Consider the following 51,575-nt stretch of genomic DNA (forward strand, 5'->3'; position numbering starts at 1 on the left):
GCCCGCTCACGCAGCTCGTCTGGGTACTTCTTCGGTGGGGCCATCGCTCCTCATCATCCAGGCTTGAATGTCTCCATCAAACCCGGTACGGAACAGGTCGATGTCGTAGAACCCGGCTGTGGCCATGCTCGCCGACACACCGAAGTGCACGCTGTCGTTCTGGTGCTCAGGCGCCGTGCCGGTCATGGTCACCGACGGCGCCCGCGGCACCGCCGAGTCGACGGTGAACTCGCAGTTGCCCACCCACGGCGACGACAGCTGGCCGTCGCTGACTTCCATCGACCAGTTGTAGACGCCATCCCCCGCGATCCACCCGCTGGGGACAGCCGCGAGCTGCGCGGTCGCCGCCTGGTTCGGACCCGGTGTCCCGACGGTCACTGGCGTGGCGCTGTTGTCGTGGACGTTCGTGCTGCTGCCCGCGGTACCGGCGCCCACCTTGAATCCGGCCAGCAGCGTCCCGCCGTCGGGGTCGGACACCGACCCGGCCAGCTGCGGCGTCTTCGTGGCCACCCACGGCCGGCTCCCGCCCTGCACACACTTTCCCGTGCCGCTCTGCATCGACAGGTTGGCAGGAGTGTTCGGGTAGGAGTCGTAGTCCACCTGGAAATACGGGTTGAGATCGAACCGGCGCCACGCCGCGGTGGTGCCCTCGTCGCGCGCCGCGAGCGCGAACCAGGCGCTCTGCCAGTGATTCGCCGCCGCGTCCTGCGCAGCTCTCAGTGCGTCGAACTGCCCTGCGACGTTCGGTGCGTCGTGGCAGTTCGCCACGTTCATGTCCGAGACCCAGTACGGCCAGCTCGGCTGCTGGTTCCAGGTCGTGTTGCTGTTGCCGGGATTGGAGATCCACAGGCCGGTCGGCTGAGGGGTACAGCTATAGCTGTGCTGGATCGTGGTGTTCAAGGTCGCGGACTTGATCACCGTGCCGCCCAGGCGCGAGGTGTTCATCTGAATGTACGACCGCGACTTCCCCGCACTGTCGTAATCTTCGTACCCGGCCTTCAGGTTCGAAAGATCACCCGTCGACGCGTTCCAGTTGTGCGCGTTGGGAAAACCGGACTGCACCACAACGTGCGACTGGATCCCGCAGGAGGTGCACCAGTTATCCGGGTCTAGGGATACGGGGTACTTCGTCTTCGGGTCGGCTAGGAACGCCTCGTCCGGACTGATTGTCACCTTGTCCGAGGTGAGCGTGAAGTCCATGACCGCTTCCCGCCGGCCGCCACCTTCGCCCAGCTGCTGCTCGGCCGCCGAGCCCTCACCGGAGGAGTCCCACATCCTCGAGGCGTCACCGGCGAAGATGACGTCGCCACTCGAGTTCTTGACTTCCAGACCGTCCGTGGGCGCAGTCTGGGCCGGCGTGCCACGCCCGTCGCCTTCGGCCACCGACACGGTCGCGTTCTGGGTGTAGAGCCCGAACGGAACGTCCCGCAACTGGGGGTTCTGCGCCGCTTCGGGGGTCTTGATGACGAGATTCTCGGTGTAGCCCTCGGTCGCCGCCTTGACTGTCAAGTCGACACCCGGAAGAACCTCGGAGTACGTGGCAGTGTCCCCGGAGAGAGTGGGTTCCGGAAGGTCATTGGTCCATTTCAGACCGACCGCGGTGCCGTCTTCTCCTGCCTGGACAATGGGTTTCGTCGCGGAACCCGCGCCGCCCGGATTGATGCTGACGTCCACCGCGACGGCCTTCGGACCGATCGAACCGTCGGGTCTTCGCTCCAGCGTCGTGTCGATCGGGGTCCAGGTCGTGCCCTGCTTGACCCGCACGGGGTTCGTGTACTCGGTCAACGTCCACGAACCATCAGGGTTCGCGACCGTCTTCGACGTCTCCGTGGTCTCCGACGAGACTTCGACCTGCTTATCGCCCGCCCGGGCGTACGCCGTCGCCGTCGCTTCGTCTGGCGCCGAGTCCGGGACGTTCGCAGCCGGTGCCGCGAGAACCGGCTGCACCAAGGCCACAGAGCTCAACACAACCGCAGCCGTCACGACAACAGCGCGCCAACGCACACCAACAGAACGCACGACGTTCCCCTCGCCAAGAGCACCAGCCAACCTGCTGGGCCCCCGACGAACCCGAGAGCACTCTGCCAAACAGCATTACCCACGGAAATAGACCAAGCGGCGTATTCAACGGATCTTGACTGTGCAACGCAACACACACCGAAAGCAATAAAAGCGCAAATAAGACAAAGTAAGCCAAATTTCAATCTGGTTCGGACCAGAGCCACCGCCGGCCGCACTCCGCTGCGACGGGGCGACAGCTTCACGCAAGCCCAGTGACGCAGCGGTGATGGCCCCTCCGCTCACCGGAACTGTCCGGCCGATCGGGGCAACCGGCCCCGGCACCTGCAAACCCAAAGCCAGGCTTCCGAGCGATCACCACCCAGGCCAGCCCCGAAACGGCGGCAATCGACCAACGACGCCGGACAGCGCCAACGTCGAGCCGACACCACCACTTGCACCGGCAGCCAGCAACGCGCTGCCGTCCCTGGCCACAAGCCCGGTCGAATCCCTGTGACCAGACGAGGGGCAAGGCGTCGAGTTCAAAGAGCCACACACGGCGATGGCTACGGCGTTATACACCCTCGTCGCCGGCGTCTCGGCTGCGCTGTTCGGGCGAACGTAGCCAGGCGCACCGTCATGGCCCCGGAACTGGTGCATCGGTTCATCGTGCCCCCTCCTCGACCGCTGCCCGGGTCAGCGCCATCCTCAGCAGCGACGGTGGACGTGCTCGCGCAGTGGATGACCACCGGCAGACCCACCAGGCCCTCTTCCCCACCCCACCCCGACGGCGGGTTGCGGTTCGCCTTCTACGGCCGCACCTCAACCCTGCGCCACCAAGACCGCGTGTCCTCCCACGGCTGGCAACACGACATGGCCGACCACCTCATCACCGGCCACGGCCGAATCATCGCGGACTACTTTGACGCCGGCACCTCCCGCCGCATCCCGTGGCCGCAGCGCCCTCAAGCCGCCCAACTGATGGCCGCGATCACCGACCCGAACCCCGCAGTCGACGCGATCGTGATCGGCGAATACGAACGCGCCTTCACCGGAAACCAGTTCGCCACGATCTACGCCTGGTGCACCCGACACGGCATCCAGCTCTGGCTACCCGAAACCGCCGGACCCGTGGACCTCGGCAACCGCGACCACCGAGCACTGCTATCCCTGCTAGCGACCCAGTCGCAACGCGAAGTCACGCGCACCCGCCACCGCGTGCTGGCCGCCATGCACAACCAAGCCACCCAACAAGGCCGCTACCTCGGCGGACGACCACCCTACGGCTACCAACTCGTCGACGCCGGACCCCACCCCAACCCCGCCGACGCCCGCTGGGGCCGACGACTCCAACGCCTCGCGCCTGACCCACGCACCGCACCCCATGTGAGCTGGATGTTTCAGCAACGCCTCGCCGGACACAGCGTCGCCAGCATCGCCCGGTCCCTCAACGACCGCAGCATCCCCTGCCCATCCAGCGCCGACCCCGACCGCAACCGCCACCGAACCCGCAGTACCTGGACCCTGCGCACCGTCGCCGTCATCCTCGCCAACCCCCGCTACACCGGACGCCAAACCTGGAACCGCCGCGCCAACGGGTCCACCGATCCCCGCTCAACACCAGCACTATCGGCCAAGCGCGCACATCCACCGCTCGTCACCGAGCAGAATTTCGTCGCCGCGCAGCAGATCCGGGCACCACGACCGACCAGAGACAACCGGCCTCGCCAGTTCGCACTCGCCGGCATGATCCACTGCGGCATTTGCCACCGACGTCTGGACTCTCACTGGAACCATGGGCGCCCGACCTACCGTTGCCGTCATGGCCACACCAGCGCTCAAGGCGCAACCCAACCCCGGCCGAAGACCTTGTACGTTCGCGAAGACCATCTCATCGAACAGATCAACATCCACGTCGGTCACCGAAGCACCGAAAGTCAAACCAGGCCCGAGCCTGACCAAACACGGAGCAGTCGCGTCGCAGCAGAGCTACGGGACTCAGGAAGGTTGATCATCTTAGACAACACCGGATGGCGACTCGAAACGATCAACTCGACCTGAGCCCCGCACGAGTCAGAAACCCCAAGATCGCGTTCCGCGATCCGTGGGGTAATACTGTGTCCGAGGACGATCTTGCACACTATCTACACGCCTGCAACTCCTCAGTTGACCTGCAGGTTCTCACTAGTTGGACCCGAAGCCACCCCGCGCCTCACTTCGACTGCTTGGCTTAAGACCTGTGCGGCCTCCACGGTACGAGTTGGACACCGCTAGCCGCCCACTTTGACGTTCAGCGAACTCCTTCGCGAGGGCTTCCACAGCCGACCAGACTCTGAACGTTGACGAGTCCTCGCGGCCACCCGCGAGACATCCGCCCATGCCTGTCATGCGGAGGGTCGGTGTGCGCAAGGCGCCGACCTATTCCCTGTGCCGTCTGCACGGGGACTCGTCACGGCCTGTGCGATATGAGGCTCCCACCTGTGCATGCATCGACAGGCACGTGAAGCTCACGTGCCACCACCGACAGCGCAGCCGCGGAGTGGACCCGGTCCGCTGTCAGTCTTCGACGGCCTCCAAGTAGCGCCGCCGGTCGTCCGCCGGGAGCTTCTTCTTGTCCTTCTCCACATTGTTCCTGACTATTGACCGAATCTTATCGATGTCGATCTCCAGCGAGCATAGAGCGTAGACATCCTCTCCGTTCGCCTTAGTGGCGTCGATATCCAGCCCCAGCTCACGCAACTCACGGGTTCGGCGCTCTGTGTGGACGGAATCTGCTGTCACGATACGAAGCTTCGCAGCGGGAACTGGCATGCCCCGGTGCTCGAAGAACACGCTGAAGAGTTCTTCGTGCGTCCTGCTCCCATAGGGCACGCGCAGATACCTATCGGGAATGAAGTCTTCGTAGCGGCGGATGATCTCCGCACCGAGCCTCTGACGCAGATCGTGAAACGTCTCGCATCGCTCGGGCAGATGCCGCCGCATTCGGGCCTGCATGGCTTCAGCCGTAAGAGGTTTCGCCCGCAGGTAGGCGTCGAAGACGTCCTGCGCGGAATCTCCCGCTTCAAGCTGCTCAAGGAGCTCCTTCAGTGCCGCGGTGGCATCTATCCGAAGCCTGTTCCAGTCATCGCCGAGGGGAAACGTACTTTCGAGCATGTGGGGATAGCCTATCTCTTGGCAACTCGATCTTCCCTGCCCTTGGGTTGATCTTCCGACTGTCGCAAGAAGGAATGATCACCCAAGGGCTTCACCCATGACCAGGGTCCACCCACCGCCCCCACAGGTTAAACAACAAGCTCAGGGCTCCCCGCACGGACGCAAAGCCCGCTCTTGCCGCACCGGTCCGGCCCGTCGGCGGCCGCACCTTCGCCGAACGCCCGGCCGCAGAGAACTCCGCGCCCATTGTCACTGATCGTCGAAGGGGAACTTGAACGGCTCCCGCCGCTCTTCGATAACCTTCCTCCGGTTCGGAACCTCTTCACCCAAAACCACGAGAGCGTCCACGCCCCCGTCTTTTCACCACAGAGTGGGCGCAAATATCACGTGTTCCGGGTATTTCCCCCTGGCAAGTTTATGCGACATCTCGCTCGTGACGACTTGCTTCATCAATTCATCGTCGAGGGAAACATCCCATCGCCACCCGGAACATTCGTCCACCGCCAGCACGGCACCGGCTTTGACGATCCGTCGAACTTCGTCAGGCTCAAGCCATCCTGTGACGAACGTCCACCTGCGGCCGTCAGGACCGACAACAACCTCGCCGTCGTCCACGTACTGCGGTTCTTCTTCCATTGCCAAACCACCCAACATGATTGAGAAATATTTCGCGCACACATCTCTCGCCACCAGCAGTAGTGCATTGTCGCCCCGGTTCAGCCGCGACGGGTTCTCGATCCAATGTAGACGGCGCGGGGCCGTATCCGCGACGGCCGCTCGTAGACCTCGGCCGCGTGGGCGAGCCAGCCTGCTGTCCTGGCCACGACCACCAATCCCGTCGAAGCTTCCTCAGGCCAGCAGTGGAGCCAAGTCAATGCGCCGAGTGCGAAGTCGACATTGGGTTTGGGCAGGCCGCGGCGGGTTGCCGATTCCAGTACCGACCGCACGAGATCCAGCCGGTCGCTTCCCGCGTGGACACGCTCAAGAGCGGCCAGCAGATGCGGGGCCCGGGGGTCGAAGCCGGTGTACACCGGATGCCCGAACCCCGGCAGCGCACCCGCGCGCCGATCGTCTGAGGCCACAGTGAACAGTCCAGATTCCGCGCACCGTCGCAGCATTCGGTGGACGTCGCGGGCGGTCCCGCCGTGGTCGACCGCTCGCATGGCCTGAATTCCGGTGTCCACTACGGCGTAGGGATCCGCGCCGGTGGTGGCGGCGATCCGGGTCGTGAAGGTGGACGCTGCAAGCTCGTGATCGGCCAGCAGGCACAGGGCCAGGTCGACCGGTGCCGAGGAAAGGGTGTCGACGCGGGCGAGCCTGTCGGTGATGGTGGCCGCGACCGATCCTGGTGCCGGGTGCGGATCTGGGTGCGCCGAAATCGCTGAGGCCATGGCCGGGATGAGCCGCCTGCCGACGTCGGCGACCGCGCCCGGTCCGAGGTCGTGTCGTGCCGGGTCCACCATGCCCAGGACCGATACTGCCGCGCTCATCCGGTCGAGCACCCCCGCGGTCTTGGGAAGCGCGGTGAGCACACGGGCGATCTCCCGCCGGTTCGCGCTCGGCCAGGAAACCGGGCCAGACGGTAGATCCGCGGTCCAGAGCAACTCCGCGACGTCCTCGAAACTCCGGTCCAGGAGGTCTTCGATCGGGTAACCGCGAAATGCCAGCGCGCCCGTCGGCCGGAGGTCGGTGACCGCGGTCTCGACGCGGATCTCGATCTGGCCGGCGCGTTCTCGTTTCGCCGTCCGGGCGGCGAGTGCCTCGACCTGTGCTCGTTCGTACTGGGAGCGACGGCCGCCACCGCCGCGCACGGGCCACGAGGTCAGGACACCCCGGCTCGCGTAGGCGTAGAGGGTGCGCATGGTGACGCCCAGCCGATCCGCGGCCTCGGCCGCGGTCATCCACTCGCCGTCCATACCAGGACCATAGTGACCTCGATCAACGTTGACAACGTTGATCGATCTGGCCAGAGTAGGCACATGGCCAAAGCGAACAGGGGCGCGCGACAGGGACGCGGAGGCGGACTCGGGCCACGTTTCCTCGGCTTGTGGTGTTCGACCGCGCTCTCCGACACCGGCAACGGCATCTTCACTATCGGCGCGACGCTCCTCGCCATCCACACCTTGGAAAGCCCCGCACTCGTCGGCATCCTGCTCACCCTGGCGACCATTCCCTGGCTTGTCGCGGCCATCCCCGCAGGATTGGTCGTGGACCGCATGGACGGGCACCGCGTGATCCAGTTCGCCAACCTCGCGCGCGCGGGGACGATGCTCGCAGTCGGCGTCATCAGCGCCGCCGGCCACATTTCCGCCGTTATTCTCGTCGTCGCTGTCTTCACCTCAGGGGTACTCCAAACCTTCGTCGACAGTGCGGCAGAAGCACTTGTCCCCGAAGTCGTCGACCGCGAACGGCTCTCGGACGCGAACGGCGCGCTGTCGTTGTCGACTCGGGTCTTCTACCAGTTCCTCGGACCCCCCATCGCAGGTCTGGCCTACGCGCTCTCGCCATCGGCATCGTCTCTGCTCTCCGGCGTGCTCTGCGGGGTATCGACGTTGTGCATCGCCGCTGTCCGCCAGCCTTGGCCCCACCGGCCTGGCGTCCGGGGCAAGGTCGACCTGCGGAGCGGCCTGCGAATCGTGGGCCGGAGCCAGATCCTCAAAGCCGCTATCGCCATCAGCGCTCTCACGAGCATCGCCAACGGCATCTATCTGGCTGTCTTCGCCGTCTACGCCAACTCCAGCACCGGCCTCGGCCTCACACCGGCGGCCTATGGAGTGCTCACCGGCCTCATCGGTGCTGGAGCAGGAGCAGGGGCCTACCTCACCGGCCGGGCCGAACGGCTATTCGGAGCCGTCGTCGTCATGCGGCTCACCCGGGTCGGCTGGGCTTTGCTGTTTCTCAGTCCGTTACTGGGCTCGCCCTGGCTGATAGCACCCGTAATGGTCGTGGGAAGCGCATTCGGGGCGATGTGGGCCGTCCAGGCGATGAACCTGCGCCAGCTCGCCACGAGCCCTGGCCAACGAGCCCAGGTCCTTGGCGTCTTTCGAGCCTTGACCTATGGAGCCACACCGCTCGGGAGTCTCACAGCCACCACCTTTCAGAACACCGTCAGCAGTCAGCTCCTGCTCGGCGCAGCAGCGGCTCTCACCGCTGCCACCATTGCCCTTGTCCCCACCCGCGAAAGCCTCCTTGTGCACGAGGCAAAGTAGGCATTGCTCCGAAGCCGACGCGGAGCCCGGGAGTCGCCTTCGCCGCGCGGTTCCGGCTATAGGTCTCCCAGCCACTCGAGGATGCGGTGCGAGGCTTCCGCGACTGGCGAGAGGACATGTCCACAGCCGGGGACCAGACGTGTGGTCAATCGGGTCCCTGGTGGAAAGTAGTGTCGCTCGTGGTCCAACAGGGCCCGATCATCTCCGCATCGCCCCGCGCGAGCGTCCGCCGGGCAGCACGACTCGTCCTGTTGTCCGGCGATCAGCAGCACCGGCGGCACCGGTACGGCGACCGGGGTGACCCACAGTTCACGGGCACCGGCCAGTTCGGCGGGTGACCAGATGCCTTTGGCGTCTTCGTCCCGGCGCACGAGTTCGGCGGGGCTCGCCGGCGACCACCACAGGCCGGCTCGCCGACCGGGTACGGTCGTGATCCAGCCGTCGTCGAGGTGGGCGAACCGCGATTCGCCGTTCGCGGGATGCACGACCTCCGACGGCACGGCGACGTCGGCGAGGGCGGGCGCGTGCACCATGCCGGTGAGCACGATTCCCGCCAGCTCGTCAGTCAGGTCGGGGTGGAGTTGAGCGGCATAGAGCGCGAGCGCCGTACCGGCGCTGTGGCCGACGAGTACCACTCGCTCGAATGTTCCGTAGTTGCCCCGCGCGAGGCCTCGCACCAGCGCGGCCAGCGCGTCCGCGAACACCGGCGCGGTCGGTTGTCCGGACAGCAACGGTGTCGAATTGCCGTGACCGGGCCGATCAAGGCGCAAAGTCGCCCAGTTCGCGAGCCATGCCCGGGGGTACGAACTCACACTCACTGTTGGCGCTCGGAGCTGAGTCACCGAACGTTTCGCGGAATCAAGACCGCCGCCAGTGAGGTCGCCGCACGGTTCGCGGCGACCTCACTGGGTGTGTCGTCAGTCGGCGGTGGCTGCGGTGGTGAGTTGTGGATGTCGGGGGATTTTGTTGGCTGCGCGACATTGGCGCAGGATTCGTCGGCCGTAGTTATGTGTGCCGGCCACGCGATCGAGTTCCGCGCCGGATGGCGTGTGTCCTGCGGCGGTCTGGCTGATGTAGTGGGCCCACATGCGTCGCTCAGCAGTGCTGTCGTCGAGCTGAGCGTCAGGGGCGGGAACGGAGAGCAGGCGGACGACGTCACCGGTCTCGGCATGGCGGGTGCCGTCGAGACCACTCTCGTCTCGCTGCTGTTCCCCCCGGGCAGTCTCGAGGCTGGTCTCGGTCTCAGTACGGTGTTTGAGGGCGCCGTTGAGCAATTCGACCGCGAGGAGCAGGACCAGCGGCGGGCATGCGGCGACGGTCACCTGCAGCACGCTGAGTATCGGTGCTGAGCCGATGTTCGCCACGAGTGACAGGCAGATGCCGAACACGAACGCCAGCCACGCAACCCACCGGACCGAGGCACGCCCGCCCCGGTGGGTTTTCCACAGCTCCACCGTGGCGATGGTCAGCAGACCATCCACCAAAGTGGCCAGATCGACGCGGTCACGGTGTCGGCGCCGAAGCGGAGCGCGAACTCGCGGCCGTGCCGGTAGGACGCGTAGGCGGCGCCGAGGGCGACCAGACCAGTGCAGACGCACTGGATGGACAGCGCGACGTCCTGCGCGAGCCAACGGATGACACGGGTCATGCCCGAACCGCCTTTCCTGGCAAGGAAACGGGCACACTGGCCGGTTCTGTGAGGGCGTGTCGGGCGAGGGGGTGAGGTTCGCCGGTGAGGGTTTGCAGGGCGGTGGCGACGTCGGTGAGGTTGGCTTTGATGTAGGTGATGGTGGCGCTGTCGGAGGCGTCGGCGTGGCCGGCGAAGGCGTGGGCGGTGGCGTAGCCGAAGTGGCGTTCGACCCAGGTCAGGGTGGTGTGGCGCAGCCAGTGGGTGGAGATGTTCTGGGTCCGCACCGAGGGGATGTGGCGGCCGAGGCGGTCCCAGAGGTGGTCGTAGCGGCGTTTGGTGATCGGCTCCCCCGTCCGGTACCGCAGCAACGGCCCGTCCGGATGCGTCGCACCCCGCTCGGCCGCGTGGGCAAGCAACTGGGCCATGAGCGTGCGGGACACCGGCTGCAGGCGGCTGGTGCCGTCTTTTTCCCGCAGCAACACGAGACATTGGGTCTCGTCAAGGTCGCGCGGCCGCAGGGCGAGGGCGCCACCGCGGCGGCAGGCGGTCTCGGTGTGCAGCCGCAGCAGCAGCGTGTCCAGCTCCGGGTCATCACCGGTGGACGCGGCGACATGGTTGATCTCGACCAGCAGCGGCTCGTGCAGCGCGTGCCGCAGCGACGGCAGGCGGCGAGGCTTGGCCACGCGCCGTGCCGGGTTCTCCGTCTCGAGCAAAATCTGGTCGTCCACCGCGTGCCGGTACACGCAGCGGACCGCGGCGATGAAGTTCTGCTCGCTCCCGCCAGCACGCTCGTGGGCACGGCGCTCGGCTGGTCGCTGACCAGGCTTAGCGACACCTTCAAGCTGAAGTCTGAACGTCACCGCCGCGGAAGTGAGTACGCGGCACAAGCGATGGATGCAATCATGATCTTCGAGCGGGAGATACCCTATATCGTGTATCCCAATGGAAGGGTCGACCCAGAACGTCAAGCGCGTGCCGACGAAGCCCTGCAGACCCTCTACCGAGTCAGCTACTATGTGCCGGACCGTCTAGTTCGCCAACAGCTCAAAATTGCTCACAACGTTCTCGGCGACCCAGATGGGGTTTCCCAGTGGTCCGTGCACGATCTCGGGATGCCCAGGCAGTTAGGGCTCTCCATGTGTTGGGAAATTAAGGAGGTGCTCGGTGCGTATCTCCGCGACGAGAAGATCGCCGCCATGAGCCAGCGAATGCGGCAGTTCGACGAATCCTATGATGCGTTCATCGCGGAGCTAGCTAATCAACATGAACAAAACGGCGCAGACGAGCGCGAAGAGCGTCGAAAACGCCGCGAGGCCAGAGAGGACGAGTCATTCCAGCTCGCTGAAAACTCGGATGAAGCGCGGCCCTGAGCACAACGCGAGCATGAGGATCGTTCAAGTGAGGACATCAACCGCATGCCACCAAGTCGCTCAACCAGTTCTGTTGCCGCTGTCAAACCGAGTGAGCTCACCGCGGGCCATGTGGCGCTCTAGGTTATCGGTAGGCTTGCCTCATGACCGTACACAGGCTCGGTGCCGATGCAACGAGGGACCAGGCGGCGCGAGATCTCGGCCGCGTTCTTGTGACCATCGATGACCTGCGCGCTCTAATCAATTTAGTGAGTGAGCTTGAGGAGGATTCAAGATCCGACTCACGGCCTCGAATGGGGTTCGGCGGCGGAGAATTTGAAGAACCCGAAGATCTTGTGGAGTTAACTGACGCCGAACTAGAATATATATGGATTAAATCTTCCAATGTTGAAATATCCTTTAATGCTTTCCATGCATCTGCAGTTGGTAAAAAAGACCTCGTTGACGCTATCTATAATAACTGGGCGCGAGCAAGGCTGACTCGCGACAGGCCGTGGATACATAAGCGCATGCACACGAACTCCCAATCCGTCTTCCTTGCCGTGGGGATTACGGGTGGATTCAGCCTACTCGGCATGCCGGCAGATCTTCTAAATCCATTCACACTGATATTTCTCTCAGTCACCATTCTGACTCTTGTTGGCGCACTTTTTGTAGGTAGGATAACCCTATCAAGGGGTTCATATGCAGTTGTGCGCGCCGTAACACTTAGCGAGTACCGTGCAATGCGTGTCGATTCCCAGCGACACTGGAGAACCATTGCAATGTCGGCATTGGCAGCCAGTATTGCCTTGGCTGGTATTGTTGTCGGACTCCTATTTAAGCACTGAATTCTGCAGTGCCGGAACGGACATAAGGAAGGAGGTCATCCAGCGCCGATAGACCGATAATGCGATCTTCGGGCGCTAGACGAAACATGAGCGCCGTCGGATCCCGATGACGTCGCCGCTGGGCATTCGGTGCGGTCTCGACGAGTCCGACTTGAACGCGCCGTCCGGTCGCGAGCGCCGGCTCGGCGTTCGAAGTCTTCGGGTGGGCTCGCCACTGCGCGTAAGGCGGAGCGGGGTGGCGGGCGCGCGCTCATACTTGTTTCGTGGTCTCGTAGCTCCGGAACACGCCGACGCCTTCGAAGCCGCGCGCAATCGCTGGCGGACCCGGGGCCCGACTCAAGCGCCACCAGGCAGCCATTGCCGCCGGCGTTGATCCCGCGGCACTTGTCGACCCGATCACCAAGCGCAGGCTGAGTGCGCGGCAGCGCGGGCAGTCGCTCGGCGACAAGGGTGGCCGAGACGGCTCGTGGCATCCTCTAACTTCGTATGAACCCAGTCTGTTTATTACGTCCAGAGGTCTGTAACAGTTGGGGTGCGTCGGGCGATTTGAACGAAATGACAACGGAGGATCTTGACTCCTCGTCCGAAACGGTTCGCCAGGACCTGGACCTCGACGAGCAGCATGACTGGTATCAGTCAACTGAACGCCGAAATCTTCACCGCACGCGTTGGATCTCGCCGATCGCATTTATCGTAACAAACCTTCTAGTACTTCTTCTTGGATCAATTCCTTCGACGGGAAAATGGTTCTTTGACGCAAGTACCTCTGGTCAGTTCTACGCTACCGAAGCCTTCATTATATGGTTCATAATTTCAGGGGGTACGCTCTCAGCGATTCTATTTTTCTCGAACATTTTTCTTCGACGGGAATTCAAGATACGCAGAGACATATCCTCAAGAAAGAAGCTTCTTGCGCAACGCGAAGCAGAAAGCTTGACCTTGGACCTAAATTCACTTTGGCAATTAACGCAAGAGAGATTGGACCTTTACCACGATATCGCTACTGGGCAAGCTGAGCGGAGCTATAGAAACAGTCGAGCTGCCAGCATTGTGGGGTTCACTATCATCGCGATTGCGATTGTTGCAAGCGGCATATCGAATTCCCTAGGTGGTGCGCTTACGGTCGGGATCATTGGAGTGGCGGGCGGAGCTCTTGCGGGCTACGTGAGCCGCACATTCCTCAAGATGCACGAAACTTCCACCCAGCATCTAAGTTCTTACTTTGATCAACCATTACTTTTCTCTCAGCTATTGGCGGCGGAAAGGCTCCTAAATATGCTTGACGGCGAACTTCGAGCCGAGGCAGTTCGCGAAATTATTCGAGGGATCTCAGGATGCAAAGAACCAGAAGCCAAGTAGTGCGCAGTCATCTACTTAATTAGTCCACGCCACGCACTAATACGGATGGAGGCCTCGGTGTCGAGACGACGCGGCAAACCGGGACTTAGGTTGTCTTTTGACAAGAGAGAATGTGAGTGCGGGGAAAAAGAGAGAGTACTCGCACTGCCTTGCCCTTCCTGTGGACGGCGCCCCGAGAAACACGAGATTAATGCTCCTGTCCAACGTCGGCAGCGAGTTGTCCAGCAGATTAGAAATACCGACCCGGATGCAACGACCGAGTTTGCCGCTGTCGGCGCAGGCGTTTTTATTGAAGTCTTCGATGGGCTTCTCGGTTGGAACGAAGACTTCTTAAGTGCTCTAGATGACCACGAGCATGGGATTGACCGTGCCCGCGCGCTAACTGGGTATCTCCTTGGATTAGAAGCATCCTTTCGTACGTATCCGAGGCTTCGCCCATGGCGAAAATTGTACAGTCAAATAGACACCATATTGAAGAACTTGATCGGCGTCTGGTCGTCCGCACTAGACGCGTTTGAGGCACCGTCTATGCTCGCGGCTCAGAGCGCCGGCAAAGCCCTACAAAGCCACTTGGACGCTGCCTCAGCTGCAATTGATCAGTGGAATCGGGCAGAGGCTCGATTGTCCGCCAACGCTGATGTGCCGATCGAAGATCAGGTTGTCTCTGGAGCTGCGATCGCACTCGCATCGGACGAAAACAGACAGAGGTTTGCCGATGAATTAATCATTCGTTGCAGTGTTTCAGAACCTCTTCCGCCTGCAATTCGCGAGTTTGTTCTGGTCTCCATCGAGATGGCCTCGGCAGTAGGGGAAGAGGATGATTTTGTGGATATACTCGAGAAGGCCTTAGCAGCGCTGCAAGCAAGCCAAGAGGCTTCGCACCAGATTATTGAATCGTCAATATTCCAGCAAAACTTCTCGCGCTCAATTGGCGAAATGTATCGTTCCAGCAGTATGCTTCATGTGCTTGCCATGGCTTCCGGTAACGAGCGGCTCGCGATCGATGGCCTAGTCAAATCTGCCCATGCAATAGTTGAGTCGAGTACGCGACATCCAATTGCGCTCCTTGCGACATCGTTTGGCACCTTTGGGTACAGAAATGCTTTATCCAAAGGAGCATCCGAGTGCGTAAGGGTGTTGCGATCAAATGACCACCACGAGCTGACCATAGGCTTGGATCTGGATCTTAGAAACGCTGAAGCTCATCGATCTTATAAAATAGATGACGATCTCTCGATTGAAATCCTTAATGATCGAGGAAATGTTAAGCGCCGAATCAGTGCTCCGGAGCTTCTCGATTGCGTGGTTGCAGGAAATATCCTAGCGCTTGCACTAACTCTCGCAGTGATCATCTTCGCTTCGCGCGACGGAATTGAGGTTTTACCCCTTCTGGAGTCCGCGGAGAATTTGCCACTCGAGCAAAGTGTTCAGATGATGGCTATTGCGTTGGGTTGGCCCGTTCCGCGCGTCTATTTTGATCGACATGCACTACGCGTCGAAATCCACGGCGCACCCGAGCTTGAAATATCGTTTGAAGGCGACCGATCAGGGCATTTCTTGGCCGCGATCTCGATCGCAAGTCGTCTACCCTCGCACGTGCGAACACTCGACCTGTATAGCGAAAGTGGAGACCCGACTGAGATTTTTGTGGACACTGCCCGAGCGCTTTCGACAAAAAGAAATCAATTCGATAAGAGTTTGGCGTTTCTTGAGATTTTCAGCTCAATAACGAGATCTGGATCTCGAATTATTTCACGTCACCATTGGGATATGATTGTATCGACCTTGGCACGTCAATCATCCTCAACGGCCGACGTTGCGGGCCTAAGGAAACTAATCCAGCTTCGAGCCCTTCTCTTTAAAGTTGGCGACGAACATGGCGCAAATGCGCTGAATGAGACGATCGATACGTGCCGCGCCAGCATCGCCGGCCCCAAATTCGCAGCGCCGCGCGCAACGCTACCTGACCTCGGATCATTCCCCTGTGTTAGAGTATTGAGATAAGTCTAAGCAATATCAGAAGGAAAGTTGGTCAAGTCTTCGACCGAGTCGTCTGAATTTCGCTGAAAATTACCTCGCACTTCCAACTCTAGTTGTGTGATGCAGTCCGCAATAAACTCGATGGAGTCGCGCGAAGATAACGCGATCCTGTCGAGTTTAATAGTAGCCTCTTTGTACAGGTCATCCGTGTCCGTTAGGAAGATGGTCGCGGCGTGCGCCTCGCAGTGAGCAACAGCTTCCCCGTGCGTTATGGTGAAGAGACTGAAGGCGCCAGCAAAGCTAGCGTGAAAGCCGTGTCCAGTCGGGACGATCCGGAGGATCATGGATGACGTCGTGGCTTCCACACCGGCGAGAAACCGTAGTTGCCGCAACATAGTCTCATCGTTGTCGATAGTTTCCTTCGACGCGTTGACTCCGAGATAGACATGAATTGGAACAGGTGTCCGCACGAGTTGCTCGTTTCGACGCTCTGTGAGGCGAGAGATATACCTCGCCTGGGCGTCGGTGGTCCGCAAGGTGTTGCCCACGGCCGCGCGAGCGTAGTCAGGGATCTGCAGTAACGACGGAATAAGTAGTGGGCTCCAGATCGTCACGGCGCTCGCGGCGCTCAGGTGGGCAAACTCAGCCGCGAAGTGCTGCGGTGACGTCGGCGGGCCAGGGATGATCCAAGCTGGGTCGGTGGTGCCGTGCGCGAGGTCGAGCATGTGGCCTTTGCGGTCTCGGGGGACGCCGAGGGCACCGAGGATTTGAGCAACGTCGCCGGAGGTCGGGGTACGCGTGCCGCGTTCCCAGTGGGCCAGGAGCGACGGGTTGATGTCGAGGCGGCGGGCGAGTTCGCGGAGGCCGAAGTGGGCGTCTTGGCGGGCTGCGCGGAGGGTGGCGGCGAGGATTCTGATCCGTGGGGTGATGGTGGGGGTGCCGCGCATGACGGGTGGTCCTTTCAAGGCGTTGCGGGTGGTGCCGCAGTTGTGGGGGTGCGGTGTGACGTCACTCCGGCGAGTGCCGACGCGGAGCCCGTAGCGGGCGATGAATCGCGGGTTTTAGGGGCCTTCGGCGTCACGCGTCACAAGTGTCACGGTGGTGTTTGCGCAGGTGGCGGCTAGTTTGGCCGTGACGGGCGGAGTGGCGGCGGATCAGGCCGTGACGGAGGTTGTGACGCGTCCGAACGACTGATGCTCCGCGGTCAACGCGCCGGTCAAGCGGGAGTGGTGGCGGTGTTGAGGTCGTCGGCGTAGGAGTGCAGGAGGTCGGCGATGTCGGCCAGTTCGAATGCGTGGGCGCGGAGCAGTTCGACTTCTGGGCGGTCTTCCAGGAGCTGCACGATGACGTCCAGGCTGCGGCGGCTGGCTACCAGCATCGCGTCGGCGGTGGACTTGCCGGTGAGGTTCATGCGGCATCCCTAGAGACGGCCGGCACGGGGACCGGCGAGGCGAGTGGGTCCGGCCGGCTCGCGCGGGGGTGCCGGGCGCGTTGAGGCGGGCGCGGCTGCGAGCCGGCCGGAGTGTGGAGGCGACGGCGGAAGCGTCGCAAGCTCGATAGAGCGCGGTGGGTGGCGCGGGGCTTCGTCGGTTGCTGCGAGGGCGGGGCGACGAGAGCCCAGCAATGGGAGCAGACGCGGCCGGGTGGTGTCAGGCATGAGTCGACCAGCACCTGGTGGCCGCAAATTGCCTGGTAACGGCCATGCCGTTGCTCGAAGCCCTCGGCGAAGGCGGCGTCGGTGACGGCATGGTCGGCGGCGTCGATGGCGCAGTGGTGCCACGTGATGCGTGGGCGGTCGGCTGCTCCGGTGGACATCACGGCCTCCCCTACCTTGGTCGAAGTTGATGAAATTAGTCAACGCTGCGCGACGCGGGCGGGCCAGAGCACAGGTAGCGGACTTGTGCGGCAGAGATGTGGCATCGTGGTGCTTGAGCTGCGAAGAGCCCTGATATCGTGATTGCAGGAGAGGACAGGAGCGGCGAACTATGGCGATGACGAAACGACGACATGAGCTGGTTTCAGCGCGTCGTGCAGCCGGGTTCACGCAGGAGAGTTTTGCTGCGGCGCTCAGCGTTGATCGGTCCACGGTCGGGCGGTGGGAGAGCTGGGAGAACGAGCCCTCGCCGTACCTTTGGCCGAAGATGGCGAAGCTGTTGGAGATCTCGACGGCGGAGCTGCGCGGGTTCATCAGCCCAGGGGGCAAGAACTCTGCGGCGCCGGAGCTTGAGTCGGCGTTCGGCTGGCTCGATAGGCGCGCCGGGTGGAACGCCGGGACGTCGAGCCGGCGTGCTGCGGATGCTGCGCCAGCGCCGATCGGAAGAGTCGGCCGGAGTGAGGCTGCCGGCAGGCTCATGAGGTACTACGGCAAGCCGCCGGCCGGATTCCGGTACTACGGCGCAGATGTCGGTGACATTGAGGTCGATACCACCATCTTCAGTCGCCAGAGCTGGTTGGAGGGCACGTTTCTGCTGACGGCTGAGCATGACCGGCTCAAGCTGCGGCCCGGCGCCAACCAGCCGGAGCGGCCGTTCGATCAGAACGCCGCGGTCGAGCGGCTCGCGGCCGTGGCGGCGGGCGAGGTTCGGATCGCTGACATTCCGCTGTACCGACTGGTCGACTTCGAGTTCGGCGCCGACGGCGTGCGCGGGGCCGTGACCACCGAGTCGTTCGTGGAGTATGCGTTGGGTGTCGATCTCCTCGAAGGCGAACTGAGCGAGAGTCGCGCAGCGCCGCTTCGGGACACCTACTTGCCGGATCTGGCGCACGTGCTCGACGTTGACCGGAGGTTCTGCGCCGGCGGCGTGCTCGCGTTGACGGCGATCGCGCGGCCGGCCGATCCCTTCCGTGGCGGTCGGGACTACGTGCTACTCGTGCAGGAGAGGTCGGCGCGGGTGGTCAACGGTGCCGGCCGTCTCGCGGTGATCCCGAAGGCGTTCCACCGACCGCTGGCTGATCACCGGGCCGACGCGAGGATCGGGGCGACGTTGCGCCGCGAGCTGGAAGAGGAGCTGTTCGGTCGGGTGGACGTCGACAACACGGCCGGGCCGCAGCGGGTCGCGGATCCGATGCATCCGACGCGGCTGTCAGAGCCGATGCGGTGGCTCATGGAGCAGCCAGACCGTCTACGGATGGAGTGCACGGGGTTCGGGTTCAACCTGGTCAGCGGCAACTACGAGTTCGCCAGCCTGGTCGTGATCGAGGACGAGGAGTTCTGGCCGAGATTTGGCGGCGCCGTTGAGGCGAACTGGGAGGCGGCAGGGCTCCGGCTGTATTCCACTCTCGATGACGAGCTGGTCAGCGAACTCGTCACCGATGAATTGTGGAGCAACGAAGGTCTGTTCGCATTTCTTCAGGGAATTCGGCGACTTCGAGAGATCGGCGGCGACAGGGTGTCGTTGCCGCCGGTCGAATTACACGGCTGACGGCCAGCGAACTGTGAGAACCACGGAGTCGGCCAGCGCTTCCCAAGAATGGTCGACGCCCGCGCCCCACATCACGTAGTCGCCTTGGCGATTCATGGTCTTCGTGCCGCCCGTGACGTCGACGCGGAACTCGCCCGAGACGAGCATCACCAGCGTGGTGCGCTGGTCATCAGCGGTCCACTCCGGACGTTTGTCGCCCGCAGGGTGGTTGGCCCACTTGACTTCCACGTCCTGGGATGCGCGGACGCCCTGCGACGGGTCGATGAAGTGACCGACCAGCCAGCCGCGGGTGTCGGCGGCGTCTTCGTTTGCGTTGCCGGCGGTCCAACCGTCGCTCACTGGCTGATCTCCCATTCGATCTCGGGCAGTTTCACGCGCTCTCCGCCGATTTGCGCGAGGCGTCGGAGTCCCTGCGTCATGGCGAACAGTCCTTCGTTGCTCCACGCTACATCACTCAGTAACTCGGTGACGAGTTCGGTGTCGGTAGTCGAATACTGGCGGAGAGTGGCGGATTCCCAGTTTGCTTCGACCACTCCCCCGTAGCGTTCCCAGAATTCTTCGTCGTCGATGACAATCAGGCTGGCGAATTCGTAGTTGCCGCTGACAAGGTTCAGGCCGAAGCCTGTGCACTCCATACGTAGGCGGTCGGGCTCGGCCATGAGCCAGCGCATCGGTTCGGTGAGCCTGGTCGGGTGGAGTGGGTCCGCGGCGAGTTGCTCGGTCACCGTGTTGTCGATGTCCGGGCGCCCGAACAGCTCCTCCTCCATCTCGCGGCGGAGCGTGATACCGACCTGTGCGTCTCGGCGGACGTCGGTGAGCGGCTGGTGGAAGCCCTTCGGGATCACGGCCAGGCGCCGGGCGGCGTTGAGGACGTTGCCGGAGCGCTCCTGGACGAGCAGGAGGTAATCAGCCTCGCCGCGGTAGGGGTCCGCGGGGCGAGCGATGGCGGTAAGCGCGAGGACCCCGCCTGCGGTGAGACGACTGCCCGTGTCCAGCACAGACCGCAGGTCCGGCAAGTAGTGATCCCGAAGCGGCAGGGCGGTTGAGCCGGCGGCGACGGCGTCGACGAGTTCGCCTTCGAGCAGGTCGACGGTCAGGGCGTAGTGGACGAATTGGGACATGCCGAACGTGCCGCCGAGGTGGTGTTCACGAATGTCCGTGTCCAGCAGGCGGTAGATGGGGCTGTCCGTGAGCCGGGTGTTCATGGCCAGGGTCTCGGCGAGCCGCTGAATGGCTCGGCCGGCTGCGTGCTCGTCCAGCGTCAGGTCCGCTTCGGGCTGGGCCTTCGGGACGCGGAAGGCGTCGTACGGCGGGCGCAACTCACAGTCGAGGTCTAGCCAGTCTGCGCAGGTCAGGACGCTGGTGTTCACGGCGAGATCGCCGCATCGCGCCATGAACAGGCCGTGGTCGTCGAGTCGGCTGCCGTAGTACGTGGCCAGTGCTTCGGCAGTGCCGCGCTGGCTGACCCATCCTCGGCGGGTGCCGCGGTCGTGAAGGTCCTGCACGTCCAGAGCCGCCAGCCGGTCAGCGACGGCAGCGCGCGCGGTGCCCGGTGTCCAGCCGGCGTGCTTGTCGAGCCATTCGAGCGCTGCGCCGATGTGGGGATCCGCGGAGAGCCGTTCATCGGTTGGACTCGGCTCCGAGGCCGTAGTTCCGACGTGTTCAGCGAACCGGGCGCGTTCTGCCGTGGTCGCCTGCTCTAGCGCGGTGTCGAGGAGCTGTTGCATCTCGGACTTCGGCCGCAGGTCGGGCTTCTGGTGCCACCCCGCCACGGTGCGCGCGGCGATGCCGAGGCGCTCGGCGAAGCGCTCATTGCTCAGGCGCAGTGCCGCTTGAAGCGCGGACGCCGTCCGCCCGGTCCATTGATCAGCCGATTTCACCGGTCAGCAGTCCTCTAACGCCGAATGTGCAGTGGATGTGCAGTGGTCCTGCGCTGGTCGTGCATGGGATGGGCGGCCGTTTCGGCATTGAATTCCCAGTATGCAAATCACCTGGTTCACCAGCCCGAATTGCCCGCCGCTATCGCTTCGGCTCAACGTGTTTGACCACCGTCGCGAGGCTCGATTGGACGTCGGCCAGCCGCTCGGTGATCTCGGCCAGCCGCTCTTCGAGCGCGGCGAGGCGGTCGCGGAGCTCGCCGCCGTCGTCCACGGGCTCGTCGGGATGCGGCGGGGTGCGGTTTTGCAGCACTGCCAGCAGGTGTTGCGGGTGCCAGCCGAGCGTGGTGGACAAAGCTTCGAGCGTGCGCGCGCTCCGTCTGCGCTCCACCGTGTGGTGCTGCAGCTCGCGCACGATCGCCTGCGACACGTGCGACCGCTCGGCCAGCTCGCGTTGCCGCCAGCCCAGCTCGTTCACGCGCATATCGATCGCCTTCGCGACCGCAGCCCAGTCCTCCGTCACGTATTCCTCCGCGCTCCGCCTCAGCGCCGAGATTAGCGGTTCATCGCGCTTTCACCGCGCCGGATAGCGACCCTGCTGCGGCGCGTCGGACAAACACGTCCGACTTAGAGCTGAAATTAACAACATAGTCTTGAAATCATCAGATTGGTCTTTCTCATGAACTCGCAAATCACCTTTCATTCCCTTCACGAAGCTGCCTGGATTCTCGGTGTCTCCCGCGGCGCGGTCAGCCGGGCGATCCGGACCGGGACCCTGCGCACGACCCGATGCCGGAACGGGCTTCGTGTGTCCTCGGCTGAGCTGAACCGCCTGCTCGGAGGTGCTCGATGAGCACGGATGAGCTGCGGTTGATCGGCATCGCGTGGCGCCTGGACCGGCTGCGTTGGGTCCCCACAGACGTGCTGCACAAGATCGTGACCAGCGACGGAGCCTGTATGTGGCCGCCGCCGGACGAGGATCCGCCCGACGCTCGCGATGACCAGGAGTTGGCCGAACGGCTGTGCGGTGGCTGCCCGGTCCGGGACGAGTGCTTAGAGCTGGAGTTGCGCACCGGTGGCGCCGACACCGTCGGCGTCTGGGGCGGGCTGACCGACGACGACCGGCGCGCGCTGCATCCGCACTGGCTGAGCCGCGGCGAGCGGATCGATCGAGGTGAGCGATGAACGGCCTCACCGTGACGCCCACGCAGATCCTCGCCGGCGTCGGCGTTCTGCTCGTGTTGTTCTGGGTCTGGCGGGCGGGCTCCCGTCGGGCGAAGGCTGCCGCCGAAGCCGCTCGGAGCGGGGCGCGGCTGGTGTCGCTGGCTGGGCGGGTGCTGTTCAACGCCGGGTTGATCGTCGCTGTTCAGTGGGTGGTGATCGCTCACGCGGGTTCCGGGTGGTTGCTGCTCGCGGTGCTTGGGCTGCCGGCGTTGTTCGCGGCGTACGCGCTGACTCGTGCCATGACCGTGACGACCGCCGACACGTCGAAGCGGGGTGGTCGGCGATGACGCGGGCTCAACGGCTGGCCCGGGACGCGGCGGAGGCCGCCGAGGTGCGGGCGTACCAGACGGATCCGGACGTCGTCGCGCTGCGGATCGAGCGGGTGCGGCGGCAGGTCGACTGGATGTGCTGGTCGGGCATCGTGCTCGGGTTGGCGTTCACGATGACCAACGTGCAGGGGTTCGCGTCGGCAGGGACCCGGGCGTGGTCGCTGCCGTGGGTGGCAGCGTGGGTGCTGGATCCGACGGTGTCGTTGGTGTTGCTGGCGATCCTGCGGGCGGAGCAGGTGACCGCGCGGTACCAGGTTCGTACGGGTGCGTGGGTGCGGCGGGCGAAATGGCTCACGCTCGCGGCCACCTACGTCATGAATACCTGGACGTCGTTCGTGGCCGGTGAGCCGGCGGCGATCGTGCTGCACTCCGTGCCGCCGCTGGTGGTGTTCGTCGCGGTCGAGGCGATCACGGATCTTCGGGACAAGCTGACTGACGCGGTGCTCGTCGCTGCTGAACGGCAGGCCGTTCATGAGGACGAGGCCATGAACCCGGGGCGGCGGGTGCTGTTCGCGGACTACCTCGCGATTGCTCGGGAGAGCTGGGCGCCGAACGTCGAGATCACGCCGGCATGGGTGCGCCGGGCGACGGGGTGTTCACGTGGGTTGTCACCGCGGCTGGCTCGGGCGTTGCGGGCGGAGGTGGCCAATGGCTGACTCGTTGCCGGTCAAGGCGGACCCTGTGTTGGACGGGGAGCTGGTTGACGACACGTTGCCGCAACCGCGGCCGCGCGCGTCGCGGCGGGAGCGGTTTGTGTTCTGGTGGCTCCACTCGCCGCGGGTGCCGTTGTGGTTGAAGCGTCGGGATCAGGCTCGGCAGGCTGTCAAGGATTTCGTTGTCGGTGTGCTTCGCTCGCCGTTTCGGTTGGTTGGCGCGGTGTTCCGCGGTCTTGTGCTCGGCGTTCGCTGGTGGCGTGGCTGGGTGACCGTGCGGGACTTCCGGGAGGCCGCCGAGCAAGCGGAGAAGTTGGCGGACAAGTTCGGGGACATCAGGGCGTTGACGCTGTTCCGATGGAAGGTCACCGCCGCGGTGGCGATCGCGACAGCGGTGGTGGTCGCGCTCGGGGATCTGTTGTACGGCGAAGTCGCGTTGTGGGTGATCGGCGGCGGGGCCGCGCTGGCGTTGGCGATCCTCGGGCGCCAGAAAGAAGGCAGCCCGGGTCGCAAGGCAGTCTTGTCGGGGCCGCGGACGCTCACCTGGACTATGGATCCGCAGGTTCTGGTGGACGCGTTCCGTGACGCGAAGCTGATTGGCAAGGACGAGACGTTGCGCCTGGTCCAGCGTGCGACCCGGATGGGGTTCGGGTGGGCGATCATCGTTGACTTGCCGGCAACGCGCAAGGCTGCGGACGTGATCAAGAACCGGGAGGCGTTGGCTTCGGCGCTCGCTGTCGATGAGGTTCAGCTGATCGTCGAGCGGGTGCGTGGGAACGGCGGGCACGCGGGGCGGGTGTCGATGTGGGTGGCGGATGAAGATCCGTACGCGGCTCCGCCGATCCGGACGCCACTGCTGCAGGTTGAACGGTGGGATGCTTGGCGGCCGGTCCCGTTTGGACGGGATGCGCGGGATCGGCGTGTGGACCTTCCGCTGGTCTGGACGTCGTTGTTGGTTGGTGCAATTCCTCGGCAGGGTAAGACGTTCGCGACGCGCCTTGCCGCGGCTGGGTTGATCCTCGATCCGTACACCCGGCTTTACGTGGCCGATTTCAAGGCCGGGAAGGACTGGGACGCGGCGGCACGGGTCGCCCATCGGTTCATGTCGGGCGACGAGTCCGCGCACGTTCTGGCGTTGGCTGGATGGCTCGTCGAGCTGGTCGGCGAGGTGCAGGGGCGGTACAGGCGGATGCGGGAACTCGACGACGAGACGTGCCCGGAGTCGAAGGTGACGCCGGAGATGTCGCGGGACCGGACGTTGGACATGCCCATTACGGCGGTGGTGATCGATGAGGTGCAGGTTCCGTTGGAGGATCGGACGGCCGTCAAGGTGGAGGGGAAGGCGCTGACGGCCGGCGAGTACGTCGGTGAGCTGCTGACGTGGCTGGCTAAGAAGGGGCCGGCGGCCGGGATCGTGCTGGCGCTGGCGACTCAGCGGCCGGACTCGAAGACAATTCCGTCCGGGCTCCGCGCCGTGCTTGGGTCGCGGTTCGCGCTTCGCGTCATGGATTGGCGGGACAGCAACATCGTGCTCGGCGAGCAGATGAACACCCGTGGGTATGACAGCAGCCGGCTGCTTGCGTCGCACAAGGGCGTGGGGATCCTGCGGCCGGACGGCGACACGCAGGCCGGCGCCGACGTACTCGCGCTGACGGTGCGGACCTACTACATGCCGAACGAGGACTGGCAGACCATCTGCCGGCGTGGTCGAGAGCTGCGCGAGGCCGAGCGGACGCTGACCGGGCACGCGGCCGGCTCCGATCTGGCGATCGAGAACACCCTGAAGGTGATCGACTCGGGTGAGACGCCGCCAGAGCCGGTCAAGCTGCCGGGGTCACTGGGAGCCTTGGCGGCGCATCTGGACGGCGACGCGCGAGAGTTCGTACCAACATTTGAGCTGGTCGAGGCGCTGGCGATCGATCCGAAGGACTTTGCGCAGCTCATGGCCGATATCGGATGCCAACGGGTTCGAGGCCGCGTCCCGCGCGAAGGCAGCGGCGTTCGCCAAGTTCGCGGCTACCTGACAGCTGAAATCAGGACATCTCTCGATCGAGTGGCACGCCAAGCTGCACCGGCGACCGAGGATGATCGGCAATGAGCGCGACGCACTCGGACGACCACCAGATTCGGGTTATCCTACCTGCGGGATTGCCAAAGCTGACGCCCGCCGTAGCGCGTGCGCTGCTCGCCGTCCTGATCGAGCTGACTGAGGCGCCGGTACCGGATGAACCGGCGGAGGAGGTGAACCGTGGCAGCTGAAATCGTCAGCGACCCGTGGACGACGCTGGACGAGGTCCTGGGGCTCGAAGTCGCTGAGCCAGACGACGGGGTAGGAACCCTGGCGGTGTACGGCCGATGCTCGACCGAGGACAACCAGGACCCGGAGACTTCGCGCGGCTGGCAGGTCGGGAACGCGCGGAAGTTCGTCGAACCCCTCGGCGGTCAGGTCGTGGCCGAGTTCTTCGACATCGGGCAGTCGCGGTCCGTTCCGTGGGAGCGGCGGGTCGAAGGCGCGCGCCTGCTCGCCGAGCTGAAGAATCCGCGTCGCGGGTGGGATGCGATCGTGGTCGGCGAGGGTACGCGGTGCTGGTTCGGCAACCAGTTCTCGCTGATCGCGCCGAAGTTCGCTGCCTACGGCGTCGATCTGTGGGTGCCGGAGTTGGGCGGGAAGTACGACCCGCGGAACCCGTCGCACAAGTTGCTGATGAGCGTGCTCGGCGGCATGAGCGAATCGGAGCGCCAACACGTCCAGGCACGCGTCCGCGCGGCGATGGATGCCCAGGTGATCAACGAAGGACGTCACCAGGGCGGCCGCGCGCCGTACGGGTACAAGGTCGTCGACGGCGGTCCGCACCCGAATCCGCGTAAGGCAGCGGAAGGATTCCGGTTGCGGGTGTTGGAGATCGAAGAAGAGACCGCCGGCGTCGTGCGCCGGATCTTCGCCGAGTACCTGGACGGCAACGGCGATCGAGCGATCGCGAACCTTTTGAACGTGGAGAGGATTCCGTGTCCGTCGGAGCGTCGGCCGGAGCAGAATCGGCACCGGCGCGCGGATGGATGGCAAGGCAGTTCTGTGCGCGCGATTCTGGATAACCCGCGATACACCGGATACGCGATCTTCGGGCGCTGGACGAAGCATGAGACGCTGTTGGATCCCGATGACGTGGCCGCTGGGCATGTGGTGCGGTTTCGACGGTCCGACCCGGATCGCGTCGTTCGGTCACGAGTGCCGGCCCACCCGGAGATCATCTCCGTGGAAACCTTCACGCAGGCACAGCTTCTGCGGCGTTCGAAGTCCGCCGGCGGACTCGCGACCGCGCGTAAGGCGGAGCGGGGAGGACGGACGACTGCGCGTTCCTACTTGCTCCGCGGTCTCGTGCGCTGCGGGGTCTGCGGACGGAAGATGCAAGGCGCGACAATCAGGAAGGGCGCCTACTACCGCTGCACCTCGCGGACCATGGCGCCCGGGTCCCTGAAACTGGCGGATCATCCGACGACGGTCAACCTCCGTGAATCGGTTGTAGTCGAAGCAATCAACGGGTGGATCGGCGAGCTGTTCCACCGGGACAACGTCGACAAGACGGCGGCAGCGCTTCTCGGGTCGAACGGCACCGGCGCGGGCGGCAACTTCGAAGCTGCACGCAACCGGCTTGCGGACGCCGAAGCCCGACTCAAGCGCTACCAGGCAGCCATTGCCGCCGGAGTCGACCCGGCGGCGCTTGTCGACCCGATCAACCAAGCGCAGGCCGAGTGCGCGGCGGCGCGGGCGCAGATTGACACGATCCCCGCAGAGTCAAACGTGACGGTCGCCGAGATCTACGCGAGGATTGATGCCCTCGGCGACGTCTGCGGGACGGTGGCCGACGCGACGACGGCAGGCTTGAGCCGCCTGTACCGTGCGCTGAACCTTGAACTACGCTACGAACCAAAAGAGCTGGTCGTCTATGCGACGACCAGCCCCGGTGTAGATAGTGCGTGTGTCCGAGGGGGGACTTGAACCCCCACGCCCGTTAAGGGCACTAGCACCTCAAGCTAGCGCGTCTGCCATTCCGCCACTCGGACTTGCTGATGAAGAGAGTATACGACCGCTGGAGGGCCGTTTTCAGGGGGGTGTCACCTGGTGTTCAAGAGGCGGATGGGACGATAATCCGTTTTGATCACGAGGGGTGCACTCTCGCATAGTGACTGGTCAGGGTGGTTTTCGGGCGAAGGCTAGGTCGTTGTGGGGACAGATGTCGTAGGCCTCGTGCCGGTGGGCGTGGTTCGCGAGGGGCGGGGTGGTGGCGAGAGAGGTGCCCGGCGGGGCCGCTCCGGGAGGACTGGGCGCAGCCGTGGGGCGAGGTGGATGTGCAGGTGGAGTACTGGCGTCGCCGCCTGGTTTGGCTGTTTGCACTGGAGCCGAGTTCGAGTGCCAGCGTGAGGTTACGTGCGGCGCAGGGACTCAGAGGTCGCGGTGGGGATTTCGGCCAGGTGAGTTGATGACCGTTTTCGGGGTGCCAGGCGAGGCCGAGTGTGCCACCCACGTCGGCAGGGTCGAGGCGGGAGCGGCCGGCACGGGCAGGACTTGCCGACGCGGTGGGAGAACGGCAGACGAGTGCGGTGAGGGTCGCGCGTCGAGATGTACTGGTGGGGTGATGAGCGCGCGGCAGGGTCGCGTGGGGCCGGGGTCAACGTAGCGAGGCTAGGGGGGTGGCCCGAACCTATCGATTTACGATAGATTTCCATCGTGAGTCGATTGGAGGGCGAACTGTGGGGAAGGTGACGGTGCAGGCGCTGAGGGTGGTGCTTGTGGTGGTGTTCGTGGGGACGTTGTTCGTGCAGGTGGGGATGGTGGTGGCGTTTGCGGTGAAGCCCGAGGACGGGACGATGCCGCTCACGGCGTTGCGGGTGATGGTGATCGTGGGGATGGGGGCGGTGCAGCTCGCGGTGTGGTGTGTGGGGCGGTTGGTGGGGATGGTGCGGCGCGGGACGGTCTTTTCGCACGCGGCGTTTCGGTATGTGGATGGGGTGATCGGGGCGATTGTGGCCGCGGCGGTTGTGTGGTTTGCGGTGACGATCGTGAATGCGCCGGGACAGCGGGACGATCCCGGGGTCACGCTGATCATGGGCGGGATCGGGGTGGCGATTCTCGGGGTCGCGTTGGTTGTGGTCGTGTTGCGGATGTTGTTGGCACAGGCGGTGGCCCGGGATGGTGAGGCGGCGCGGATGCGGTCGGAGTTGGATGAGGTGATCTGATGCCGATCGCAGTGGACATTGATGTGATGTTGGCGCGGAGGAAGATGTCGGTGGGGGAACTGGCGGAGCGGGTGGGGATTACGCCGGCCAATTTGGCGGTGCTCAAGAACGGGCGGGCCAAAGCGGTGAGGTTCGCGACGTTGTCCGCGTTGTGCGAGGTGCTCGAGTGTCAGCCTGGTGATTTGTTGCGGTGGGAAGCCGAGGGCATCTCGGAAGCGTGTTGAGATACGGGGGCCGCGGTGGAGCGTGGCGGGAGGTCGCAGGCCGGTGGGCTGTGGTCGTCAGGGCGGCGACGCGGGTGACTCTCGGGTGACAGCGCGCTGGTGAGGAGTGTCTGTCTCCTGTTTCGGGGGGCAGCGATTCGACGGCAGGGGCAAAGGTCCCGCCCCCTATCGGCGGATGGTCGCGAGGAGATCCTGAGGGCACCGCTCGTGAGCAGGTCGGTCCTGCGGCCGACAGCGACGTCAACGAGGTGGGGCTGGGCCGGCGAGTCCGGCTCGGCCCGCTGCTTGGGCCGGCAGAGGTTCACGCCGGACCGGACGGGCCCTTCGATCTCGGTCTGCGCGCCCAACGCATCCCGCACGTCGACGGGCTGGTCGGGACGAACCCCGCCAAGTCGCCAGCGCGGAGTTCCATGCCGGACGAGACGGGCGTTCGGTTTCGGTCTCCGTGCCCAACGCGTGCTGCACGTCGACGGCACCCATCGGGGTTGAACCCCGCCAGTTAACCAGCCATCGTTGCCGCGGTTCGTGGCGGGCAACCGTGCCGCGTGTCCCGTGTGGTCGGTCTCCGGCGGGCACGTCGAGACGTCGGCTCGGCGCGGTCGAGCGTCGCTGCGCGTGGAGGGCGGCGTGGCCACCGGGATCGCTACGTGTCTTCGCGCCCGTACACGGCGGCGGCGAACCCGGCGGCCTTCGCGAGCTCCAGGAGGTCGTCGCCGCGGTTGGTGGGGAGGAGGACGAGGGGGTAGCAGTCTGATTCGATGTCGAGGACGGCGAGGGCGGTGTTCAGGGCGTGTAGCTGTTCCCCGGCTTCCTCGAGGAACTCGTAGGTGGGGAGTTCGCTTTCGGCCAGGGTGGCCCACAGCTTGTCGGATTGGGGGGCCGATCGGAGGTTGCGGAGTCCGGCGGTGATGTCGTCCGGGGATTCCTTCCAGTCGATCTCGGTGAGGAGGCCGTGGTCGTCGAGGGCGTCCACCAGGGCTATCCAGGGCAGGCCGTCGAAGGGTTCGTCGATGCCGCGTTGGCCGAGGCGGTCGGCGTGCTCGCGAACGTAGGCCTCGGGGTCGTCCAGGGCGGCGGTGGCGCGGGCGGACACCTCGGGAACGTCGGGCGCCAGCAGGGTGGCGACGCGGATGAGGGCGTCGCGGGCGGGGGTGGTCATCGGGGGTCCTCCCCGGGAGCCAGGGTGCGGGTGATGATCGCAGCCGGCTCCCGGGGTCCGTGACGGTGGAACTACCGAGCCGACGCCGCGGTGCGGGTGCGGGCGCGCGGGCGGAGGGTGAAGCCGCTCGGTTTGAGGGTCAGGGATTCGGCGATCTCGAGCTCGTAGGTGGGATCGGCCTCGAAGTCGTAGCGTTGCAGGACCAGGCCGAGGGCCAGGACGGCCTCGTGGAGGGCGAACTGGCGGCCGATGCAGGCGCGGTCGCCCGTGCCGAAGGGTTTGTAGGCCTGGGCGGGGCGCTTGCGGACCTCGGCGGGCTCGAAGCGGTCCGGGTCGAACCTCTCCGGGTCGGGGCCCCAGACGGCCGGGTCGCGGTGGACCAGGGGCAGGGGCACGATGACCCAGTCTCCCTCGCGCATCCGGTATTTGCCGGCCAGCAGGACATCCTCTTTGGCCTCGCGGGAGTAGCCGGGGGCGGTGGGCCACAGGCGCATGGACTCGTCGAGAACGCGGCGGACGTACCGGAGTTTGGCGACGTCCGCGAAGGCCGGATCCCCGTCGCCCCAGACGGTGTCGACCTCGGCGCGGGCCTTGGCCAGCACGTCGGGGTTGCGGGTCAGGTAGTAGAGGGCGAACGACAGGGCGCCGGACGTCGTTTCGTGACCCGCCACGACGAAGGTGATGGCCTGGTTGCGGATGTTGACCGGGTCGAGGCGCTCCCCCGTTTCCGGGTGGCCCTCGGTGAGCATGAGGCCGAGCAGGTCGCGGGCTTCGCCGCCTTCGCGGCGGCGGGTCTCGATGACCTCGTCGACCAGGTCGGTCATGGTCGCGATGTCGGCCTTGTTCTGCGCGCGCGTGCCGGCGAAGGCGCGGCGCACGAAGGGCAGCTTCGTGTTCTGCAGCTGGGCGAACCGCAGCGCGCGGATCATGGCCGTGACGAACGGGTGCGGCTCGGTGCGTTCGAAAGAGCCGAAGCGGTAGCCGAAACCGGCGAGGCCGATCGTCTCGAGCGTCAACCGCGTCATGTCCGCGGCGACATCGACCGGACCGGTGGCGCCGTCCCACGCCGCGGTGAGTTCGTGGGCGACCTCCAGCATCACCGGGTGGTAGCGGCGCATCGCCTCGGCCGAGAAGGCCGGCTGCAGGATGTCGTGGGCCAGCCGCCAGTTCGGTTCGTTCGTGTGGGCGGTGAACAGGCCGTCGCCCGCCAGGGCGCGCAGGTTCGCGATCCCGAGGCCGACGTGCTTGCCGAACTTGGTCTCGTCGTTGAGCTGCGTGACCACGTCGACGCCGCCGGCGAAGACGATCTCGAAGCCGAAGAACTTGCGCGTGAAGACCGGGCCGACCTGCTGCCCGACGCGCAGGGTGTCCTGCAACGGCGTGCGCGGGTTCGACCCGATCAGGTCGCCGATCACCGGCAGCCGGCCCGGCCGGTGCGGAATCCCGGTGGTGTCCACTCGTCGCCCCCTTATTGAACCCAGATCCAATAAGGTGACGATCCCCCGATACTGAACCGGTGTCAAGTAAGCTCGGGGGATGCGGACGCGGCTGAGCACCGAGCAACGGCGGGAGCAGTTGCTCGGCATCGGCGCCGGGCTGTTCGCGAGCCGGCCGTACGACGAGGTGTGGATCGAGGAGGTCGCCGAGATCGCCCAGGTCTCGCGCGGCCTGCTGTACCACTACTTCCCCACGAAGAAGGACTTCTTCGCCGAGATCGTGCGCCGGCAGCGCGACCAGCTCCTGGCGATGAGCGAGCCCGACCCCGCGCTGCCGGTCGCGCAGCAGCTGAGCGCCGGGCTCGACGTCTACCTCGAGTTCGCCCGCACCCATCCCGACGGCTACCGCATCGTGCACCGCTGGGCCGGTGACGCCGACCGCGAGATCCGGGAGATCCGCGAAGCCGGGATGGCGGCGAACAGCGAACGTATCCTGGCCGCACTCGCCTTGCTGCGACCGGTCACCGACACCACCCGGCTGGCCGTGCGCGGCTGGCTGGCCTTCGTGGCCGTGCTGATCCTCGACTGGCTCGACGAGCCGAAGGTCACGCACGAGCAGTTGCGCGACATCTGCGTGCGGACCCTGTTCGCCGCCGTCGACGTCACGCCATGAGCTCGTTCATCGGGTAGACCGGCCGTTCGCCACGCACCACGCGGGCGACGTCGGCCAGCGCCTTCGCCTTGATCTCGGCGAAGGATTCCTCGCTGTAGTGCGCGGAATGCGGCGTGAGCAGCACCTGGTCGAGGCCGCGCGGCGGGTGGCCGTCCGGGATCGGTGCGGGGCTCACCGATGTAGCGTCGATCCCGGCGCCGGCGAGACGGCCTTCACGCAGGGCCAGGGCCAGCGCCGGCTCGTCGACGAGGCCGCCGCGGAAGACGTTGACGAGGATGGCGCCCACGGGCATGCGCGCGAGCACGGCCGCGTCAACGAAACCGCGGGTCTCGTCGGTGAGGGGCACGTGCAGCGACAGGATGTCCGACCGCTCGACCACCTCGTCGAACGACACCAGTTCCGCGCCGGATTCCCGCGCCGCCGCAGGGGAAGCCAGTGGATCCGCCGCGATCACCCGGTAGCCGATCGCCTTCGCCATGGTCGCCACGCGGCGCCCGATGCGGCCCAGCCCGACGAGGCCGAAGGTCTGCTCGTCCGGGCGCCGGGTCCCGCGGGCGAGTGCGAGCGGCGCGCGGCCGGTTTCGTGCATGGCGCGGTTCTGCACGCCGATCCGCCGGCTCAACGACAGCGCGAGCGCGATCGTGTGGCCGGCGACCTCGCGGTAGTTCGCGTCGGGCACGTTGGTCACCCAGACGCCCCGGCCGGTCGCGGCGGCGACTCTGACGTTGTCGACGCCGATGCCGAACGGCGTGATCGACCGGCAGCCGTCGAGCTGCTCGATCACCTCGCGGGTGAACGGTTCCCCGAGCGTGATCACCGCGGCCGCGCCCCGTGTCACGCGAACGAGCTCCTCCGGCGAATGAGCGTCCACCGCGGAGAAGTCGACGTCCAGCCCGGCGAACGCCTCGGCGGCATCCGCGGCGAGGGGGATCACCGTGCTGGTCATCACGACGCGCGCGCTCATCGGGTCACCGCCGCGGCGTCCGCCAGCACGCTCTGCGGCCCGGCCCACTGCGCCGCCGCGCCCTGCAGCATCCACCCGAGATCGCTGGCCAGCAACAGGAATCGGGTGCCACGGCCGATGAGCTCGCCCACGTGGTCGTCGCGGAAGCAGAAGGACCCGGGGGCGACGCCGTGCTCGCGTGCGACCGCGTACACGTGCTCGATGGCCGCCCAGAACTCAGGCGCGCCCGGCCGCACGCCGAGGGACATCGAGAGGTCACCGGGCCCGATGACCACGGAGTCGATGCCCGGCGTCGCCAGGATTTCCTCGGCCCCGCGGACACCGGCGGCCGACTCGATCTGCACGGCGACGAGGGTGCGCTCGTTGACCTGGCCGACGTAGTCCGCGGCAGCGAGGCTCGCACCGTACTCGGCGCCGCGGCCGGGGCCGAGGCCACGGCGGCCCACCGGCGCGTACCGGGCAGGTCGACGACCGCACGCGCCTGCCGCGCGGTCTCGACCTGCGGCACGATCAGTCCGGCGGCGCCGGCGGCGAGCACACGCGGGATCTCGGGCACCCGCACGATGACGGGTTTCGCGTGGACGTCGGCCGCCCGCACGAGGTCCTCGACGGCACCCGCCGAGAGCGTGCTGTGCTCCATGTCGAGGCACACCGCGGCGAAGGGCGTCGCGCCGAGCGCCTCGACCACCACGGGCGAGGTGGCCATCACGTTCGTCGCGAACAGCGGTTCGCGGGCCAGCCCACCACGCAGGTTGTAGCGGGCCATGCTCAGAACTCCGTTTCGTCGAAGGGTTTTCAGACAGCGGGACGGACGCCGCTGAGTGCGGAGACCTCGTCGATCTCGCGCCGGGACACCACGGGCCGCGCCAGCAGCATCCCGGGCACCGTGAGGACTTGCGCGGCGGCGATGTAGAGCGCGACGAGCCACGGCCGGCCGCCCATCGCCAGCAGTAGCGCGCTCGCGATGAGCGGCGCGGGCCCGGCGATCAAGCCGCCCTGCAGTTCGCGTGACGACGTGAGCCCGGATCCGCGGAACTCGGTGCGGAACAACGCCGGCAGCAGCACCGTCTGCGCGGAGAGCCCGGCGGCCCGCCCCACGCCCCACAGCACCACGCCGGCGATGATGATCAGCGCGAGGTTTCCGGTTCAGCAAGGCGAAGTAGGCGAACGCCAACGGGATCCCGGTGAGCGCACCGCTGTACAGCACCCGCAGCGCGCCGATCCGGTCGCACAGCCGGCCCCAGAACAGCAGGGCGAAGAGGCCGAGGCCCATCATCAGCAGCGTGGTGAGGAGCGTCTGCGTCGAGGTGAGCCCGATCGTCGAGCTGAGGTAGCTCGTCCCGAAGGCCTGGGCGACGAAGCCGGTGACGTTGAGGCCCGAGGGCAGGAGAAACACGCGACGAAGTTGCGCGGGCTCTCCCGGAACGGCCAGGCCATCGCGGCGAGCGGGTTGGCACGGCCGCGTTCGACCCGCCCGGCCCGCTGCTCGGCCGCGATGTGCTCGAACTCGGGCGACTCCGCGACTTTGCGCCGCAGCACGAGCCCGGCGACCGTGAGCACGGCGCCGAACAGGATCGGGATCCGCCAGCCCCGCTGCTTGAAGTCGGCAGAGCTCAGCTCGGAGCTCAGCACGGTGAAGAACACCAGCGCCAGCACCGAACCCAGCATCGAACCGATGTTCATCAGGGCGCCGGAGACGCCTTTGCCCTTCCTGCCGGTCGACTCGTTGACGAAGATCATCGCGGCGGCCAGTTCCGCGCCGGCGCCGAAGCCCTGGAGCCTGCGGAGCACGACCAGCCGAATGGGCGCCCACACACCGATCGTGGCGTAGGGCGGGAGCACGCCGATGCCGGTCGTGGCCACGCCCATGAGGATGATCGACAGGATCAGCACCGGCCGCGGCCCCAGCGGTCGCCGAGCGCGCCGAGCACGACTCCGCCGACGGGCCGCACGACGAAGCCGACGGCGAACGTCACGAACGTGGCCAGGACGGCCAGGCTGCCGGCCTGCGCGAAGAACAACGGCGCGATCGCCAGGCCGGCGACGAACGCGTACAGCCCGTACTCGTACCACTCGATGAACGTCCCGGCGCTCGCCGCCGCGATCGCGCGCAGCGATCGTTGCCGGGAGGGGTCCGGGACCGCCGGTTGTCCGGGGAGCAGTCTGTCCTGCGCTCTCTCCTGCACTGGATCCGACCTGGAGCTCCTTTGCTCGATCGTGTCGACAGGGTATTGGCGACTGTCGACAGTATCGAGCCTTGAAAACTCCCCTCCGGTGGCGCACCGTGGGCCGGTTGAACGTCAGGCGGGCGTCGACATGGTGTGGTTGAGGTGGTCTTCCCACACGCGCAGCGCCTCGCCGGGCTCGCCGGAGCGGATGGCCTGCTCGAGTGTCTCGTAGAGGATGACGTGGTGGCGCCACAGGGTGTCGCGGTCGATGGCCGGCGAGCCGTCGCGGGACGTGAGCATGAGGCGGATCTGGTCGGTGAGGTCGGCGTAGCGGGCGCGCAGCCGCGGCAGGCCGGCCAGCGCCACGACCTGCGAGTGGAAGGCCGCGTCGGCGTCGGCGGCCTCCAGGTGACCCGCCGGCGCGGTGCGGATGTTCTCGATGAGCGGCGGCAGGGACTCGATCGACACCTTGTCGCGGACGATGACGCGGACCGCGAGGCCCTCGTCGGCGAGACGCAGGGCGGCCAGCTCGGCGGCGTCCCCGGCGTCGACCTCGACGACCCGGTAGGACTGGTTCGCCGACTTCACGACGAGCCCCGACTGTTCGAGCCGCCGCAGCGCCTCCCGGACGGGCGAGCGGCTGATCCCCATCGCCTGCGCCAGCAGCGAGTCCCGCAACCGCTCCCTCGGGCCGAGCTCACCGGAGAGGATCTGCTCCTTGATCCGGCGGTGGCACTCGTCGACGAGCGAGGGCAGGGCGATGCGGTCGAAACGCCGGGACTCCACGGCGTGATGGTATCGGGTTTCGTCGACAGTCGGCAGAAGCGTCGGATTGTGCCCGATCTCTCGTGTACTAATATTTCGTACACGAGTAGTTTGAGGGGTATGACGAGCGAAAACACCGGAATCACCGGCAAACACCTATTGCTGCGCTACGACAACGGCTGGTTCTACGAGATCTACTTCAAGAGCGAGACCGTGATCGACTACCGGGTGCACGAGAGCATCGTGGCCGGGCGCTGGGTGAAGGACCAGGAGATCACGCAGCGAGCGCTCCCGGCGGGGATCCACAAGGTGTTCTGGGTCGAGCCGACCGGCACCGTCGTGTCGCTCGACCTCGACCTGGCCCACCTGCGGGTGCACGACGCGATCTTCTTCCCGCGGTGGGTCGAGCTGCACCCGGAACGCACCAGCCGGTACCAGAACGAGGCGCTCGAGACGATGACCCGGTACCGGGACGAGGGGCCGGTCTACCCGCTGCACGTCGTGGAGGAGTTCGCGGACATCTGCTTCCTGGCGGAGCGCGGCGTCGGGGACGAGGACGTGATCGCGTGCGCTCCGCGCGACCTGCCCGCCGGCTACGTGTCGGACCTGGTCGCCGGGCAGTTCACGCTTGGCAGGTGATGCGGCCGGCGCGGGCGGCTGGTGGTCTTCCTGCCGGGGACTTCGAGGGTGAAGGAGCGTCAGCGATGTCCGATGTCGAGGTCGAGCGCAAGGAGACGCTGTCGCGTCAGGACGCCGCCCGGAAGCTGGCCGAGCTGGCCGCCGCCCTGGAGGAGAGCGGGAAGGTCGAGATCGCGCTCGGCGCGAGCACGGTGAAGGTCCACGTGCCCGACTCGGTGCAGGTCGAGATCGAGGTGGAGATCGACGGGCGTGAGGTGGAGCTGGAAGTGGAGCTGAAGTGGTCGACCGGTCGTGCCGCCGCCACCGGTGGCCGCCGGCGCGCCGCCTCGACGTGAGCCCTTCGCCGGCCGCATCCGTACCGGCTGGCTGGTACCGGGGTATTCCGGCCAGCACCCGCCCCGGGACGGCGGCTGGCGGCAATGTGCAGGCCGGGCGACGCTGCGACTCTGGATTCATGGCATCGACCAAGCCGCCGGGCCCCGACGCCCTCACCACGGTCACGGGCCACACCGGCACTCTGTATCTCTGCCCCGACCTGTCCGCCGTCGACCAGCACATCGCCCTGCTGTACCGCGAAATCGCCCACCTGCCCCCCTCACACCGCGACGCCGAACGCGCGATGTGGGCCGACATCGACCTGTTGCTCGACCGCCGGATGTGGCTCGAGGTGACGACGCTGACCGCCGCGGGGTGACCCGCGCCGCGTCCCTCATCCCACCCTGTCCCCCGACCGAACAGCACTCCGCCCCGAAATCAGCTCCCCTGTGGTGGTGACTGCTCCCCGGTTCCGACCCGCCCCCTGCACCGGAACCGTCCGAGCGGCCCACCGACGCTGCCCGTCTGACCCCGGCCCACCGGATGGCCACGGCGCCGATGACACGGTTGTGACCCCGCACGGCGTACCGTGATCTTCGTGAGCGCCGCACTGTCCATCGTGGACACAGGCGTGGACCGGCACCAAGGGGAGCTTTCGGCCATGAAGCGCACGGACGCGCAGCATTCTGATCATTCGGACACGGCGGCGCCGCTGACGCGGCGGTCGTTCGCTGGCATCGCCGCACTGGGTGTCACCGCCGGTGGGCTCGGGTTGGCCGTGCCGGGCGTGGCGGCCGCGGCGGCGAGGCCGAAGCCGCGGCGGTCGGTGGTGCTGGTGCACGGCGCGTATGCCGACGGGTCGTGCTGGGGCGACGTGATCATGCGGCTGCAGGCCGCTGGGGTCACCGTCACCTCGGTGCAGAATCCGCTGACGTCGCTGGCCGACGATGTCGCCGCGACGCGCCGGGAGCTCGACCTGCAGAGCGGGCGCACCGTGCTGGTGGGGCATTCCTACGGCGGCTCGGTGATCAGCGAGGCCGGCGTGCACGACGCCGTCGACGCGCTGGTGTACCTGTCCGCGCGGGCGCCGAAGGCGGGCGAGGACTACCCGGCGCTCACGGCGAAGTTCCCGGCGGCGCCGGCGAGCGCGGGGCTGGTGTACCGCAACGGCTTCGGCCAGCTGACCGAAGACGCGTTCCTCAAGGACTTCGCCAACGGCGTCCCGACGGTGAAGGCGAAGGTCCTCTACACCGCGCAGGGCCGGGTGGCGCAGGACCTCTTCGCGACGAAAACCACGGCCGCCGCGTGGGAGAGCAAGCCCAGCAGCTACGTGGTCACCACGGCCGATCGCACGACGTCACCGGAGCTGCAACGCTTCGTGGCCACCCGGATGAAAGCGCGCACGACCGTCGTCAACTCGGGTCACCTCTCGTTCCTCACCCACCCGGACACGATCGCGCGCGTGATCCTGGACGCCGTGCACCGGCCGTGAACGGTCCTCTGTGGATCGAGGCGGGTCAGCCGCGGCGGGCGGTGCTGAACCGGCGCTGGTAGGCGGCCGGGCTGATGGACAGCTTGCGCGCGAACACGCGGCGCAAGGCCTCGTAGCTGGGGAAACCGGCCAGGGTCGCGGCCCGCGTCGCGGTATGGCCCTGGTCGAGGAAAGCCCGGGCCAGGTCGAAGCGGATGTTCTCGACGAAGCGCGCCGGCGTGGTGGACAGCTCGTCGTGGAAGAGCCGGGTGAGCTGGCGGGTGCTCACGTTGAGGTGCTTCGCGAGGTCGCCGAGCGAGTAGTGGGCCTCGGGGTTCGCCGTGACCAGGTCGGTGATCGTGCGCAGCGCCGGGGACCGCGGCGGCGGGCCCTGCAGCGGCGCGGAGAACTGCGACTGGCCACCTGATCGCTGCAGGTAGACCACGAGCGCGCGGGCGACGTCGCGCGTCAGGTCGGGGCCGTGGTCCTCTTCGACGAGCGCGAGCGCCAGGTCGATGCCCGCGGTGACGCCGGCGGAGGTGTACGTGGAGCCGTCGCGCACGTAGATGGCGTCGGGTTCGACGCGGCACGTCGGGCAGCGGTGGGCGAGCTCGTGCGTCACGCTCCAGTGCGTGGTCGCGCGCTTGCCGTCGAGCAGGCCGGCGGCGGCGAGGATGAACGCGCCGGTGCAGATCGACGCCACGCGGCGGGCCCCGGCCGCGGGCACGCGCGCGGCTTCGGCCAGCTGGCTCGGTACGGGCGTGCGCGGGAACAGGTTGGACCCGGGAACGAGGTAGGTGTCCGGCGCGGGCAGCGAGCACACCGAGCCCTCGACCGTGACCCCGAACCCGAGGTTCGCGGTGACGCCTTCCCCCGTCGGCGACACCAGGACGATCCGGTAGTCGGCGCCGAACCGATTGGCCTCCTGGAAGACCTCGGCAGGACCGGCGACGTCGAGCAGCGTCACCCCGTCGTAGACGAGGATCGCCACGACGTGCGCGGCGGAGCCGGAACGCCGGGCGGGGGCGGTCGAAGAGGCGGCGGACAGGGGCACCGCCCATTCGTAGCACACCGTGACCACAAAAGTGCGCAGGTGGCGGGCCTGTCTTATTACGTTACAAAGCTTGACCGTAACTGAACAGCAAGCTACGTTCTCCCCGTCACAGGCGCTGGCCCTCTGGCAACGAAGCCGCAGGAAGGTGATTCGGACCATGGTGGAGACGTACGTTCTGGTTCCCGGGGCCTGGCACGGCGCGTGGTCGTGGCGCCCGGTCGCGCAGCGGCTGCGGGCCGCCGGCCACTCCGTGGTCGCGCTGACTCTGCCGGGCCTCGCCGACGGCGACGATCCGCGCCGCTTCTCGCTCGCGGACACAGTGGACTTCGTCGTCGATTTCCTCGACACGAACGACCTGACCGGCGTCACGCTGGTCGCCCACAGCTGGGGCGGCTACCCGGTTTTCGGTGCGGCCCACCGGGTTCCGCAGCGGGTGCGGCGCGTGGTCTTCCACAGCGCGTTCGTGCCCGAGAACGGCGTGGCACTGGTCGACGACGTCCCGCCCGGGCACGCCGAGCTCTTCCGGCAGCTGGCCCGCGAGTCCGGTGAGGACTCCGTGGTACTGCCCTACCCCGTGTGGCAGAGCGCCTTCGCCCAGGACACCCCCGAACCCGTGCAGAAGCTGGTGTACGAGCTGCTCGTGCCCCAGCCCATGCGCTACTTCGAGGAACCCCTGCACGCACCGGCTTTCCCGTCCCTCGGGCTGCCGGTGAGCTACCTGGCCGGCGAGAGCGACCTGGCGATGCCGCCCGGCGACCACGCCTGGTGCCCGCGCTTCCCCGGCCGGCTCGGGGTCGAGCCGATCCCGGTTCCCGGTGACCACGAGGCGTTCCTGACCCGGCCCGACGCCTTCGTCTCGGCGCTGCTGCACTCGCACACCGTCGACGGCTGAGCGGCGCGTCCCGATCTGAGTGGTTCCTGGCCGGACGAAGGCGGCAGAACGCGCGCGTGAATCGGCACCATGGATGTCGGACACGATCCACCGACCAAGAACGGAAAGTGCAGCAGTCATGTCAGAGATCATCGCGGGGGTGGAAGTCCCGGAGACGGCAGCGGTCGCGGAGGCCGACCGGCTCATCCGGGAAACGACCAACCCGCTCATCTACCACCACTCCCGGCGGGTGTTCTTCTTCAGCCAGTTCCACGCGCAGCGCCTCGGCGTGAAGCCTGATCCGGAACTGCTCTACCTCGCGGCCATGTTCCACGACACGGGTCTCATCACGCCGTTTTCCGACGTGGAGCAGCGGTTCGAGGTCGACGGCGCCGACCACGGGCGCAAGTTCCTGCTGGAGCGCGGCTTCTCGACCGAGGCGGCCGACACCGTGTGGACCGCGATCGCCCTGCACACCACGCCGGGGATTCCCGGCCGGATGGGCCCGGAAATCGCGACCACGCACCTCGGTGTGCTCACCGACGTGCTCGGTTTCGGGTTCGACGGTCTGGACCTCGGAGCGGTCGAGGAAATCCTCGCGGTGCACCCGCGCGGTGATTTCAAGACCGATTTCCTGCGCACTTTCGTCGACGCGCTGAAGCACCGCCCGGAGACCACCAACGGAACGGTGAACTCCGACATCCTCGAGCACTTCGTCCCCGATTTCACCCGCACCACCACCGTCGAGCGCATCGTCGGCTCGCCCTGGTCGAGCTGACCGGCGCGTGATGAACGGCCTCGTGATGAACGAACGGCGCAGCCTCGGCCGAGGCGCGTCCTTCGGCCTGCTGGTCTTCGCGAACGTGCTGTTGATGGCGTCCACGAGTGCCCCTTCGCCGATCTACCCGCTGTACCTGCAGCGGTGGGGATTCTCGGTGACGGTCCTGACGGTGGTGTTCGCCGTGTACGTCGCCGGGCTGGTCGCCGCCCTGCTGACGGTCGGCTCGCTGAGCGACCATGTCGGCCGGCGGCCGGTGCTGGTCGCGGCGATGCTGGTGGCCGCGGCCGGCACGGGCCTGTTCTGGGCCGCCGGCGGCGTCGGCACGCTCGTGGCCGCGCGGATCGTGCAGGGGCTGGCCACCGGCCTGGCGACGGGCGCGCTGGCCGCCGGCCTGGTGGAGTTGTCCCCAGCCGGCCGCCCGCACCGCGGCCCGATGATGACGGCCGTGGGCACGAGCCTCGGGCTCGCGGCCGGCGGTGGCCTCACGGGCCTTCTGGTGCAGTTCGACCCGCGGCCCGACGCGGCGGTGTTCCCGGTGCTCACCGTCGCGTTCATGGTGGTCGCCGCGCTGGTGCTCACCATCCCCGAGACGGCCGGCCGGCGTCCCGGCGCGCTGACGTCGCTGCGCCCGAGGGCGCGCGTGCCCCGGGAGACGCGGCGGGCGTTCCTCGGCGCGGTGCCCGCCATCGTCGCGGGCTGGTCGCTGACCGGCCTGTTCCTCGCCCTCGCCCCGTCGCTGATGGCTGACGTGCTGCACGTGCGGTTCGCCGCCGCGGGCGGCCTCGGCATCGCGGTGCTGTTCCTCGCCAACAGCGCGGGCGGCCTGTGGGCGGCGCGGCACCCGGCGCGGGTCGCCACCCTGATGGGCGCGGTCCTGCTGGTCGTGGGCGCGGTGGCGCTCGCGGGCGCGCTGGCCGCCGGCTCGGCCGCCGTGTTCCTCCTCGGCTCGATCGTGGCCGGGCTGGGCGTGGGCCTCACGTTCACCGGGACGCTGCGTGGAATCAGCGCCGCGACCACGGCGAAGACGCGGTCGGAGGTGTTCTCCGCCGCCTACGTCGTCAGCTACGCCGCGCTGAGCCTGCCCTCCCTCGCCGCCGGTCTCGTCGCTCCTTCGTGGGGACTCCAGGCAACCGGGTACGCCTACCTCGCGTTCGTCGGGGTGCTGTCCCTCGGCGCCGCGCTCCAGACCCGCCGCTCCACCCCACCGGCGAAACCCGCCGGGCAACTGTCCTGAAAGGACTCGCCATGCAAGCCGTCACCGTATCGGATCAGGAAGCCGGCGTCGCCGGGCTCACCCTCACCGACGTGCCCCACCCGCACGCCGCGGAGAACGACGTGATCGTGCAGGTCCACGCCGCCGGCTTCACCCCCGGTGAGCTCGAGTGGCCCACCACCTGGACCGACCGCGCCGGGCGCGACCGCACGCCCAGCGTGCCCGGGCACGAGCTGTCCGGTGTCGTCGTCGAGCTGGGCTACGGCACCACCGGCCTGAGCGTGGGCCAGCGCGTGTTCGGCCTCACCGACTGGGCCCGCGACGGCTCGCTGGCCGAGTACACCGCCGTCGAGGCGCGCAACCTCGCACCGCTGCCGGCCGACATCGACCACACCGTGGCCGCGACCCTGCCGATCTCCGGGCTCACGGCGTGGCAGGGGCTCTTCGACCACGCCTCGCTCGCGGCCGGCCAGACCGTGCTCGTGCACGGCGCCGCGGGCGGTGTCGGGTCGCTCGCCGTGCAGCTCGCGCGGGAGGTGGGTGCGCGTGTGATCGGCACCGGCCGGCCCGCCGACCGCGACGTCGTGCTCGGCCTCGGCGCCCACGCCTTCGTCGACACCGGTTCACTCGAGGCCGCCGGCCTGGTGGACGTCGTGTTCGACGTGATCGGCGGAGAGGTGTTCGAGCGGTCGATCCCGCTCGTGCGCCCCGGCGGCAGCCTGGTGACCATCGCCGCACCGCCCTCGACGCAGCCGGCCGACGGGCGCGCCGTGTTCTTCGTGGTCGAGCCGAACCGTGCGCATCTGACGGAGGTGGCGCGGCGCGTGGTCGACGGGCGCCTCAAGCCGATCGTCGGCGCGGTGCGGCCGCTGGCCGAGGCGCCGGAGGCGTTCGCCCGCCGGCAGCGGGTGGCGGGGAAGACGATCATCCGGGTCGCGGAGGACGCGTGAACTGGCTGCGCATGACCTCGCTGCGTGTGGCCGGCGCCGTGCTGGTGCCGGCACTCGCGGCCGTCGCGTGTTCGTCGGCCGCACCCGCGGCCGCTCCTGCGGCCGCTCCTGCGGTTTCCGTGTCGGCGGCCGCGAACCCGGCCGAAACACTGACGCCGTTGCTCGCCCAGGCGCTGCCGAACGTGGCGGGCAAGACCTTCACCTCGGCGATCGTCACCTTCCCGCCCTCGGCGAGCGCGGCTCCCCACCGCCACGGCGACGCGTTCGTCTACGCCTACGTGCTGGAAGGCACCGTCCGCAGCCGGCTCGAAGGCGAGCCCCCGCACACGTACCACCAGGGCGAGAACTGGACCGAGGCGCCGGGCGCCCACCACGTCGCCACCGACAACGTCAGCGCGACCGCGCCGGCGAAGCTGCTGGTGGTGTTCGTCGCGACGACCGGGGAGCAGCTGAAAGTGGACGATCCGCACGGCTGAGATCGCGGTCTGGAACGAGCGGCACGCGGCCGAGCGAGCGGTCCACGTCTGCGAGCCTGATCAGGACTTCGTGAGGTTGTCCAGCATCAGCGACAGGTGAAGTCGAACCGCTGGCGGCCAGTGCCCGACGTCAGTTCCGCAGCGTGGCGACGGGTGTGGGGGAACCGGTCGGCCGGGAGGGCGTCGAAGCGGGCGACGAGGTCCTCCCGGCTGAGCACCCAGGAGTCGTCCTGGTTGGCCTGCCGTTGGCGGGCGCTGCTGGTGACCGGCTTCGGCTCGGACTGCTGTTCGTGCCGCTGTTCGACTTCGTGCTCGGCGACGCCACCACCGAAGAGGTCGGCCCCGGCGCCGGTGTGCTGAACGCGGCCCAGCAGTTCGCGAACGCCCTCGGGGTCGCGGCGCTGGGCACGGTGTTCTCCGCCCGGGTCGGGCCGCCTACTTGGCCGGTGCCGAGCTGGTGTTCGGCATCTGTGCCGGCGTCTACGTGGTGATGCTGCTGCTCGTCGGCCTGCTGCCGAAGCACTCGCAGCAGGCGTGACCTCAGCCTTCGGCCAGGCCGTGGCGTCGGATGCGCTTATACAGCGTGCCGCGGGCCATGCCGAGCCGCCGAGCCGCCGCGGTCTTGTTGCCGCGGCAGGCGATCAGCACCTCGCGGATGATCTCGGCTTCCGCGGTCTGGAGCGGGTTTTCCGGCGCGGCCGGAGTGGGCACGGTGAAGATCAGCACACAGCCATCCTCGAACCGGCCCGGCGTGACCGGGCGGACGGTGGCGACGCGGCCGTCCGCCAGCGCCAGCTGGGTGGCCGAAGGACCGGCTTCGCGCAGCGCCGACCACAGCATGGCGCGGTCGGGCAGGCCGGTGGCGGGGCCGCCGTCGCTGATCAGGATCTCGTTGTCGAGCGTGATCACCGTCGTGCCGGGCTGGGACCGGAACGTCATGTGGGCGTCGACGAGCCGGCGCTGGCGGGGCGTGGCCGCGTCGCGCAACGCGGACCGCAGGCGCTCGGCGAAGGCGACCACCGCGGCCATCACGAAGCGGTTGGTGTGTTCGGCGCGGCAGCACACGTTGACCGAGCCGAGCAGCAGCCGGGTGGTCGGGTCGACGATCGGCGCGGTCGCGCAGGTGTAGGGGTGCCAGGCCTGCTTGTAGTGCTCGGCGCCGACCACCATCGACGCGGAGCGCACCGCCATCGAGAGCCCGACGCCGCAGGTGCCCACGCCGTCCTCGACGTAGCGGTGCCCCGGCTCGACCTCCACCTGCTGCAGGTCACGCCGCAGAGCCGGATCGGATTCCCACCGCCAGGTCAGCGTTCCGCGCGGGTCGACGAGCGCGACCGACGCCGAGTCGCCGACGAGCAGGTCGGCCGTGCCGGGGATGACCCGGCTGCCGACGACGACGAGGAGGGCTTCGGGGTCGTAGTCGGCGTCGGCGAGGTCGAGCCGCTCGGGGTCGACGCCCCACTGGCGCGAGCGCACCCACGATTCCTCGATCTCCGGGCGGGCCGCGCCCCGGCGGTCGGCCTCGAGGAACTGCCGCCAGACGTCGGAAGACGGCCCAGTGGACACAGTCGGCTCCCCTCCGGCGTCGGAAACCCGAGTGTGCAGGATCGGCGAAGCATGCGGCCAGCCCCCGAACGGGCGGGGTGTTCATCTTTTGAACGGTTCCGCCGCGATCCCGTGGTGGCGCGCCGCACCGGCGCTACCGTCGCGGAAGCGATCACCTTGCCGGCGTTGTCAAGGAGGACTCATGCGCTTCGGCGTCTTCATGGCCCCGTTCCACGCCTCACCGGTCAAGAGCCCGGTGGCGGCCCTCGCCCGTGACATCGAGACGATCAAGCTCCTCGACCGGCTCGGCTACGACGAGGCCTGGATCGGCGAGCACCACTCGTGCGGTGTCGAGCTGATCGCCAGCCCGGAGATCTTCATCGCCCACGTCGCGGCGCAGACGCGGACGATCAAGCTCGGCACCGGCGTGCTGTCCCTGCCGTACCACAACCCGCTGTGGGTGGCCGACCGCGCGATCCTGCTCGACCACCTCACGCGCGGCCGGTTCATGCTCGGCCTCGGCCCGGGTTCGCTGCCCACCGACGCGTCGATGATCGGTCTCGACCCGCTCGCCCAGCGTGGCGCGCTCGAAGAGGACACCGACGTGCTGATGCAGCTGCTCAACACCGCCGAACCCGTGACGGTGAAAACCGCGCGCTACGAACTGCGCGAAGCACTGTGCCAGCTGCGGCCCTTCACCCAGGGCGGGCTGGAGGTCGGGGTCGCCGCGATCGCATCGCCTTCGGGGCCGCGCATCGCGGGCAAACACGGCCTGAGCCTGCTCTCGATCGGCGCGACGCTGACCGGCGATCTCGACCTGCTGGCCCAGCACTGGGACGTCGCCACCGAGCGGGCGGAGCAGTTCGGCACCTCGATGAACCGCGACGGCTGGCGTCTCGTCGGCCCGATGCACCTGGCCGAGACGAAGGAGCAAGCCTACGCCGAGGTCGAGCACGGCCTCGACGACTGGTGCGACTACCTGCAGCACGTCGCCGCCGTCCCCCACTTCGAGCCGGGTGGCGCGACCTTCACCGAGCGCGTCGACTGGATCAACGCCAGCGGCATCGGCGTGATCGGCACGCCGGAGGACGCGATCCGCCAGATCGGCACGCTGGAGGCGCAGTCGAAGGGCGGGTTCGGCTCGTACCTGATGATGGCGCACGAATGGGCGAACCCGGCCGCCACGGCGCGGCACTACGAGCTGTTCGCCGAGGCCGTCGCCCCGCACTTCCAGCAGCGGCTCGACCGCCTCGCCGCCACGGAGGCACAGGCGAAGAAGCTGCGTGCCGAGCTGCACAGCCGGCAGGGCCAGGCGCTGGAGGAGGCGAAAGCACGCCACGACGCGGAGAAATCCGCGCAGCCGGCCTGAGAAACCGCGCGACAGCGCCCTCGCGGGTGAATTACTTTCCGGCGCATGTCCCACGTTTCCCTCACCTGGCGCCCGCGCACCCGCGAGGACGCGCAGGCGTCGGCTGACCTGCTCAACGCCATGGACACCGTCGACGGCATCGGCGAGCTCTACACCGCCGAGGACACCCTGCAGGAGCTGATGGACCCCGGCGCGGACCTCGAGCGCGCGAGCCTCGCGGCCTTCGCCGGGGACCAGCTGGTGGGGTTCGTGAAGATCCGCTACAAGCGGTTCGCCGAGGAAACGCACCGCGTGCTCCTCGACGGCGGCGTCCACCCGGACCACCGGCGCCGCGGTCTGGGCACCACGCTGGTGGAGGTCGGTGTGGCGGCGGCGAAAACGCTGCACACGCTGCACCACCCGACGTTGAAGCTCGCAGTCGACGTGTACAAGGCCGAAGGCCTCGCCGGGCTGGCCGAACTCCTTGGTGCTCAAGGCTTCACGCCCGCCCGCTACCTCCAGCGGCTCGAACGCCCGCTCGCCGACGTGCCGGCCGAACCCGTGATGCCCGCGGGGCTGAGGCTCGAGCCGTGGGCGGCGGACCTCGACGAGGATTTCCTGGCGGCCCGCAACGAGGCGTACCGCGACACCTGGGCCGCGCCGGCGTTGCCGCTGGACTTCTGGCGCAACAAGTTCACCAACCACACGTTGCGGCCCGATGCCAGTTTCCTCCTGCGGGACACCACGACCGGAACCCCGGTGGGAATGCTGATCACCAACCACTGGGAGGCCGACGTCGCGGCCACTGGAGTGCGCGACGCGCACGTGACGGCTCTCGGGACCGTTCCCGCGCATCGCAACCGCGGTGTCGCCGGCGCGCTGCTCGGGCACGCGCTGCGGGCCGCCGCCGCGCACGGGTTCGAGCGCGCCAGCCTGAACGTGGATCCGGCGAGCCCCGCCGGGGCGTCGGGGATCTTCACGCGGGCCGGGTTCGCGCCGAAGACGCGCTACGTGCGGTGGGCGCTCGAGGTCTGAGGTCACCTCTCGCAGATGAAGCCGTTCACGACGTCCGCGGCGAATGCTCGACAGGTCGGACGCCACCCAGAACGGAGGCAGACCCATGACGATCGGACCCATCCAGCTCGTCGTGCTGGGATTCCCTGACCCGGACTTCCACGGCGCGATCATCAACGAGCTCGAACGCCTGCGCGAGACCGACACTGTCCGCGTGGTCGACGCGCTGGCCGTGCACAAGGACTCCGACGGCGAGATCGAAGTCGCGCACCTGAGCAACATCAGCGACGAGGAAGCGATCGAGCTCGGCAGCAAGGTCGGTGCGCTGATCGGGCTCGGGATCGACGGCGAAGAAGGCATGGAGGCCGGCGCGGTCGCCGGCGCCGACGCCGCCGCGGACGGCGTCGAGGTGTTCTCCGACGAGGACGCCTGGGACGTGCTGGAGGAAATCCCGGACGGTTCGGCCGCCGCGCTCGTGCTGCTCGAACACCGGTGGGCCATCCCCCTGCGCGACGCCATCGCGTCGGCCGGTGGCTTCCGCATCTCCGACGGCTTCATCAGCCCGCTCGACCTCGTCGCCATCGGACTGGTCACGGCGGAGGAAGCGCAGCAGCTGCACGCGCTCGAGACCGCCACCCCCAGCCGCACCTGAGTCAGGAGGCCCCACCATGTTCGGATCGCGCAGGGTCGCCCGCCGCACCGCACGCCGGACCGCACGGCGCGTGAGCCGTCGGCGGCGCTGAACCACCACCTGAACCACCACCGGTGCCGTGCGGGCTCCGCGCGGCACCGGTTTGCGGGTCCGATGTGGACTCCCGGCGATCAACGGCGCCGGCTTCTACACTGACCCCCATGCCGGACGACAGCCGCCCCGCGTGTGTCGAGGACGTGCACGAGCTCGCCCTCGGGATGCCGCACGTCAAGATCTGGCCCGGAACCGAGCACAAGCCGGTGTACCAGGTCGGCGGCAAATCGTTCGTGTTCTTCCGCAACCCCCGCCCGGACGCGTTCGACCCGGAGACGGGTGAACGCTACCCGGACGTGATCGTGTTCTGGGTGCCGTCCGAGGGTGACAAGGAAGCACTCGTCCAGGACGAGAAGTCCCCGTTTTTCACCACGCCGCACTTCAACGGCCACCTCTCGGTGCTCGTGCGCGCGAGCCGGCTCGGCGAGATCAGCCGCGCCGAGCTGGCGGAGGTCGTGCACGAGGCGTGGCTTTCGCGCGCCTCGGCCCGCCGGGGTGCGACGTGGCTCGCCGGTCAGAAGACCGGGTCGTAACCGAGCCGAGTCTTGACCGGGCGACTGTTATCGCTAACACTATGCCCTCGAACCCGCCCGAAAGAGTGACGCGGGGCACCCGGACGAACAGGCGGTGACAGCGTGACGACAGGAGCGGCCGGAGACCGGCAGGCGAGCCTGACCGACGTGGCCGGGCTCGCGGGCGTCTCGCACATGACCGTCTCGCGGGTCATCAACGGCACCGGCCCGGTCCGCCCGGAGACCCGGGCCCGCGTGCTGGCCGCGGTCGAGGAACTGCGTTATCGCCCCAATTCCGCGGCCCGCGCGCTCGTGACGGGCCGCTCCGGAACGCTGGGCGTCGTCGCGCTCGAGTCCAATTTGTACGGACCTGCCAGCACCCTGCACGGCATCGAGAACGCCGCGCGGGAAGCCGGGTACGCCGTGACGATCACGAGCGTGAGCCGGCCCGGCCGATCCTCCATCGCCGACGCCGTGGAGAGCCTGCGGCGACAGGCCGCGGAGGGGATCGTCGTGATCGCACCGCACGTCACGGCCGGAAAAGCGCTGGCCGGTGTGCCCGCTGCGGTGCCGGTGGTGGCCGTCGGGGGCGGCGGTGCCGGGGGCGAGGCGCCGCCGGTCCCGGTGATCTCCGTGGACCAGTACGACGGCGCCCGTCGCGCGACCGAGCACCTGCTCGCACTCGGGCACCGCACGGTGTGGCACGTGGCCGGGCCGGAGGACTGGTTGGAGGCACTCGACCGCGAACGCGGCTGGCGCGAGACGCTGGAGCGCCACGGCGCCGAGGTGCCGCCGGTGATCCGCGGCGACTGGAGCCCCGCTTCGGGTTACGCCGCCGGCCGCGAACTGGCCCGGAAACCCGGGCTGGACGCGGTGTTCGCGGCCAACGACCAGATGGCGCTCGGCCTGCTGCGCGCGTTCACCGAGGCCGGCATCGGAGTACCGGCGGACGTGCACGTCGCGGGCTTCGACGACGTGCCGGAGGCCGCGTACTTCACCCCACCGCTGACCACCGTGCGCCAGGACTTCATCGAGGTCGGCCGGCGCACGTTCGGTCTGCTGACCGAACGCATGGCCGGCGGCGACCGGCACGTGCGCCACCTCGTCCAACCTGAGCTGATCGTCCGGGAGAGCACCGGACCACGCTGAGCGCGGTCCCCACCGAAGGAGAACCCCGTGTCCCCGCACCCTCCGAATGTTAACGCTAACATTCAGGAGCCGCTCGTGATCGGCGTCGACTTCGGCACGCTCTCGGGCCGCGCCGTCGTGGTGCGGGTCTCCGACGGCGCCGAACTCGGCACCGCCGTGTACGAGTACCCGCACGGCGTCCTCGACCGGACGCTGCCGGTGACCGGCGCGCCCCTGCCGCCCGACTGGGCGTTGCAGGTCCCCGCGGACTACGTCGGCGTGCTGCGCAACGCCGTGCCCGCCGCCCTGCGCGCCGCCGGCGCCGACCCCGCTGATGTGGTGGGCCTCGGCACCGACTTCACCGCGTGCACGGTGGTTCCGACCACTGTGGACGGTACGCCCCTGTGCGAGCTGCCGGAGTTCGAGCGCGAGCCGCACGCGTACGTGAAGCTGTGGCGCCACCACGCGGCGCAGCCGCAGGCCGACCGGATCAATGAGCTGGCGCGGGCCCGCGACGAGAAGTGGCTGCCACGCTACGGCGGCCTGATCTCCTCGGAGTGGGAGTTCGCGAAGGCGCTGCAAGTGCTGGAGGAAGCGCCGGCCGTGTACGCGGCGATGGCGCACTGGGTCGAGCTGGCCGACTGGATCGTCTGGCAGCTCACCGGAACCTACGTCCGCAACGCCTGCACGGCCGGCTACAAGGGCATCCTGCAGGACGGCGAGTACCCGAGCGCCGATTTCCTCGCCGAGCTCAACCCCGGGTTCGCGGATTTCGTGACCGGCAAGCTCGACCGGCCGCTCGGCCGGCTCGGTGACCGCGCCGGCTCGCTCACGGCCGAAGCGGCCGCGTGGACGGGCCTGCCGGAAGGCATCGCCGTCGCGGTCGGCAACGTCGACGCGCACGTGACCGCGCCCGCCGCGGGAGCCGTCGAGCCCGGGCGAATGGTGGCGATCATGGGCACCTCGACGTGCCACGTGCTCAACGCCGAGGAGCTGCGTGAGGTCCCGGGCATGTGCGGGGTCGTCGACGGCGGGATCGTGGCCGGGCTGTGGGGGTACGAGGCCGGGCAGAGCGGCGTCGGTGACATCTTCGGCTGGTTCGTCGACCACGGGGTGCCGCCGAGCTACCACGAGGCGGCGCGCCGTTCGGGTGTCACGCTGCACGAACACCTCACCGAGCTCGCCGCCTACCAGGAAATCGGGGCCCACGGCCTGCTCGCGCTCGACTGGCACAGCGGCAACCGCTCGGTGCTGGTGGACCACGAGCTGTCCGGCGTGGTCGTCGGGCAGACGCTGACCACGCGCGCCGAGGACACCTACCGCGCGCTGCTGGAGGCCACGGCGTTCGGCACCCGCACGATCATCGAGGCCTTCCGGCGCTCCGGAGTGCCGGTCACGGAGCTGATCGTGGCGGGCGGGCTGATCCGCAACGCCTTCCTCATGCAGCTCTACGCCGACGTGGTGAACCTGCCGCTTTCGGTGATCGGCTCCGCGCAGGGCCCGGCGCTCGGCTCCGCCATCCACGCCGCCGTGGCCGCGGGCGCGCATCCCGACATCACCGCCGCGGCGCGCGCCATGGGGTCGGTGCGGCGCGGGGTGTACCAGCCGGTGCCCGAGAACGTCGCCGCCTACGACCGCCTCTACGCCGACTACCGCGAGCTGCACGACCACTTCGGCCGCGGCGGTAGCGACGTGCTGCACCGCCTCGCGGCCCGGCGCCGCGAAGCCGTCACCCGCACCACTGGAGACAAAGGACATCGCAATCGTGATGTCAAGCGGTTGCGGTGACGGGAGGTGAAGCGTGGTAGCACTTCCCGTCGCGGATCATCGCCCACAACACGTTGAGCCGTCGGCG

General features: G+C 67.4%; 54 protein-coding genes, 1 tRNA gene and 1 pseudogene. 33 read left to right on the forward strand and 23 right to left on the reverse strand.

All coding sequences use genetic code 11. The annotated features are described in order from the left end of the window. Positions 1-6 precede the first annotated feature (6 nt). Complete coding sequence (locus ACWEOE_RS38720; protein ID WP_452018241.1) at positions 7-2,019, reverse strand: hypothetical protein; 2,013 nt, start codon at positions 2,017-2,019, stop codon at positions 7-9. 699 nt (positions 2,020-2,718) lie between these two features. On the opposite strand from ACWEOE_RS38720, the gene ACWEOE_RS38725 reads away from it, so the two are divergent. After that, positions 2,719-4,059 (forward strand): recombinase family protein, encoded by a 1,341-nt coding sequence (locus tag ACWEOE_RS38725; protein ID WP_452018243.1) that lies wholly within the window; start codon positions 2,719-2,721, stop codon positions 4,057-4,059. A gap of 495 nt (positions 4,060-4,554) precedes the next feature. Here ACWEOE_RS38725 and ACWEOE_RS38730 read toward each other — a convergent pair whose 3' ends face one another. From ACWEOE_RS38730 to ACWEOE_RS38740, 3 genes are all read right to left on the reverse strand, one after another. After that, positions 4,555-5,151, reverse strand: a complete 597-nt coding sequence (locus ACWEOE_RS38730; protein WP_452018245.1) for a hypothetical protein — start codon at positions 5,149-5,151, stop codon at positions 4,555-4,557. Positions 5,152-5,511: 360 nt separating this feature from the next. Further along, a complete protein-coding gene (locus ACWEOE_RS38735; protein ID WP_452018247.1) occupies positions 5,512-5,841 on the reverse strand; it encodes a hypothetical protein in 330 nt (109 codons plus the stop codon). A gap of 26 nt (positions 5,842-5,867) precedes the next feature. Beyond that, positions 5,868-7,067 carry a citrate/2-methylcitrate synthase gene (locus ACWEOE_RS38740; RefSeq protein ID WP_452018249.1) on the reverse strand — a complete coding sequence of 400 codons (1,200 nt, stop codon included), beginning with the start codon at positions 7,065-7,067 and terminating at the stop codon, positions 5,868-5,870. Positions 7,068-7,130: 63 nt separating this feature from the next. Here ACWEOE_RS38740 and ACWEOE_RS38745 point away from each other — a divergent pair, with 63 nt between their 5' ends. Further along, on the forward strand, positions 7,131-8,360 hold the full coding sequence (locus ACWEOE_RS38745) for an MFS transporter (RefSeq protein WP_452018251.1): 1,230 nt from the start codon (positions 7,131-7,133) through the stop codon (positions 8,358-8,360). Positions 8,361-8,416: 56 nt separating this feature from the next. Here the strand turns inward: ACWEOE_RS38745 and ACWEOE_RS38750 are convergent, their stop codons facing one another. The 3 genes and pseudogenes from ACWEOE_RS38750 to ACWEOE_RS38760 all read right to left on the reverse strand — a co-directional run bounded on the left by ACWEOE_RS38750 (position 8,417) and on the right by ACWEOE_RS38760 (position 10,718). After that, positions 8,417-9,172 carry an alpha/beta hydrolase gene (locus ACWEOE_RS38750; protein WP_452018253.1) on the reverse strand — a complete coding sequence of 252 codons (756 nt, stop codon included), beginning with the start codon at positions 9,170-9,172 and terminating at the stop codon, positions 8,417-8,419. A 105-nt stretch (positions 9,173-9,277) separates the two neighbouring features. Then, a pseudogene (locus tag ACWEOE_RS38755) lies at positions 9,278-10,008 on the reverse strand (DUF2637 domain-containing protein). Next, positions 10,005-10,718 (reverse strand): tyrosine-type recombinase/integrase, encoded by a 714-nt coding sequence (locus tag ACWEOE_RS38760; RefSeq protein WP_452018255.1) that lies wholly within the window; start codon positions 10,716-10,718, stop codon positions 10,005-10,007. The pseudogene ACWEOE_RS38755 and the gene ACWEOE_RS38760 overlap by 4 nt, the downstream one beginning before the upstream one ends. A 3-nt stretch (positions 10,719-10,721) precedes the next feature. Between ACWEOE_RS38760 and ACWEOE_RS38765 the strand changes: the two genes are divergently transcribed. The 4 genes from ACWEOE_RS38765 to ACWEOE_RS38780 all read left to right on the forward strand — a co-directional run bounded on the left by ACWEOE_RS38765 (position 10,722) and on the right by ACWEOE_RS38780 (position 15,553). Continuing rightward, positions 10,722-11,360 carry a hypothetical protein gene (locus tag ACWEOE_RS38765; RefSeq protein WP_452018256.1) on the forward strand — a complete coding sequence of 213 codons (639 nt, stop codon included), beginning with the start codon at positions 10,722-10,724 and terminating at the stop codon, positions 11,358-11,360. Positions 11,361-11,503: 143 nt separating this feature from the next. Next, entirely contained in the window at positions 11,504-12,190 is a 687-nt protein-coding gene (locus tag ACWEOE_RS38770; RefSeq protein ID WP_452018258.1) for a hypothetical protein, read from the forward strand. A 555-nt stretch (positions 12,191-12,745) separates the two neighbouring features. Further along, a complete protein-coding gene (locus ACWEOE_RS38775; protein WP_452018260.1) occupies positions 12,746-13,549 on the forward strand; it encodes a TRADD-N-associated membrane domain-containing protein in 804 nt (267 codons plus the stop codon). Positions 13,550-13,606: 57 nt separating this feature from the next. Further along, positions 13,607-15,553, forward strand: a complete 1,947-nt coding sequence (locus ACWEOE_RS38780) for a hypothetical protein (protein WP_452018262.1) — start codon at positions 13,607-13,609, stop codon at positions 15,551-15,553. A 2-nt stretch (positions 15,554-15,555) separates the two neighbouring features. Here ACWEOE_RS38780 and ACWEOE_RS38785 read toward each other — a convergent pair whose 3' ends face one another. Together ACWEOE_RS38785 and ACWEOE_RS38790 are read right to left on the reverse strand one after the other, a co-directional pair. Further along, entirely contained in the window at positions 15,556-16,476 is a 921-nt protein-coding gene (locus ACWEOE_RS38785) for a helix-turn-helix domain-containing protein (RefSeq protein WP_452018264.1), read from the reverse strand. Between the two features lie 269 nt (positions 16,477-16,745). Continuing rightward, on the reverse strand, positions 16,746-16,940 hold the full coding sequence (locus ACWEOE_RS38790) for a hypothetical protein (RefSeq protein WP_452018266.1): 195 nt from the start codon (positions 16,938-16,940) through the stop codon (positions 16,746-16,748). Between the two features lie 574 nt (positions 16,941-17,514). Here ACWEOE_RS38790 and ACWEOE_RS38795 point away from each other — a divergent pair. Continuing rightward, complete coding sequence (locus tag ACWEOE_RS38795) at positions 17,515-18,951, forward strand: helix-turn-helix domain-containing protein (RefSeq protein ID WP_452018268.1); 1,437 nt, start codon at positions 17,515-17,517, stop codon at positions 18,949-18,951. Here the strand turns inward: ACWEOE_RS38795 and ACWEOE_RS38800 are convergent. The 3 genes from ACWEOE_RS38800 to ACWEOE_RS38810 all read right to left on the reverse strand — a co-directional run bounded on the left by ACWEOE_RS38800 (position 18,940) and on the right by ACWEOE_RS38810 (position 21,351). Further along, a complete protein-coding gene (locus ACWEOE_RS38800; RefSeq protein ID WP_452018270.1) occupies positions 18,940-19,290 on the reverse strand; it encodes a signal peptidase I in 351 nt (116 codons plus the stop codon). The two genes, ACWEOE_RS38795 and ACWEOE_RS38800, sit on opposite strands and share 12 nt — an antisense overlap. Then, the gene (locus ACWEOE_RS38805; protein ID WP_452018272.1) at positions 19,287-20,831 is read right to left on the reverse strand and encodes a transcriptional regulator; all 1,545 of its coding nucleotides are present in this window, start codon (positions 20,829-20,831) and stop codon (positions 19,287-19,289) included. Before ACWEOE_RS38805 ends, ACWEOE_RS38800 begins: the two co-directional genes overlap by 4 nt. Positions 20,832-20,970: 139 nt before the next feature. Then, positions 20,971-21,351 (reverse strand): XRE family transcriptional regulator, encoded by a 381-nt coding sequence (locus tag ACWEOE_RS38810; RefSeq protein ID WP_326835084.1) that lies wholly within the window; start codon positions 21,349-21,351, stop codon positions 20,971-20,973. A 326-nt stretch (positions 21,352-21,677) separates the two neighbouring features. On the opposite strand from ACWEOE_RS38810, the gene ACWEOE_RS38815 reads away from it, so the two are divergent. From ACWEOE_RS38815 to ACWEOE_RS38840, 6 genes are read left to right on the forward strand one after another with little or no spacing between them, the layout of a single operon-like run. After that, positions 21,678-22,013, forward strand: a complete 336-nt coding sequence (locus ACWEOE_RS38815) for a WhiB family transcriptional regulator (RefSeq protein ID WP_452018275.1) — start codon at positions 21,678-21,680, stop codon at positions 22,011-22,013. Further along, entirely contained in the window at positions 22,010-22,339 is a 330-nt protein-coding gene (locus ACWEOE_RS38820; RefSeq protein ID WP_452018277.1) for a hypothetical protein, read from the forward strand. Before ACWEOE_RS38815 ends, ACWEOE_RS38820 begins: the two co-directional genes overlap by 4 nt. Continuing rightward, positions 22,336-23,037: a hypothetical protein gene (locus tag ACWEOE_RS38825; protein ID WP_452018279.1), complete on the forward strand. Its 702-nt coding sequence runs from the start codon at positions 22,336-22,338 to the stop codon at positions 23,035-23,037. Before ACWEOE_RS38820 ends, ACWEOE_RS38825 begins: the two co-directional genes overlap by 4 nt. Then, positions 23,030-25,132, forward strand: a complete 2,103-nt coding sequence (locus ACWEOE_RS38830; protein WP_452018281.1) for a cell division protein FtsK — start codon at positions 23,030-23,032, stop codon at positions 25,130-25,132. Before ACWEOE_RS38825 ends, ACWEOE_RS38830 begins: the two co-directional genes overlap by 8 nt. After that, positions 25,129-25,293, forward strand: a complete 165-nt coding sequence (locus tag ACWEOE_RS38835; RefSeq protein WP_452018283.1) for a hypothetical protein — start codon at positions 25,129-25,131, stop codon at positions 25,291-25,293. The genes ACWEOE_RS38830 and ACWEOE_RS38835 overlap by 4 nt, the downstream gene beginning before the upstream one ends. Then, a complete protein-coding gene (locus ACWEOE_RS38840) occupies positions 25,283-27,031 on the forward strand; it encodes a recombinase family protein (RefSeq protein ID WP_452018285.1) in 1,749 nt (582 codons plus the stop codon). The genes ACWEOE_RS38835 and ACWEOE_RS38840 overlap by 11 nt, the downstream gene beginning before the upstream one ends. On the opposite strand, the gene ACWEOE_RS38845 is transcribed toward ACWEOE_RS38840, so the two are convergent. Further along, positions 27,013-27,096, reverse strand: a tRNA-Leu gene (locus ACWEOE_RS38845). The genes ACWEOE_RS38840 and ACWEOE_RS38845 overlap by 19 nt on opposite strands. A 696-nt stretch (positions 27,097-27,792) precedes the next feature. Between ACWEOE_RS38845 and ACWEOE_RS38850 the strand changes: the two genes are divergently transcribed. Beyond that, a complete protein-coding gene (locus ACWEOE_RS38850; protein WP_452018287.1) occupies positions 27,793-28,269 on the forward strand; it encodes a DUF2975 domain-containing protein in 477 nt (158 codons plus the stop codon). Then, the gene (locus ACWEOE_RS38855; RefSeq protein WP_452018289.1) at positions 28,269-28,493 is read left to right on the forward strand and encodes a helix-turn-helix domain-containing protein; all 225 of its coding nucleotides are present in this window, start codon (positions 28,269-28,271) and stop codon (positions 28,491-28,493) included. The genes ACWEOE_RS38850 and ACWEOE_RS38855 overlap by 1 nt, the downstream gene beginning before the upstream one ends. A gap of 643 nt (positions 28,494-29,136) precedes the next feature. Here ACWEOE_RS38855 and ACWEOE_RS38860 read toward each other — a convergent pair. Both ACWEOE_RS38860 and ACWEOE_RS38865 read right to left on the reverse strand, forming a co-directional pair. Then, positions 29,137-29,652, reverse strand: coding sequence for a DUF6630 family protein (locus ACWEOE_RS38860; RefSeq protein ID WP_452018291.1), 516 nt, complete (start codon positions 29,650-29,652; stop codon positions 29,137-29,139). Positions 29,653-29,723: 71 nt separating this feature from the next. Then, on the reverse strand, positions 29,724-31,109 hold the full coding sequence (locus ACWEOE_RS38865; protein ID WP_452018293.1) for a cytochrome P450: 1,386 nt from the start codon (positions 31,107-31,109) through the stop codon (positions 29,724-29,726). Between the two features lie 79 nt (positions 31,110-31,188). Here ACWEOE_RS38865 and ACWEOE_RS38870 point away from each other — a divergent pair, with 79 nt between their 5' ends. Beyond that, positions 31,189-31,761, forward strand: a complete 573-nt coding sequence (locus tag ACWEOE_RS38870) for a TetR/AcrR family transcriptional regulator (protein WP_452018295.1) — start codon at positions 31,189-31,191, stop codon at positions 31,759-31,761. On the opposite strand, the gene ACWEOE_RS38875 is transcribed toward ACWEOE_RS38870, so the two are convergent. Together ACWEOE_RS38875 and ACWEOE_RS38880 are read right to left on the reverse strand one after the other, a co-directional pair. Continuing rightward, a complete protein-coding gene (locus ACWEOE_RS38875; protein WP_452018297.1) occupies positions 31,751-32,725 on the reverse strand; it encodes a C-terminal binding protein in 975 nt (324 codons plus the stop codon). The two genes, ACWEOE_RS38870 and ACWEOE_RS38875, sit on opposite strands and share 11 nt — an antisense overlap. Next, complete coding sequence (locus ACWEOE_RS38880) at positions 32,722-33,171, reverse strand: aldolase/citrate lyase family protein (protein WP_452018299.1); 450 nt, start codon at positions 33,169-33,171, stop codon at positions 32,722-32,724. The genes ACWEOE_RS38875 and ACWEOE_RS38880 overlap by 4 nt, the downstream gene beginning before the upstream one ends. A gap of 117 nt (positions 33,172-33,288) precedes the next feature. Here ACWEOE_RS38880 and ACWEOE_RS38885 point away from each other — a divergent pair, with 117 nt between their 5' ends. Continuing rightward, positions 33,289-33,483: a hypothetical protein gene (locus ACWEOE_RS38885; RefSeq protein ID WP_452018301.1), complete on the forward strand. Its 195-nt coding sequence runs from the start codon at positions 33,289-33,291 to the stop codon at positions 33,481-33,483. Between the two features lie 37 nt (positions 33,484-33,520). Here ACWEOE_RS38885 and ACWEOE_RS38890 read toward each other — a convergent pair whose 3' ends face one another. The 4 genes from ACWEOE_RS38890 to ACWEOE_RS38905 all read right to left on the reverse strand — a co-directional run bounded on the left by ACWEOE_RS38890 (position 33,521) and on the right by ACWEOE_RS38905 (position 35,679). Continuing rightward, positions 33,521-33,838 (reverse strand): hypothetical protein, encoded by a 318-nt coding sequence (locus ACWEOE_RS38890; RefSeq protein WP_452018303.1) that lies wholly within the window; start codon positions 33,836-33,838, stop codon positions 33,521-33,523. 162 nt (positions 33,839-34,000) lie between these two features. Further along, positions 34,001-34,618 (reverse strand): MFS transporter, encoded by a 618-nt coding sequence (locus ACWEOE_RS38895; protein WP_452018305.1) that lies wholly within the window; start codon positions 34,616-34,618, stop codon positions 34,001-34,003. Next, a complete protein-coding gene (locus ACWEOE_RS38900) occupies positions 34,612-34,911 on the reverse strand; it encodes a hypothetical protein (RefSeq protein ID WP_452018307.1) in 300 nt (99 codons plus the stop codon). The genes ACWEOE_RS38895 and ACWEOE_RS38900 overlap by 7 nt, the downstream gene beginning before the upstream one ends. 114 nt (positions 34,912-35,025) lie before the next feature. Next, positions 35,026-35,679, reverse strand: coding sequence for a GntR family transcriptional regulator (locus ACWEOE_RS38905; protein WP_452018309.1), 654 nt, complete (start codon positions 35,677-35,679; stop codon positions 35,026-35,028). Between the two features lie 99 nt (positions 35,680-35,778). Between ACWEOE_RS38905 and ACWEOE_RS38910 the strand changes: the two genes are divergently transcribed. The 4 genes from ACWEOE_RS38910 (at position 35,779) to ACWEOE_RS38925 (ending at position 38,104) form a co-directional block, all read left to right on the forward strand. Further along, the gene (locus tag ACWEOE_RS38910; RefSeq protein WP_452018311.1) at positions 35,779-36,297 is read left to right on the forward strand and encodes a phenolic acid decarboxylase; all 519 of its coding nucleotides are present in this window, start codon (positions 35,779-35,781) and stop codon (positions 36,295-36,297) included. A gap of 65 nt (positions 36,298-36,362) precedes the next feature. Then, positions 36,363-36,632: an amphi-Trp domain-containing protein gene (locus ACWEOE_RS38915; protein ID WP_452018313.1), complete on the forward strand. Its 270-nt coding sequence runs from the start codon at positions 36,363-36,365 to the stop codon at positions 36,630-36,632. Positions 36,633-36,751: 119 nt separating this feature from the next. After that, positions 36,752-36,991 (forward strand): hypothetical protein, encoded by a 240-nt coding sequence (locus tag ACWEOE_RS38920; RefSeq protein WP_452018315.1) that lies wholly within the window; start codon positions 36,752-36,754, stop codon positions 36,989-36,991. A 219-nt stretch (positions 36,992-37,210) separates the two neighbouring features. Beyond that, positions 37,211-38,104 (forward strand): alpha/beta fold hydrolase, encoded by an 894-nt coding sequence (locus ACWEOE_RS38925; protein ID WP_452018317.1) that lies wholly within the window; start codon positions 37,211-37,213, stop codon positions 38,102-38,104. A gap of 25 nt (positions 38,105-38,129) precedes the next feature. Here ACWEOE_RS38925 and ACWEOE_RS38930 read toward each other — a convergent pair whose 3' ends face one another. Beyond that, entirely contained in the window at positions 38,130-39,137 is a 1,008-nt protein-coding gene (locus tag ACWEOE_RS38930) for a GlxA family transcriptional regulator (RefSeq protein ID WP_452018319.1), read from the reverse strand. Between the two features lie 157 nt (positions 39,138-39,294). Between ACWEOE_RS38930 and ACWEOE_RS38935 the strand changes: the two genes are divergently transcribed. The 6 genes from ACWEOE_RS38935 (at position 39,295) to ACWEOE_RS38960 (ending at position 43,919) form a co-directional block, all read left to right on the forward strand. After that, positions 39,295-40,029: an alpha/beta fold hydrolase gene (locus ACWEOE_RS38935; protein ID WP_452018321.1), complete on the forward strand. Its 735-nt coding sequence runs from the start codon at positions 39,295-39,297 to the stop codon at positions 40,027-40,029. Between the two features lie 118 nt (positions 40,030-40,147). Continuing rightward, positions 40,148-40,786, forward strand: a complete 639-nt coding sequence (locus ACWEOE_RS38940) for an HD domain-containing protein (RefSeq protein WP_452018323.1) — start codon at positions 40,148-40,150, stop codon at positions 40,784-40,786. A gap of 10 nt (positions 40,787-40,796) precedes the next feature. Continuing rightward, entirely contained in the window at positions 40,797-42,023 is a 1,227-nt protein-coding gene (locus tag ACWEOE_RS38945) for an MFS transporter (protein ID WP_452018325.1), read from the forward strand. A gap of 11 nt (positions 42,024-42,034) precedes the next feature. Then, complete coding sequence (locus ACWEOE_RS38950) at positions 42,035-42,952, forward strand: NADP-dependent oxidoreductase (RefSeq protein ID WP_452018327.1); 918 nt, start codon at positions 42,035-42,037, stop codon at positions 42,950-42,952. After that, positions 42,949-43,428 carry a cupin domain-containing protein gene (locus ACWEOE_RS38955; RefSeq protein ID WP_452018329.1) on the forward strand — a complete coding sequence of 160 codons (480 nt, stop codon included), beginning with the start codon at positions 42,949-42,951 and terminating at the stop codon, positions 43,426-43,428. Before ACWEOE_RS38950 ends, ACWEOE_RS38955 begins: the two co-directional genes overlap by 4 nt. Positions 43,429-43,571: 143 nt before the next feature. Then, positions 43,572-43,919: a hypothetical protein gene (locus ACWEOE_RS38960; protein WP_452018331.1), complete on the forward strand. Its 348-nt coding sequence runs from the start codon at positions 43,572-43,574 to the stop codon at positions 43,917-43,919. 49 nt (positions 43,920-43,968) lie between these two features. On the opposite strand, the gene ACWEOE_RS38965 is transcribed toward ACWEOE_RS38960, so the two are convergent. Further along, positions 43,969-44,994, reverse strand: coding sequence for a helix-turn-helix domain-containing protein (locus ACWEOE_RS38965; RefSeq protein WP_452018333.1), 1,026 nt, complete (start codon positions 44,992-44,994; stop codon positions 43,969-43,971). Between the two features lie 181 nt (positions 44,995-45,175). On the opposite strand from ACWEOE_RS38965, the gene ACWEOE_RS38970 reads away from it, so the two are divergent. From ACWEOE_RS38970 to araB, 6 genes are all read left to right on the forward strand, one after another. Beyond that, positions 45,176-46,342 (forward strand): LLM class flavin-dependent oxidoreductase, encoded by a 1,167-nt coding sequence (locus ACWEOE_RS38970; protein ID WP_452018335.1) that lies wholly within the window; start codon positions 45,176-45,178, stop codon positions 46,340-46,342. Positions 46,343-46,387: 45 nt separating this feature from the next. After that, positions 46,388-47,356, forward strand: coding sequence for a GNAT family N-acetyltransferase (locus tag ACWEOE_RS38975; RefSeq protein WP_452018337.1), 969 nt, complete (start codon positions 46,388-46,390; stop codon positions 47,354-47,356). Positions 47,357-47,441: 85 nt separating this feature from the next. Next, entirely contained in the window at positions 47,442-47,987 is a 546-nt protein-coding gene (locus tag ACWEOE_RS38980) for a hypothetical protein (protein WP_452018339.1), read from the forward strand. A 200-nt stretch (positions 47,988-48,187) separates the two neighbouring features. Further along, positions 48,188-48,613: an MmcQ/YjbR family DNA-binding protein gene (locus tag ACWEOE_RS38985; RefSeq protein WP_452018341.1), complete on the forward strand. Its 426-nt coding sequence runs from the start codon at positions 48,188-48,190 to the stop codon at positions 48,611-48,613. 102 nt (positions 48,614-48,715) lie between these two features. Next, a complete protein-coding gene (locus tag ACWEOE_RS38990) occupies positions 48,716-49,741 on the forward strand; it encodes a LacI family DNA-binding transcriptional regulator (RefSeq protein ID WP_452018343.1) in 1,026 nt (341 codons plus the stop codon). Positions 49,742-49,816: 75 nt separating this feature from the next. After that, positions 49,817-51,508, forward strand: a complete 1,692-nt coding sequence (gene araB, locus ACWEOE_RS38995; RefSeq protein WP_452018345.1) for a ribulokinase — start codon at positions 49,817-49,819, stop codon at positions 51,506-51,508. Positions 51,509-51,575 lie beyond the last annotated feature (67 nt).

This window comes from Amycolatopsis sp. NPDC004368 (assembly GCF_053602515.1).

Bases quoted from the DNA above. Each gene is read 5' to 3' on its own strand.
- ACWEOE_RS38915 (WP_452018313.1), top strand. From the start codon at position 36,363: ATGTCCGATGTCGAGGTCGAGCGCAAGGAGACGCTGTCGCGTCAGGAC.
- ACWEOE_RS38830 (WP_452018281.1), top strand. From the start codon at position 23,030: ATGGCTGACTCGTTGCCGGTCAAGGCGGACCCTGTGTTGGACGGGGAG.
- ACWEOE_RS38770 (WP_452018258.1), top strand. From the start codon at position 11,504: ATGACCGTACACAGGCTCGGTGCCGATGCAACGAGGGACCAGGCGGCG.
- ACWEOE_RS38980 (WP_452018339.1), top strand. From the start codon at position 47,442: ATGACGATCGGACCCATCCAGCTCGTCGTGCTGGGATTCCCTGACCCG.
- ACWEOE_RS38820 (WP_452018277.1), top strand. From the start codon at position 22,010: ATGAACGGCCTCACCGTGACGCCCACGCAGATCCTCGCCGGCGTCGGC.
- ACWEOE_RS38740 (WP_452018249.1), bottom strand. From the start codon at position 7,067: ATGGACGGCGAGTGGATGACCGCGGCCGAGGCCGCGGATCGGCTGGGC.
- ACWEOE_RS38920 (WP_452018315.1), top strand. From the start codon at position 36,752: ATGGCATCGACCAAGCCGCCGGGCCCCGACGCCCTCACCACGGTCACG.
- ACWEOE_RS38945 (WP_452018325.1), top strand. From the start codon at position 40,797: ATGAACGGCCTCGTGATGAACGAACGGCGCAGCCTCGGCCGAGGCGCG.
- ACWEOE_RS38975 (WP_452018337.1), top strand. From the start codon at position 46,388: ATGTCCCACGTTTCCCTCACCTGGCGCCCGCGCACCCGCGAGGACGCG.
- ACWEOE_RS38795 (WP_452018268.1), top strand. From the start codon at position 17,515: ATGGCGATGACGAAACGACGACATGAGCTGGTTTCAGCGCGTCGTGCA.
- ACWEOE_RS38815 (WP_452018275.1), top strand. From the start codon at position 21,678: ATGAGCACGGATGAGCTGCGGTTGATCGGCATCGCGTGGCGCCTGGAC.
- ACWEOE_RS38935 (WP_452018321.1), top strand. From the start codon at position 39,295: ATGGTGGAGACGTACGTTCTGGTTCCCGGGGCCTGGCACGGCGCGTGG.
- ACWEOE_RS38860 (WP_452018291.1), bottom strand. From the start codon at position 29,652: ATGACCACCCCCGCCCGCGACGCCCTCATCCGCGTCGCCACCCTGCTG.
- ACWEOE_RS38950 (WP_452018327.1), top strand. From the start codon at position 42,035: ATGCAAGCCGTCACCGTATCGGATCAGGAAGCCGGCGTCGCCGGGCTC.
- ACWEOE_RS38910 (WP_452018311.1), top strand. From the start codon at position 35,779: ATGACGAGCGAAAACACCGGAATCACCGGCAAACACCTATTGCTGCGC.
- ACWEOE_RS38855 (WP_452018289.1), top strand. From the start codon at position 28,269: ATGCCGATCGCAGTGGACATTGATGTGATGTTGGCGCGGAGGAAGATG.
- ACWEOE_RS38970 (WP_452018335.1), top strand. From the start codon at position 45,176: ATGCGCTTCGGCGTCTTCATGGCCCCGTTCCACGCCTCACCGGTCAAG.
- ACWEOE_RS38870 (WP_452018295.1), top strand. From the start codon at position 31,189: ATGCGGACGCGGCTGAGCACCGAGCAACGGCGGGAGCAGTTGCTCGGC.
- ACWEOE_RS38730 (WP_452018245.1), bottom strand. From the start codon at position 5,151: ATGCTCGAAAGTACGTTTCCCCTCGGCGATGACTGGAACAGGCTTCGG.
- ACWEOE_RS38745 (WP_452018251.1), top strand. From the start codon at position 7,131: ATGGCCAAAGCGAACAGGGGCGCGCGACAGGGACGCGGAGGCGGACTC.
- ACWEOE_RS38985 (WP_452018341.1), top strand. From the start codon at position 48,188: ATGCCGGACGACAGCCGCCCCGCGTGTGTCGAGGACGTGCACGAGCTC.
- ACWEOE_RS38940 (WP_452018323.1), top strand. From the start codon at position 40,148: ATGTCAGAGATCATCGCGGGGGTGGAAGTCCCGGAGACGGCAGCGGTC.
- ACWEOE_RS38775 (WP_452018260.1), top strand. From the start codon at position 12,746: ATGACAACGGAGGATCTTGACTCCTCGTCCGAAACGGTTCGCCAGGAC.
- ACWEOE_RS38785 (WP_452018264.1), bottom strand. From the start codon at position 16,476: ATGCGCGGCACCCCCACCATCACCCCACGGATCAGAATCCTCGCCGCC.
- ACWEOE_RS38825 (WP_452018279.1), top strand. From the start codon at position 22,336: ATGACGCGGGCTCAACGGCTGGCCCGGGACGCGGCGGAGGCCGCCGAG.
- ACWEOE_RS38835 (WP_452018283.1), top strand. From the start codon at position 25,129: ATGAGCGCGACGCACTCGGACGACCACCAGATTCGGGTTATCCTACCT.
- ACWEOE_RS38885 (WP_452018301.1), top strand. From the start codon at position 33,289: ATGACGGGTTTCGCGTGGACGTCGGCCGCCCGCACGAGGTCCTCGACG.
- ACWEOE_RS38790 (WP_452018266.1), bottom strand. From the start codon at position 16,940: ATGAACCTCACCGGCAAGTCCACCGCCGACGCGATGCTGGTAGCCAGC.
- ACWEOE_RS38875 (WP_452018297.1), bottom strand. From the start codon at position 32,725: ATGAGCGCGCGCGTCGTGATGACCAGCACGGTGATCCCCCTCGCCGCG.